Here is a 56,441-nt window from a genome sequence, read left to right as displayed (position 1 = left end):
GTCAACGCCAGCCTGACCGAAGTGGTACTGAGCAGTCAGGCTGCCGGTATCACCTTTGATCTTCTGGTTGCCAGTACCGTCGTTCGAACGGGTGTGGTTGGTCTTGTCGTAGGACAGGTTCAAGGACAGGTCGTCGGTCAGGAAGTAACCGATGCGAGCGCCAGGATTGAAGCCGTCTTCGATGTGCTTGACGCTATCGTTGTACTGCTTCTTGTAGAACAGCTCGCCTTCAACTGCGCCTTGGCCTTGTGCCAGAACGCCGAAAGAAGTAGCGGCAATAAGAGAACCAATGGCCAAGCCCAAGGTGTTTTTCAGTTTCATCCGTTAAATCCCCATCTGGTGATTGTAAAGCAGTCCCACATACCGGGGGACAACTCGGCGACAAGTCTAACAGAACTTGCCTACACGTAAGAGATATTTGCACCGAACTAAGTTTCAGTACTGTCCGCAAATTTCTCACGTAATTTATCAAGAGCACGCTTGTAACGCATTTTTGTAGCACTCAAACCCATATGCATAATGTCAGCAATTTCCTGAAATTCCAGTTCTGCGACAAATCGTAGCACCAAAATTTCCCGGTCAATTGGATTCACATGCACCAACCAGCGATCAAGCCCGCCCTTCTCCTCGGGTGCCGGCGTCTTTTCTTCAGACGCCTCCTCAAGGGGGTCGAGGCTCAAGGCGTCCATCAAGCGACGCTTTCGCCGTTCCTTACGATACTGCGTGATGCACTCGTTGTACGTGATGCTGTACAGCCAGGTTTTGAACTTCGATTTGCCCTCGAAGTTCTTCAGGCCATACAACACCTTGAGCATCACTTCCTGACAGACATCATCCGCATCACGATCGTTCCCTAAATACCTTGAACAAACGTTGAACAGAGTGCGTTGATACCTGCGCATCAATTCTTCGTACGCGCGTGTTACGTGAAACAGCTCCGTGTGCGAGCGCGCGACCAACTCCTCATCAGAGAGCTCACGGGGGTCATAGCGCGTGGACAGCGTTTGGGCTTTATTCAAAACAAGTCGTGCCGACAGTCAGGTCAATGTCCGCCACTGCCTGGGTACCCAGGTTTGCGGCGGCGTACATTAGCAGGATTTACCGGGTTAGCGGCTATTGACCTGCTGTTCCAGCAGAACCCGATTGGACAGCGACACTAGTTCGCCATCATCGGTCAGCACCGTAGTTTTCACCGTGCCGATCTCTTCAATCTGCCCTTCGACCTCGCCAACACGCACGTATTGCCCAACCTGATACAACTCACGCACATAGATTCCCGCAAGAATCTGCCCCGCAATTCCCCGACTTCCCAGCCCCATCGCCAACGCAACGGCCAGACCAACGGTAATCAAAACGATCACAATCACATGGTTGAGCAGGTCAGTCTTGACCTCCAACTGGCTGATCGCCACCGAAATACTGATGATGATCACCAGCCCCTGGGCGATTCGCCCCAGGCCGCTGGCATAATCCAGGCCCACCCCTTCGGCAGCGCCGCGCACCAGCCCATTGGCCAGTTGCGCCAGCAAAACCCCCACCAGCAACACCAGCGCGCCGCCGAATACTTTCGGCAAATACAGCGCCAGCATGTCGAGCGTAGCTGAAACTCGCTCAAGTCCAAGGGATTGAGCCGCAGAAACCAGGAAAATCAGCAAAACAAACCAATAGACGATCTTGCCGATCAGGGTCGAGATCGGTACTTGCAGCCCGACGCGCCCCAGCAGCTTGGTCAATCCGGTGCCCGCCATCAAGCGATCGAGGCCCAGCTTGGCGAGCAATTTGGAGAGCAGGGTGTCGAGCAGCTTGGCCACGACAAAACCCAGCAACACCAGCACCAGCGCACCAAACAGGTTGGGAATGAAATTCGCCACCTTGGTCCACAACGCCGTCATTGCAGTGACCAGACTCTGCGTCCAGAGATCAAGTTCCATATTCAATCAGCCTTATCAGCAGTGCGAGCAATAGGTTTACGACGAGAAACAGGTGATACATGGGCCGAACCATTGTTCAGCGCCATCATCAGTGCCGGCACCCAGCGGCCGAGCAGACCAAACAGGTCGCCCGCGCCTACCTGGCGGTTGGCAGTTTTCAGTACGCGGCCCAGGCAGGCATCGTCGTCCCGGTTGGACGGCGAAGCATTAAGCATGTCACGCAGAGACTGTTCAAACGGATCGTGCATAGGGACCTCTCGCAAGTGATTTAAAAGACGAGGGCAAAATTCGTCGGGTCACATGACCTCTCCCACCATTCAGGTCACGTTCAGGTCAAACCCAGCGTAAACGTCGGAATAACCACCACTGCCCAAGGGCCACCGAGATCATCAACAGGCAGGCCACCGCGAAGCCATAGGGGCTCTCGGAGAACGGAATGCCACCCACGTTGATCCCCAGCAACCCTGTCAGAAAACTCATTGGCAAAAAGATCCCGGTGATGATCCCGAAGCGGTACATGGTGCGGTTCATGCGCACGCTTAAACGCCGATCCTCGGCCTCCAGCACCAGCCCCACGCGCTCCCGGCTCAGTTCCAGCTCTTCCAGGTAACGGGTCAGGCTGTTATTCAATTCATTCCAGTAGTCGGCATCGTCATCGACGAACCATGGCAGTTTTATGCGTGTCAGTTGCGCGAAGATATCGCGCTGCGGTGCCAGGAAACGCTTGAGCGCGGCGGCACGCCGACGGATCTGCAGGACACTGCCATGTTCCGGGGTATACCGTTCGTCGGCATCCAGTTTTTCTTCTTCGATATCGACGATTTCAGACAGGTCGCTGACCAGATCCTGCACTTTATGGGTCAGGTACTGCGCCATGTACAGGATCAGCTCGGAAGCGCTCCTGGGGCCTTTTCCATCCGCCAACTGCACCAGCAACTCGTCGGTGGCGCGCAAGGGCCGCAGGCGCAGGGAGATCACCCGGTCAGCCGAGGCAAAGATACGCACCGACACCATGTCTTCCGGCTCAGCCCCAGGGTTGAGGTTGATCCCGCGCAAAAACAGCAACAACTCGTCGTCCGGCAACGGCAATAGCCGTGGGCGGGTGTTCTCCTCCAGCAGCAGATCACAGGCAAACTCGCTCAGGCCACTGGCTTGGCGCAACCAGGTCTGGGTCTGGGGGTGACTGCGATCCCAGTGCAGCCACAGGCTTTCCTGGGGCTGCAGTTGCAGGTCGTCAAGCTCAGTCCGGGCAATCGAACGCGCACCGCCTTTACCGTCCAGCACCAGGGCATGCACCAGCCCCCACTGCGCGTTTTCTTCCTCGAACATCCTCACCCCTGTCGGCTACTGCAATTATTCAGGCATTTTCAGCGGACTGGGCGAAACAATCACGCCATTGTTATCGGCGTAGACATATTCACCGGGACGGAATGTCACGCCGGCAAAGGTCACGGCCCCACCTAGGTCGCCCACGCCCTGGCGATGACTCTTCTTCGGGTGGCTGGCCAGGGCCTGCACGCCCAGGTCGGTCTGGGCGAGAACATCGACATCGCGCACACAACCGTAGATCACCAAGCCTTCCCAGCCATTTTTCGCGGCTCTTTCGGCGATCATGTCGCCCAGCAAGGCGCAGCGCAGCGAACCACCACCGTCAACCACCAGCACTTTGCCAGTGCCCTCCAGCTCGGCCTGTTCCTTGACCCGGGAGTTGTCTTCAAAACACTTGACGGTCACGATCTGGCCACCGAAGGAGTCCCGGCCACCAAAGTTGGCGAACATCGGCTCCAGCACCTGTACCAGGTCTGGGTAGGCGTCACACAGGTCGGGGGTAACGTAATGGTTCATCGAAAAACTCCTGTCGGTGAAAGAAGGTGTCGAACATCCACAGCTACATCAGGAAAACGCATCGCAAGGGGCATTCTTTAAGACCTGCCGCCTCACGGGCCGCCATGATCAGACCCACCCGGCTGTAACGCAATAGCCACTGCGCGACTGAATATGACCAAAACATCCCGGAGCGTCATATCTTAGCCGCAAGCCATCTCGAGTGAAACGCCCTTGTTAGAGCCCTTGCTCAGACGCTCGCGAGCTCTTGCGCCTGCGCCCCCGCCAAAGGTGTCAGCGGATCTTTCAGCCAACGTTGCACCAGTGGCCACACTTCGGCCTGCGCCGCTTTACTGACCAGCATCTCCACATGCCCGAAATCACCGCTGAACCCCTGCTTGCGCCCCAGGCACAGGTATTGACGGTGCGCGCTGCCCACTTGGTCAAACAGCTTGCGGCAGGCCCAGTCCGGGTCTTGATGATCACCAGCGGCACTCACGGCCAAAAGCGGCACATCGACCTCGGCCAGGCCTTTCCACCAGTCGCGCTCGGCATCGCCAAAACGCCCGAACAAACCGTGCCAGCGCATGCTTTCCAGGGCCAGGCCGATGGGCTCGTCTTCCGGGCCACGCTTGAGCCGCGAACCGGAGAGCTGGGCAAAGCGCTTGAGGATCAAGCGCCCGCCCCACTCCACCGGCGGAATTTTCAACGGCCAGTAAGTGCGACTGACCTGGCAGCCAAACAACGCCACCGACGCCACTGCCGGCGCGCCCAGATACTGGCCACCCAAGGCTGCCGCCAGGGTCGTGCCGCCCAGCGAGTGGCCGATCCAGTGCGGGATCTGCGCGCTTTGCTCACGCACAAAGGCGGCAATGGCGGGCAAGTCGTAACGAGCATAGTCGGCGACACGATTTTTGGCATAGTCCTGGTTGCGTCGGGAAAGCCCATGGCCGCGCATCTCCGGGATCCATACATCAAAGCCCTGGCGCGCCAGGTACGCCCCCAGGCCAATGCCCTTGGGCGAATACCAGAAGCGCCGATTGGAAAAGCTGCCATGCACCAGCACCACCGGTATGCCACGGCTTTGCGCGACATCGGCCAGGCCCAGGCGCGTCACCGCCAGTTCTACGGTGCCGTCGGGGCTGTTGCCAGGCTTGAGGCGATAGACATCTTCACTCAGGTCGCCACGACGTTCAGCACTGATCAAGGCGACGGGAAACAGGTTGCTGCTGCTTTGCATAATCTTCTTGCACAAAAAAGGGCGGCGTCCGGTAGGAGTTCCGCCCTGTACAGAATGAGAAATGCCGGCCCGCCACACTGGCTGGCCGGCAGATGGCAATTACGCCGAGGCTTGGCCTTCAGCCAGGAAGAACCAGGTTTCCAGCACGGAGTCGGGGTTCAGCGAGACGCTTTCGATACCCTGTTCCATCAGCCATTTGGCCAGGTCCGGGTGATCGGAAGGGCCCTGGCCGCAGATACCGATGTACTTGCCGGCCTTGTTACAGGCCTGGATGGCGTTGGCCAGCAGCTTCTTGACCGCCGGATTTCGCTCGTCAAACAGGTGCGCGATGATCCCGGAGTCGCGGTCCAGGCCCAGGGTCAACTGGGTCAGGTCGTTGGAGCCGATGGAGAAACCGTCGAAGAACTCCAGGAACTCTTCGGCGAGGATGGCGTTGGACGGCAGCTCGCACATCATGATCACGCGCAGGCCGTTTTCGCCACGGGTCAGGCCGTTCTCGGCCAGCAGGTCCACGACCTGGCTCGCTTCGCCCAGGGTGCGCACAAACGGCACCATGATCTCGACGTTGGTCAGGCCCATCTCGTTGCGCACACGCTTGAGGGCACGGCATTCGAGCTCGAAGCAGTCACGGAACGCTTCGCTGATATAACGCGAGGCGCCACGGAAGCCCAGCATCGGGTTCTCTTCTTCCGGCTCGTAGAGCTTGCCGCCGATCAGGTTCGCGTATTCGTTGGACTTGAAGTCCGACAGGCGCACGATGACTTTCTTCGGCCAGAAGGCCGCCGCCAGGGTGCTGATGCCTTCCACCAGCTTCTCGACGTAGAAGCCCACCGGGTCGTTATAGCCGGCGATGCGCTTGTCGACGCTGTCCTTGATCTCTACCGGCAGGCCGTCGTAGTTCAACAGGGCCTTGGGGTGCACGCCGATCATGCGGTTGATGATAAATTCCAGGCGGGCCAGGCCTACGCCGGCGTTCGGCAATTGCGCGAAGTCGAAGGCACGGTCGGGGTTGCCGACGTTCATCATGATCTTGAACGGCAGGTCCGGCATGGCATCGATGGAGTTCTGCTTGATATCGAAGCCCAGCTCACCTTCAAAAATGAAGCCGGTATCGCCTTCGGCGCAGGACACGGTCACGCCCTGGCCATCCTTGAGCAGTTGGGTGGCGTTGCCGCAACCGACCACTGCCGGGATCCCCAGCTCACGGGCGATGATCGCCGCGTGACAGGTACGCCCGCCACGGTTGGTGACGATGGCGCTGGCGCGCTTCATCACCGGTTCCCAATCCGGGTCGGTCATGTCGGAGACCAGCACGTCACCCGGCTGGACCTTGTCCATCTCGGACACGTCCTTGATGATCCGCACCTTGCCGGCGCCGATGCGCTGGCCGATGGCACGGCCTTCGACCAGTACGGTACCGGTTTCTTTCAGCAGGTAGCGCTCCATGACATTGGCCGAGGTGCGGCTCTTCACGGTTTCCGGGCGGGCCTGGACGATGTACAGCTTGCCATCGTCGCCGTCCTTGGCCCATTCGATGTCCATCGGGCACTTGTAGTGCTTCTCGATGATCATCGCCTGTTTGGCCAATTCGCTGACTTCGGCGTCGCTGAGGCAGAAGCGCGCGCGCTCGGCCTTGTCGACATCAACGGTTTTCACCGAGCGACCGGCCTTGGCCTCGTCGCCGTAGATCATCTTGATGGCCTTGCTGCCCAGGTTGCGGCGCAGGATCGCCGGGCGACCGGCTTCAAGGGTGTGCTTGTGCACGTAGAACTCGTCCGGGTTGACCGCGCCTTGTACGACGGTTTCACCCAGGCCGTAGGCGCCGGTGATAAACACCACGTCACGAAAGCCCGATTCAGTGTCCAGGGTGAACATCACGCCGGCAGTACCGGTTTCCGAACGCACCATGCGCTGCACGCCGGCAGACAAAGCTACCAACTTGTGATCGAAACCCTGGTGTACACGGTAGGAAATGGCGCGGTCGTTGAACAGCGAGGCAAAGACTTCCTTGGCCGCGCGGATGACGTTTTCCACGCCACGGATGTTCAGGAAGGTTTCCTGCTGGCCGGCGAAAGAGGCGTCGGGCAAGTCTTCGGCGGTGGCCGAGGAACGCACGGCGACGGCCATGTCCGGGTTGCCGGCCGACAGGGTGGCGAAGGCGGTGCGGATTTCGGCGTTGAGCTTCTCGGGGAACTCGGCTTCCATGATCCACTGACGGATCTGCGCGCCGGTCTTGGCCAGGGCGTTGACATCATCCACGTCCAGGGCGTCCAGGGCAGCGTGGATCTGGTCGTTGAGGCCGCTCAGTTCGAGGAAGTCGCGGTATGCCTGGGCCGTGGTGGCGAAACCACCGGGCACCGAGACACCAGCGCCCGCAAGATTACTGATCATCTCGCCGAGGGATGCGTTCTTGCCCCCCACATGCTCTACATCATGGACGCCGAGCTTATCGAGGGAAACTACGTACTCTACCAAGGTGATCTCTCCACTAACTGTGTTGGAAAAGCTCAGGGCGCCGGCGGCTCAATAGGAGCATTTACCGGCGTTTGTGGCCTGGACCTGGAAAATAAGTGAGAATGCGGCCCACTGTGGGACGGCAAAATCGCGCCTATCATATCCAAGATTCGTCATCAGCTTAAGGCCCAAGGCTCAAATGAAACGATCTGCTTTCTTTATCTCCGATGGCACCGGCATTACCGCCGAAACCCTGGGTCAGAGCCTGCTGGCACAGTTTGAAAGCATTACCTTCGCCAAATTCACCCGGCCTTATATCGATAACGTGGATAAAGCGCGGGCCATGGTACAACAAATCAATCTGGCCGCCGAAAAAGACGGTGTGCGCCCGATCATTTTCGACACCATCGTCAATCAGGACATCCGTGAGATCCTCGCGACCTCCAATGGTTTCATGATCGACATCTTCTCGACCTTCCTCGCGCCCCTGGAACAAGAGCTGAGTGAACATTCCTCATACTCCGTGGGCAAGTCCCATTCCATTGGCCATAACTCCAACTACATGGAGCGGATCGAGGCGGTCAACTTCGCCCTGGACAACGACGACGGCGCCCGCACCCACTACTACGACAAGGCCGACCTGATCCTGGTCGGTGTGTCGCGCTGCGGCAAGACCCCGACCTGCCTGTATATGGCCATGCAATTCGGCATCCGTGCGGCCAACTACCCGCTGACCGAGGACGACATGGAGCGCCTGCAACTGCCAGCGGTGCTGCGTACCCATCAGCACAAGCTGTTCGGCCTGACCATCGACCCGGACCGGCTGACGGCGATCCGTAACGAACGCAAGCCCAACAGCCGCTATTCGAGCTATGCCCAGTGCGAGTTCGAGGTGCGGGAAGTGGAAAACCTGTTCCGCCGGGAAAATATTGCGCACATCAACTCCACCCATTTTTCGGTGGAAGAGATTTCGGCGAAGATCCTCGTGGAAAAGGGGGTTGAGCGGCGTTTCAAATAACCTGTGGGAGCGGGCTTGCTCGCGAAAGCAGTGGGTCAGTCAAACATCAATGTTTGCTGGGCCGACGTCTTCGCGGCGATGCGGCGATCCGACAAGCCCGCTCCCACAGGGGATGTTCACTGCCTTGAGCATTGCGTTCGCTTGACTGAACGGCATTGGGGTTTGCCGCAACAAGCCTGCTCAGTTTATAGATGAAACCGGCCCCCTCCCTGCCCCAGCGCCGTGGCCAGCGCATCAAACCCCGCCCTCAGCAACTGATCATCCCCCGACGTATTGCAGATACTCGCCCGGATAAACTGCGGCACCGCCGTCTGCCCCACGGCAAAGGCTTCTGCGGTGGCGATCAGGTAATTGTTCTGCTTGAGTTCCGCCTCGATTTCCGACGCCCGCCAAGGCTCCGGGACTTCAATCCAGAAGTGCGGGCTGTTGGGGTGCGTACGGTATTCCAGGCCGCTCAGCAGGTCTTCGACCAACGCCTTGCGGCGGCTGATTTCGCTGATCTGCTGATGCAACAGATACTCTGCCGTACCGTTTTCAATCCATTGCGTGGCCAACTCCAGGGTCACCGGCGTGGCCATCCAGCAGGTTGAGCGCAAAGCCGCAGAAATACGGCTGACCAGCGCCGGTGGCGCATGCACATACCCCACCCGCAGGCCTGCCGACACCGCCTTGCTCAGGCTACTGATCAGAATCGTACGCTCCGGGGCAAAATGACTCAGGGGCGGCGGACGGTCTTCCACCAGGACACCATGGGCCTCGTCTTCCAAAATCAGCAGGTTGTGCTCACGACAGACCCTGACCAGCGCCTCGCGACGGGCAACCGACAAGACCGCCGTCGTCGGGTTCTGGATGGTTGGCGTGCAATACAGGGCCGAGACCCGGTGATTGCGGCAGACTTCCTCCAGGGCCGCCGGCAACACGCCCTCCTCATCCATTTCCAGGCCGATCAGGCGGATGCCAAGCATCCGTGCGGCAGTAATCAGCCCAGGGTAGGTCAACTGCTCGGTCACCACCGTATCGCCAGCGCGCACCAACGCCATCAAGGCGCACAGCAACCCATGCTGGCCGCCATTGACACAGATGACCTGCTCGGGAATCGGATGAAAGTCGCGCTGCACCAACCATTGCGCGCCCGCCGAGCGGTAGCGGGGCAAACCGGCGTCCGGGGTGTAGGCACTGATGTCCTGCAGGAACTTGGCATTGGTGGCCAGGGTTTCAAAGCCCTGGGCCAGGAACGCGGTCTCCTGCCCCGGGATATGCATATTGCGACTCATATCGAAGTACTGGCGCGGCTCCTCGCTGAAATTGCGAAAGCCTTCATCGCGCTGGCGCTCCATCCCACGCTTGCGTACGAACGTGCCGTCACCCACCCGCGCCACCACCAGGCCCAGGCGTTCCAGTTCACCGTAGGCGCGGCTGATGGTGCCGATGGTCACCCCCAAGTTATCGGAAAGCACCCGGTGAGGCGGCAGTTTGCGCCCCGGTTCGATCAAGCCTTCGAGGATGCCCCGCTCCATGACGTCGGACAGGCGTTTGTACTTCACGCCCTGCCCATTGGACAGGCCCTCTCGCATAATTGACACCATGTCAATATTTGTTTTGACAGCCATCATTCGCCCTAATAGTGTGCTTTACGGGTTCAATCACCGGGTGAAACCTCTAATTACAAGTTCAATATAGAGTTCAATTCCGGCTCAGGGAAGCAATAAACGATGCCAATGTCCGCCGTTCTCGAAAATGCCGAAAAAAACAAATCACACAAGCAATGGCTGGCAGGTCTGATCACCAGCGTGATGTTCCTGATTGTCTGCCTGAGCTGGGGCACTACCTGGCTGGGGATCAAGATCGCGGTGGAAAGCGTGCCGCCATTGACCTCGGCGGGCTTGCGCTTTTTGATCGCCTTTCCGCTGTTCCTGTGTTTTGCCCTGGTGCGTCGCGAACCTATCCTGTTCCCCCGGGAAAGCCGCTGGTTCTTCGTCTTCGTGACCCTCTCCTACTTCAGCATCCCTTACTACCTGCTCAACTACGGCGAGATGCACGTCTCGTCCGGCCTCACCGCCCTGCTGTTCAGCTGCATGCCGGTGTTTATCCTGATCTTCTCGGCGCTGTTCCTGCGCGAACGCATCTACTTCTCCCAAGTGGTGGGGATCGGCATCGGCTTCGCCAGCCTGTACATGATCATCAAGAGCCAGGGCCTGCACCTTGACCATGCCGAGTTCTTTGGCGTCCTGGCCATTCTGAGCGCCGCGATCATGCATGCCTTGTGCTATGTCATCACCAAGCAAAAAGGCAGCGCCATCAGCGTGATCACCTACAACACCCTGCCCATCGGGATTGCCGGGCTGATGCTGTTCGTCGCCGGGCTGTGGTTTGAATCGCCGACCTTCGAGGCCATCACCCTGCGCTCCTGGAGCGCCCTGTTCTACCTGGGGCTGGTGGCCTCGGTCGGTGGTTTTATCGTGTACTTCATGCTGCTCAAGCGCCTGAGCCCGATCATCCTGTCGTTCGTCTTCATTATTTTCCCGGTATTCGCCGTGATCATCGGCGCCTGGTACGAAGGCCTGGAACTGTCCCGGGACCTGATGCTGTACTCGGCGATCCTGCTGGCCGGCTTTGCCATCACCAAGTTGCCCATCGAAAAGCTACTGGCCAAGCCCAATTGACCTTTCCCCCACCACGCGAGAGAAACATGGACGTCCTCCGCCAAACCGCCCTGGAACAGATCTACGCCCACGCCAGCCGCACCTACCCCGAAGAGTGCTGCGGCTTTGTGTTCGCCGATGGCAGCGTGTACCTGGGCAGCAATATCCAGAACGAGTTGCACCGCAAGAACCCCGAGGCCTACCCACGCAGCGCGGCCAACGGCTACACCTTCTCGGTGACCGACACGCTGCTGATGAACAAGGCCTTTCGCACGGACAACCCGGTGGTGGTGATCTACCACTCCCACCCGGATGTCGGTGCCTATTTCAGCGACGAGGATCAGGACAAGGCCCTCTACATGGGGGAACCGATCTACCCCGTCAGCTACCTGGTGGTGGATGTCCGCCAGGGCAAGGCCCTTGGGTCGAAGCTGTTTGCCTGGGATGGCACGCACTTCGCCCTCAACCCCTTCAACGACCTGCAAACGGAGTTGTACATGAACGCTGTCTCTTTCCCCGACATCCTGGCCCGCGTGGCCAAGTTGCCAGAATCGACCCTCGAGGGTGCCGGATCGACATTGCGCGAAGTCATTGAAGACACCTGCACCCGCTACCCACAACTGCGGGCGCACCTGTTCCACGACAACAACGGCCAGCTCAAGGAACACTTCCTGTTCACGGCCGGGGAAGCGCTGATCGGCCCCGACGAGCCGCTGCCCGAAAAAGCAAAAATCGAAGTGCTGCTCGCCACCTCCGGCGGCATGGACATCGAGCCCCTGAGCAATGAGGAAGTACAGCGCTATGTGCGCCATATCACCCTGCCCGGCGTGGGCCGCGAAGGGCAACTGAACCTGAAGAAAGCCAGGGTGCTGATCATTGGCACCGGCGGCCTGGGTTCGCCCATCAGCCTGTACCTGGCCGCTGCCGGCATCGGCACCCTGGGGCTGGTGGACTTCGATGTGGTGGAAAGCAGCAACCTGCAACGCCAGGTCGTGCATGGCAACAGCACCCTGGGCCTGCCCAAGGTCGAATCCGCCAAGCGCCGGCTGCAGGACCTCAACGCGCATATCCAGATCAACACCTACGACACCGCGCTGAATGCCGACAACGCCCTGGAGCTGGTCGGCGCCTACGATCTGGTGATCGACGGCACCGACAACTTCGAGACCCGCTACCTCGTCAATGATGCCTGCGTGCAGTTGGGCAAGCCGCTGGTGTACGGCGCGATCTACCGCTTCGACGGCCAGATCAGCGTGTTCAATTATCAGGGCGGGCCCTGCTATCGCTGCCTGTACCCCCACGCGCCACCGGCGGAACTGGCACCCAATTGCAGTGCCGGCGGGGTGATCGGCGTACTGCCCGGCGTGATCGGGATGATCCAGGCCACCGAGGCGATCAAGCTGCTGATCGGCCTGGGCGAATCCTTGTCCGGCCGGTTGATGCGCTTTGATGCCCTGGCCATGAAGTTCAGTGAAATCCGCTTCAAGCGTCGCGCCGACTGCCCGTGCTGCTCCGAGCTGCGTGAAGAACACCCGCCGGCGGCTACCGTGTGTGCCGATGCCATCCGCAGCGCCCCCAGCCTGGCCGCAGAGCACTACATCAAGCCCCAAGTGCTCAAGCAGTTGCTGGAACAGCGCAGCAGCGCCGATATCCTGCTGGATGTGCGCGACGCCAGCGAGCTGGAGGTATGCCAACTGCCCGGCGTGGTCCATATCCCCCTGGCCCAGCTCGACGAACAACTCGACACCCTCAGCCGCGACCACACCCATTACCTGATCTGCTACGCCGGCATCCGCGCCGAGCAAGCCGCCAGTACCCTGCTGGCCGCAGGCTTTGCCAACACCCGGGTGCTTGAAGGCGGCATGAAACACTGGGTACGCGACGTCGAGCCCGACATGCCTTTGTACTGATCACAGGCCTTGGGGGGACTTATCCAATGCTGCATAACTCCATACTCGACGCCATTGGCCAGACACCCATCGTGCGCCTGGCCCAATTCTCCGAAGACCTCGGCATCGAGGTCTTCGCCAAGCTTGAATCCCTGAACCCGGGCGGTAGCCACAAGGCGCGAATCGCCCTGGGCATGATCCTCGACGCCGAGCGCCGGGGCATCCTGATTCGTGATTCGGGGCAAACCATCATCGAACCCAGCGGTGGCAACACCGGCATCGGCCTGGTCATGGCCGGCAACGTGCTGGGCTACAAAGTGGTGCTGGTGATTCCCGACAACTACAGCCCCGACAAGCAAAAGCTGCTGCGCCTGTATGGCGCCAAGGTGGTGCTGTCGGACAGCCGCCTGGGCAACAACTCCCATGGCGAAAAGTGCATGGAACTGCAGTTGGAGAACCCCAGCTTCGTCATGCTCAACCAGCAGCGCAACGGCGCCAACCCCCAGACCCACCGCGATACCACCGCCCCGGAAATCCTCCGCGCCTTTGGCGAACGCCAGGTCGACTACTTTGTCAGCGGTATCGGTACCGGGGGCCATATCACCGGGATCGGTGAAACCCTCAAGGCCGCCTGGCCACGGATCCGCGTGATGGGGGTGGAGCCCGAGGAATGCGACCTGCTCAGCGACCGCCATGCGCCCCACCATATCCAGGGCCTGTCCATCGGCCTGATCCCGAGCATTCTCAACCTGGACGTGCTCGACGGCATGCTCAAGGTCTCGCGCCTCGATTGCCTGGAAATGATGAAACGCATCATGCGTACCGATGCCATCAGCCTGGGGCTGTCGTCGGCCGCCAATATGGTGGCCATCGCCAGGCTCGCACCGGAACTGCCCACCGACACCGTCGTCCTGACCATGGTGTACGACAGCGCCGACAGTTATCTGCCCTGTTTCGAATAACGACAATTACGGGGGTGCCTTCCATGGGAGGCTTTATCGACATGCAACAGCTGCACGATGAGTTGCTGACCCACCTCATCAAGACCCTGTCGCCGGCGCAGATGGCACAGTTGCAGCCACACCTGGCGGCGCTGATCCAGCCGGCGGCGCAGGAAGTGGCCGAGGACCTGATCGCCTATGCCTGGCGCGATCCGGCGTCCAGGGGCCGGGGCGAGCTGATCCTGGAGTCCTATGCCTCATTCAAGGCCGTGCTGTATTACCGGCTGGCGCATCGGGTATGGCATTTTTCCGACCCGCTCCACGGCCAGTTCTGCGCCATCGCGCTGACCTTGAGCAACCAGGGCAAGATCCTGTCCGGCGCCGAAATCCACCCGGCCGCCCGCATTGGCCGGCGCTTTGTCCTGGATCATGGCTTCGGCACGGTGATCGGCGAAACCTGCGAGATCGGCAATGACTGCTACATCCTGTGTGGTGTGACCCTCGGCGCCCGGGGCATCGCCAACAACCCGGACGGCAAGCGCCACCCACGGCTGGGCAACAACGTGGAGGTCGGCGCGGGCGCCAGGGTGCTGGGCTATGTGCTGATTGGCGACAACGTGTTTATCAGCCCCTCCTGTGTCATTACCCAGGATGTGCCCGCAGGAACCAAGGTCAAGGTGGTCAACCAGATCCAGTTGCAGAAAAACGACGAGGCAGACGCCAGCCATTACCTTGGGGCGTTTGCCCTCGACGAACGCCTGCATGTGGTCGGCGAAGTCAACACCAGCCACCGGGTCACGGTGCTGGATGCGGACTTCCATCCGTTGTCCAGCCTGGTGCTGGAGCCCACGGTCAAGGAGCGTCATCACCTGCAATTCCGCCTGCGCACCCTGCAGGCCCCCAGCTATCCCCCGCGCCTGCCCCTGAACCTGAAAGTGTGCGGGCCGAAGTTCGAGGTCACCCTGCTTTCCCCGCCCGGGTTGAGCGCAATGGTGCGACGCCTGCTGCAAACCAGCCCACTGATCGTTGGAGGATGAACATGTCCGTACACACCATGGAAACCCTGGCGCTGTTCGACAGCGCGCCTTACCAGAACGCCTTCAGCGCCCGGGTGATCGCCGTCAGCGAACAGGGCGTGGCCCTGGAACACACCCTGTTCTACCCCACAGGCGGTGGCCAACCGGGCGACACTGGCTACTTCACCCTGCCGGACGGCAGCCGGGTCAGCGTGACCGGGACCGTGCGCGACCCGGTGCTGCGCTCGATCATCTGGCATCAAGTGGAACACTGCCCCGAATCATTGCGCGCTGGCATACAGGTAGACGCCGGCCTGGACTGGGAACGGCGCTACCAGCACATGAAGATGCACACCTGCCTGCACCTGCTGTGCTCGATCATCGATGCACCGGTGACCGGCTGCAGCATCAGCGCCGACAAGGGCCGCCTGGATTTCGACCTGCCGGAAATGACCCTCGACAAAGAAAGCATCACCCGCGACCTCAATGCCTTGATCGAGCAGGCCCATGAGGTCAAGTCGCTGTCGATGCCAGCGTCCGAATATTCCACCCTGCTACAGATCACCCGCACCCAAGCGGTCGCGCCCCCAGTGATCCAGGGCGCGGTACGGGTGATTGAAATTGCCGGCATCGATATCCAGCCGTGTGGCGGCACCCATGTGGTCAATACCGAGGAAATCGGCCGGGTGTTCTGCGAGAAAATCGAGAAAAAGAGCAAGCATAACCGGCGGGTGATCTTGCGGTTTGAATGATGCCACCAGCAGTCGATAGACCGCTTATGGTGTCCATCACTTCGCCATCGCACTGATCTGCTTACTCAATTGCGCGATTTGCTGTTGCAGTTGGGTAATCACCTGAGTGAATTCACTCATCATTTGATCAATGCGAGTACGCAGCTGCTCGTTCTCGCGCAGAAGATCGTCAACGCTGCGGGTCGCCGCCGTTGGCTCAGTGGGCTGAGCCGATGGCGTGGAATCCCGGGTGCTGGATGCTTGCTCAGTTGACCCAGTGTCCGACGGGGCATCGCTACCCGTCTTTGAAGCCGAGGTAGCGCTATCAGCCCTCGAAGCCGGGGTATCGCTATCAGTCTTCGACGCCGGGGTATCGGCAGGCGTCTGACTTGCAGAGGTATCCGCCCCTCCCATTTTCTGAGTCAACCCCTGAATCTGCTCTTGCAGCTTGCCAACCACCGCAGTGAACTGGGTTTGCAGCCGCCCAACCGTCTCGCGCAATTGATCGTTTTCGGCAGTCAATTGCTCCAGATTACGAGGCGTATCTTGCCCGGACACCGGTGTACTGCCTTCTGAACGGGCAGGCGCTTCAGATGACACACGGCTCTGTTGCGCCTCTGGACTGTCACTGACACTTTGATTCGATGGGGAACCCGATTTTTCCGAGGCCTTCATAGTATTGAATTGTTGAGTCAGATCAGCCACTTGCTTCTGAAGCTGCCTGATTACGGGCGAGAACTGAGCAACCAACTGGCTAAGTTTTTCGCTCAGTTGATTGTTTTCCTTGGACAATTGTGCAAGCCGCGCCGGGTCAGTATTGACCGGGGATGACGGTGAGTTGACCAGGGCTTTATGTGCCGCGAACTGCCCGCGCTGCTGGGCAGTCATTGGCTGACGAGGTGAGGCTGAATCTGCCTGGGCCTGCGAGGACATAGGCGCTTCAGCGCTCGTGCTGAGCGGGCGCTGGCTTGGGGGGCATTTCATAGGGATGGCGGGCCGCGTACGGCTGATAATTTACGCTAGTCATGAAGAACCTCTCAGATTCCGGTGTTTGGCTCACAGGTCTTGCTGGCCAGACGACTCTGTATTACAGGTCATCTGGCTATCTGATTGGCATTTATCGGAATACGGTTCCTAAGAGAGGTAGGCCGTACGCATAGCAAGATATGTCAATTTCAACGTCATCCTTCTCCGCCGGGCCTTCAGATCACCCAAAGCGCCACAAATCGGCTCACCGACGTCGCCTCAAGCCGTGCCTGGTCCTTGCACAACGCAAAGATCTCGGCACTGCGCTGGGCGGTAAACCGCGTGGCCAGGTTGGCCTTGAACTTGTCTTCCAGCAAGGGAATGCCATCTGCCCGGCGCCGACGATGGCCAATCGGGTATTGCACCGCAACCTGCTCGGTGCTCGATCCATCGGTGAAGAACACCTGCACCGCGTTGGCAATGGAGCGCTTGTCAGCTTCCAGGTACTCGCGGCTGTAGCGTGGGTCTTCGACGATCTGCATTTTGCCGCGCAGTTCATCGATGATCGGGTGCGCGGCATGGAACTCATCTTCGTACTGTTCGGCCACCAGGTTGCCAAACGCCAGGGGCACGGCGGTCATGTATTGCAGGCAATGATCGCGGTCGGCGGCATTGGCCAATGGGCCGACCTTGGAAATGATGCGAATGGCCGACTCGTGGGTGGTGATCACGATCCGCTCGATCTCGTGCAAGCGGTGCCTGACCTGCGGGTGCAAGGTCACGGCAGCTTCACAGGCGGTCTGGGCGTGGAATTCGGCGGGAAAGCTGATCTTGAACAGCACGTTTTCCATCACATAGGTGCCATAGGGCTGGGGCAGGCTGAACGTGCGCTTGGCCTCAGGTTTGAGGGCCAGGTCCTGGTTGGTATGGCTGAACAGCACGTCGTAGAACCCCCACTGCGGCGCACTTAGCACGCCGGGGATGCCCATCTCACCACGCATGGCCATGTCCGCCAGGCGTACGCCACGGCTCGACGCATCCCCCGCCGCCCAGGACTTGCGCGACCCGGCATTCGGCGCATGGCGGTAGGTGCGCAGCGCCTGCCCATCGACAAACGCCTGGGACAATGCCGCCAGCAGTTGCTCGCGGTTGGCCCCCATCAACTTGGCGCAGACCGCCGTGGAGGCGACTTTGACCAGCAACACATGGTCGAGGCCGACACGGTTGAAGGCGTTTTCCAGGGCAATCACGCCCTGGATTTCGTGGGCCATGATCATCGCTTCCAGCACGGCCCGCATCGTCAACGGTGCATCGCCATTGGCCACACGCTTTTGCGCAAGGTGATCGGCGACGGCAAGGATGCCGCCGAGGTTATCCGAAGGATGGCCCCATTCGGCGGCGAGCCAGGTGTCGTTGTAATCGAGCCAACGCACGATACAGCCGATGTCCCACGCGGCCTTGACCGGGTCCAGGCGATAGGCCGTACCCGGCACCCGCGCCCCGAACGGCACTACCGTGCCTGCGACAATCGGCCCCAGGTGCTTGGTGCACTCAGGGAAACGCAGGGCCAGCAGGCCACAACCGAGGGTGTCCATCAGGCAGTTGCGGGCGGTGTCCAGGGCATCCGGGGAATCGATGCGGTAGTTGAGGACGTAATCGGCGATGTCCTGCAACACCTGGTCGTAATCGGGGCGGTTATTCTGGTCGACGTTGGCGCTCATGGCAGTACTCCAAAATAGGTGGGGTGGGTTCCTTCCTCAGGCTCAGGGTTGGTCGTTTGTGGCAGGTCTTACGCCTGCTCTAACTTGATCGTTCCCACGCTCTGCGTGGGAATGCCGCTTGGGACGCTCTGCGTCCAATGGTGACGCAGAGCGTCACCGGATGCGTTACCACGCGGAGCGTGGGAACGATCAGTCGCCGGGGACGCGCACGTAGCCTTCCATCAAAACCCGCGCACTGCGGCTCATGATGGCCTTTTTCACTACCCATTCGCCGTTGACCTGGCTGGCTTCAGCGCCCACACGCAAGGTGCCGGACGGATGCCCGAAGCGCACGGCATTGCGTTGCACGCCGCCCGCCGCGAGGTTGACCAAAGTCCCGGAAATCGCCGCCGCCGTGCCAATCGCCACCGCCGCCGTGCCCATCATCGCGTGGTGCAGCTTGCCCATGGACAGCGCCCGTACCAGCAGGTCAACATCACCGGCCTTGATCGCCTTGCCGCTGGAGGCCAGGTAATCCGCAGGCTTGGCCACGAACGCCAGCTTCGGTGTGTGCTGGCGCTGGGCCGCTTCGTCCAGGTGCTTGATCAGGCCCATGCGCAACGCGCCATGGGCGCGCACGGTCTCGAACATGGCCAAGGCTTTGGGATCGCCGTTGATCGCGCCTTGCAGCTCGGTGCCGGTGTAGCCGAGGTCTTGCGCGTTGATAAAAATCGTCGGGATCCCCGCGTTGATCAGCGTTGCCTTGAAGGTGCCGACACCCGGCACTTGCAGGTCGTCGATCAGGTTGCCGGTGGGAAACATCGAACCACCGCCGCCCTCTTCTTCGGCTGCCGGGTCGAGGAACTCCAGTTGTACTTCGGCCGCCGGGAAGGTCACGCCATCCAACTCGAAGTCGCCGGTTTCCTGCACCGCGCCGTCGGTGATCGGCACATGGGCGATGATGGTCTTGCCGATATTCGCCTGCCACACCCGCACTACGGCCACGCCGTTCTGGGGGATGCGGCCGGGATCCACCAGGCCGGCGCTGATGGCGAACGCGCCGACCGCCGCCGACAGGTTGCCGCAGTTGCCACTCCAGTCGACAAAGGGCTTGTCGATGGACACCTGGCCAAACAGGTAGTCCACATCGTGATCCGCGCGGGTACTCTTGGCGAGGATCACGGTCTTGCTGGTGCTGGACGTGGCGCCGCCCATGCCATCGATCTGTTTGTCATAGGGGTCGGGGCTGCCGATCACCCGCAACAGCAAGGCATCGCGGGCAGCACCCGGCACCTGCGCCGCTTCGGGCAGGTCCTTGAGGCTGAAAAACACGCCCTTGCTGGTGCCGCCACGCATGTACGTGGCAGGGATTTTGATTTGCGCTGCATGTGCCATGGTTTACCTCTTCAGGCGGTCGTCGCCGATTCCAGGAAGTCCTGGGCAAAACGTTGCAATACGCCGCCCGCCTCGTAGATCGACACTTCTTCGGCGGTGTCCAGGCGGCAGGTCACCGGCACTTCGACACGTTCGCCAGTCTTGCGGTTGATCACCAGGGTCAACTGCGCACGCGGGGTGCGCTCACCGAGCACGTCATAGGTTTCGCTGCCATCGATCTGCAGGGTCTTGCGGTCGGTGCCCGGCAAAAACTCCAGGGGCAGCACGCCCATGCCGACCAGGTTGGTGCGGTGGATGCGCTCGAAGCCCTCGGCGGCAATCGCTTCCACACCGGCCAGGCGTACGCCCTTGGCCGCCCAGTCGCGGGACGAGCCCTGGCCGTAGTCGGCGCCGGCAATGATGATCAGCGGCTGCTTGCGCTCCATGTAGGTTTCGATGGCTTCCCACATCCGCGTGACCTGGCCTTCCGGCTCGATGCGCGCCAGGGAGCCCTGCTTGACCTTGCCGTTTTCCTGGACCATTTCATTGAACAGCTTGGGGTTGGCAAAGGTCGCACGCTGTGCGGTCAAGTGGTCGCCGCGGTGGGTTGCATAGGAGTTGAAGTCGACTTCCGGCAAGCCCATTTTCGCCAGGTATTCGCCGGCGGCGCTATCGAGCATGATGGCGTTGGACGGCGACAGGTGGTCGGTGGTGATGTTGTCCGGCAGCACCGCCAGCGGGCGCATGCCCTTGAGCGGACGCGCGCCGGCCAGGGCGCCTTCCCAGTACGGCGGGCGGCGGATGTAGGTGCTCTGCGGGCGCCAGTCGTACAGCGGCGCGACTTTCGGACCGGTGTCTTCATGGATGGCGAACATTGGGATATAGACCTGGCGGAACTGCTCAGGCTTGACCGACGCCTTGACCACCGCGTCGATTTCCTCGTCGCTCGGCCAGATGTCCTTCAAGCGGATTTCCTTGCCGGTCGCGTCCAGGCCCAGCACATCCTTTTCGATATCGAAACGGATAGTGCCGGCAATCGCGTAGGCCACCACCAGCGGTGGCGAGGCCAGGAACGCTTGCTTGGCGTACGGGTGGATGCGCCCGTCGAAGTTACGGTTACCCGAGAGCACGGCGGTGGCGTACAGGTCGCGGTCGATGATTTCCTGCTGGATCACCGGGTCGAGTGCACCGGACATGCCGTTGCAGGTGGTGCAGGCAAAGGCGACAACGCCAAAGCCCAACTGCTCCAGTTCGCTGGTCAGCCCGGCCTCGTCGAGGTACATGGCCACGGTTTTCGAGCCCGGGGCCAGGGACGACTTGACCCACGGCTTGCGGGCCAGCCCGAGCCGGTTGGCATTGCGCGCCAGCAGGCCGGCAGCGATCACGTTGCGCGGGTTGCTGGTGTTGGTGCAGCTGGTGATGGCGGCGATGATCACCGCACCATCGGGCATTTGCCCCGGTACGTCATCCCATTGCCCGGAAATGCCCTTGGCCGCCAAGTCGCTGGTGGCCACGCGGGCGTGCGGGTTGCTGGGGCCGGCCATATTGCGCACGACGCTGGACAGGTCGAAGCTCAGGCCACGCTCGTATTGCGCGCCCTTGAGGTCATCGGCCCACAGGCCGGTGTGCCGCGCATACTGCTCGACCAGGGCGACTTGTTCGTCTTCACGCCCGGTGAGTTTGAGGTAAGCGATGGTCTGCGCGTCGATGTAGAACATCGCCGCCGTGGCGCCATATTCCGGGGCCATGTTGGAGATGGTGGCGCGGTCGCCCAGGGTCAGGGCCGAGGCGCCCTCGCCGAAGAACTCCAGCCAGGCACCGACGACTTTCTGCTGACGCAGGAACTCGGTCAGGGCCAGCACCATATCGGTGGCGGTGATGCCCGGTTGCAGCTTACCCGTCAACTCGACACCCACGCTTTCCGGCAGGCGCATCCACGAGGCGCGGCCGAGCATCACGCTCTCGGCTTCCAGGCCGCCGACGCCGATGGCGATCACGCCCAGGGCATCCACGTGGGGGGTGTGGCTGTCGGTGCCGACGCAGGTATCCGGGAAGGCCACACCGTCACGCACCTGGATCACCGGGGACATTTTCTCCAGGTTGATCTGGTGCATGATGCCGTTGCCTGGCGGGATCACGTCGACGTTCTTGAAGGCCTTTTTGGTCCACTCGATAAAATGGAAACGGTCTTCGTTGCGGCGGTCTTCGATGGCGCGGTTTTTCTCGAAGGCCTGTGGGTCAAAACCACCGGCCTCGACGGCCAGGGAGTGGTCGACGATCAGTTGGGTCGGCACTACCGGGTTGACCTGGGCCGGGTCGCCGCCTTGCAGGGCGATGGCATCGCGCAGGCCGGCGAGGTCTACCAGGGCGGTCTGGCCAAGGATGTCATGGCACACCACACGGGCCGGGAACCAAGGGAAATCGAGGTCGCGCTTGCGTTCGATCAACTGGCTCAGGGAGGCATTGAGGGTCGCCGGATCGCAGCGGCGCACCAGGTTTTCGGCGAGCACGCGGGAGGTGTAAGGCAGTGTGGCGTAGGCGCCGGGGGTGATGGCCTCGACCGCCGCGCGGGCGTCGAAGTAATCCAGGCGGCTGCCGGGGAGCGGTTTGCGAAATTCAGTGTTCATCGTCAGGACTCGGTCACGGTAGTTACAAAAGGAAGAACCGACGCAGATCCTGCGGTTGGAATCCAATCCAAATGTGGGAGCGGGCTTGCTCGCGATTGCGGTGTGTCATTCAACGCATCGGGCGACTGTTACACCGCTATCGCGAGCAAGCCCGCTCCCACATTGTTGATCGGGTTTCCAATCCTGGGTCGTCGGTTTCTCCACTCAGCGACGTTCGATTGGCACGAACTTGCGCTGTTCGACGCCGATGTACTCGGCGCTTGGACGGATGATGCGGTTGTTGGCACGCTGCTCAAACACATGCGCCGCCCAGCCGGTCAGGCGCGAGCAGACGAAGATCGGGGTGAACAGTTTGGTCGGGATGCCCATGAAGTGGTACGCCGAGGCATGGTAGAAGTCAGCGTTGGGGAACAGTTTCTTCTGTTCCCACATGGTCTTGTCGATGGCTTCGGAGACCGGGAACAGCACCTTGTCGCCCACTTCATCAGCGAGTTTTTTCGACCAGCCCTTGATCACTTCATTGCGCGGGTCGTTGTCTTTATAGATCGCGTGGCCAAAGCCCATGATCTTGTCCTTGCGCGCCAGCATGCCAAGGGTGCCTTTTACGGCCTCTTCGGCCGAGGAGAAACGCTCGATCATTTCCATCGCCGCTTCGTTGGCGCCGCCATGCAGCGGGCCGCGCAGCGAACCGATGGCGGCGGTGACGCAGGAATACAGGTCGGACAGGGTCGAGGCACACACACGAGCGGTGAAGGTCGAGGCGTTGAATTCGTGCTCGGCGTAGAGGATCAGCGACACGTTCATGACTTTTTCATGCAGCTGGCTCGGCTTCTTGCCATGCAGCAGGTGCAGGAAATGCCCACCGATGCTCGGCTCGTCGGTCACGCAGTCGATGCGCTGGCCGTCATGGCTGAAGCGATACCAGTAGCACATGATCGCCGGGAAGGCGGCCAGCAGGCGGTCGGTGACATCGCGTTGCACGCTGAAGTCTTGTTCCGGCTCGATATTGCCCAGGAACGAGCAACCGGTGCGCATCACGTCCATCGGGTGGGCGTCGGCGGGGATGCGCTCCAGCACTTCCTTGAGCGCCTGGGGCAGGTCACGCAGCTTGCTCAGCTTGGCGCTATAGGCCGCCAGCTCGGCCTTGCTCGGCAATTCGCCGTACAACAGCAGGTAGGCGACTTCTTCAAACTGCGCATCGGCAGCCAGTTCACGCACGTCGTAGCCGCGATAGGTCAGGCCGGCACCGGCCTGGCCCACGGTGGACAATTCTGTCTGCCCGGCCACCTGGCCACGCAGGCCGGCGCCACTCAGTACTTTTGCTTCAGCCATGGTTCTTCTCCAATTTTGTAGTTATCTGGGAGGCGCTGCGCTTATTTCTTGGCGGCGAACAGCGCGTCGAGCTTCTGCTCGAAGGTGTGGTAGTCGATGCGATCGTAAAGCTCCATGCGGGTTTGCATGGTGTCGATCACGTTCTGTTGGGTGCCGTCGCGACGGATCGCGGTGTAGACATTCTCGGCGGCCTTGTTCATGGCGCGGAACGCCGACAGCGGGTACAGCACGATGGAAACATCGGCAGATTTCAACTGTTCGGTGGTGTACAGCGGGGTCGCGCCGAATTCCGTGATATTGGCCAAGATCGGGGCTTTGACTCGTGAAGCGAACAGCTTGTACATCTCAAGCTCGGTGATGGCTTCCGGGAACACCATGTCGGCGCCCGCCTCGATGCACGCGGCGGCACGTTCCAGGGCCGACTCCAGGCCTTCCACGGCCAGGGCGTCGGTGCGCGCCATGATCACGAAGCTGTCATCGGTGCGGGCATCCACGGCGGCCTTGATGCGGTCGACCATTTCCTGCTGGGACACAATCTCTTTGTTCGGACGATGGCCGCAGCGCTTGGCGCCCACCTGGTCCTCGATATGGATCGCGGCGGCGCCGAACTTGATCATCGACTTGACGGTGCGCGCCACGTTGAACGCCGAGGAGCCGAAACCGGTGTCCACGTCCACCAGCAGCGGCAGGTCGCACACATCGGTGATACGGCGCACATCGGTCAGCACATCATCCAGGCCGGTGATGCCCAGGTCCGGCACGCCCAGGGAGCCCGCGGCGACCCCGCCACCAGACAGGTAAATCGCCTTGAAACCGGCGCGCTTGGCCAGCAGCGCGTGGTTGGCGTTGATCGCGCCGACCACTTGCAGGGGGTGTTCGCTGGCGACCGCATCACGGAAACGCTGGCCTGGGGTGCTGTTTTTATAGGAACTCATGACTCACCTCTCGAGGGGGCGCCGTCGGGGAAGTGACGGGCGATATTGCGTTTGGACGCGCCGATATGGCGGCGCATCAACAGCTCGGCCAGTTCACCGTCGCGATCGGCAATCGCGTCCAGAATGCGGTGATGCTCGGCAAATGCCTGGCGTGGACGATTGGGGGTGGCGGAGAACTGGATGCGGTACATGCGCACCAGTTGATACAGCTCGCCACATAACATCTGGGTCAAGGTGCGGTTACGCGCGCCCTGGATGATCCGGTAATGAAAGTCGAAGTCGCCTTCCTGCTGGTAGTAGCCAACACCGGCCTGGAACGCGGCATCGCGCTCATGGGTGTGCAGGACCTGGCGTAGTTCCTCGATTTCTTCGTCAGTCATGCGCTCGGCGGCCAGGCGGCAGGCCATGCCTTCGAGGGACTCGCGGATTTCGTAGAGTTCCACCAGCTCAGCTTCGCTCAGGGACACCACCCGCGCGCCGACATGGGGCACGCGCACCAGCAGGCGCTGGCCTTCCAGGCGGTGGATCGCCTCGCGCAACGGGCCACGGCTGATGCCGTAGGTGCGCGCCAGCTCCGGCTCCGAAATCTTGCTGCCGGGGGCAATCTCGCCCTTGACGATGGCGGCCTGGATACGACGGAAAACGTTCTCGGACATCGTTTGGGAATCGTCCTGCCCTGCTACCGGAATTTCCAGCTGATCCAGCATGATTGTCGACACCTTTAAAAGCAATGCCGCAAAAACTAGCCAATACGCCCAGGATAGTCAAAGAATAAATGCACATTGTCGACAATCGTCTAATAACCCAGCTTATGCCTATTAGGGCATGGCCGGCTGCCAGCGCTGGCGCCAGATAACCTTCATGTTAGAATGCCCGCCGCATTTGCCTGACATCTCTTGATGAAAAGGCGCACGAGGGAGCTTGCGCAGTAATGCCAGTCGCCTTGAATCAAACATCGCACTGCACCGCCTCAGGATTTATGAGACTCAAGCCCTTCCCCCTATTGTTCTGCCTACTGTTGCTTCCGGGCCTTGGCCTCGCTGCCGAGAAGACCGTGTATGGCCTCAATGAATACGCCAAGCTGGCGGGCATTGACCTGGAAGTCGCCGCCAAGCTCGACACCGGCGCCAAGACCGCGTCCCTGAGCGCCCGGGATATCAAGCGCTTCAAGCGCAATGGTGAATCCTGGGTGCGTTTCTACCTGGCCATCGATACCGCCCATTCGCACCCCATCGAGCGCCCCCTGGCCCGCGTCAGCAAGATCAAGCGCCGCGCCGGTGACTACGACCCCGATGAGGACAAGAACTACACCGCCCGTCCGGTGATCGCCCTGGAGATCTGCATGGGCACCGCTTTACGCAGCATCGAAGTGAACTTGACTGACCGCAGCGCCTTCCAATACCCGCTGCTGATCGGCTCCGAAGCCTTGAAACGCTTTGATGCGCTGGTCGACCCCAGTCTTAAATACGCAGCGGGCAAACCTGCCTGCGCCACCGACGCTCATACCGCCGAGTAATTCCAATGCGCTCTCTTACTATGCACCTGAAGATTCTGATCGCCGTCCTGGTGGTACTGGGCATTTCGGTCACGGCCTATCAGATCCTCGTCCTCGGCATCCCGGTGACCGAAGACGCCACTGACGACCTGTGGAACATCGACGCCAAGGTCGAGTTCGTGGCCAACGCCAAGGACCCGGTGAAAGTCCAGATGTTCGTGCCGCCCCTGAGCCGCGACTTTGTCAGCCTCAATGAGAGCTTTATCTCCAATAACTACGGGGTGAGCGTCAACCGCATCGACGGCAACCGCAAGGTCACCTGGTCGGCCCGGCGCGCCAAGGGCAACCAGACCCTCTACTACCGCCTGGTGCTGACCAAGCGCTACAGCGGCGAAAAGCTCAAGGTCAAGGGCCCGACCTTCCGCGACAGCATCGCCGTGGAAGGCCCGGAAAAAGTCGCCGCCGAGGCCCTGCTGGCGCCGATCCGCCAACACTCGGCCGACGTCGAGACCTTTATCAGCGAAGCCATCAAGCGCACCAACAACCTCAACGACGACAACGTCAAGCTGCTGCTGGCGGGCGACCCGTCCACGCCGCACAAGGCCAAGATCGTCGAGTTGCTGCTGTCCATCGCCCATGTGCCGGTAGAAAAAGTCCACACCCTGCGCCTGGTGGCCGACCAGCCGCAAACCCCGGAGCTGTGGCTGCGCAGCTTCAATGGCAACGACTGGCTGTACTTCAACCCGGAAACCGGCGAACAGGGCCTACCCTCCGACCGCCTGCTGTGGTGGACCGGCGATGAAAACCTGATCACCGTCGATGGCGGCAAGAAAGCCGCCGTGACCTTCAGCCTGAACAACAGCGAGATGAACGCGATCCGCCTGGCCAAGCTGACGGACGAGAACACCGACGCCAACTTCCTCGAATACTCGCTCTACGGCCTGCCACTGCAAACCCAGCAGACCTTCATGATCATGGTGATGATCCCGATTGGCGTGCTGGTGATCCTGATCCTGCGCAACCTGATCGGCCTGCAGACCCTGGGCACGTTCACCCCGGTGTTGATCGCCCTGGCATTTCGCGAGACCCAACTGGGCTTTGGCATTGTGCTGTTCACGGTGATTACGGCGCTCGGGCTGTCCCTTAGGTCCTACCTGGAGCACTTGAAGCTGCAGATGCTGCCGCGGTTGTCGGTGGTGCTGACCTTCGTCGTGGTGCTGATCGCCGCCATCAGCCTGTTCAGCCACAAGCTGGGCCTGGAACGCGGCCTGTCGGTGGCGCTGTTCCCGATGGTGATCCTGACCATGACCATCGAACGCCTGTCCATTACCTGGGAAGAACGCGGTGGCGGCCATGCGATGAAAGTCGCGATCGGCACCTTGTTCGCCGCGTCCCTGGCCCACATCATCATGAGCGTGCCGGAGCTGATCTACTTCGTGTTCACCTTCCCGGCGATCCTGTTGATCCTGGTGGGCTTTATGCTGGCCATGGGGCGCTATCGTGGCTACCGCCTGACCGAGCTGGTGCGTTTCAAGGCCTTCCTCAAGGCTGATTCGTAATGTTCGGGTTCTGGAAGACCTGGAAAGCCCTCCAAGCGCGGGGCATCATGGGCATCAACCGGCGTAATGCCGACTACGTGCTCAAGTACAACAAGCGCAGCCTGTATCCGATTGTCGATGACAAAATCATCACTAAGGAGCGGGCAATTGCGGCCGGGATCCATGTGCCGGAGATGTACGGGATCATTTCCACCGAGAAAGAAATCGACAAGCTCGACGAAATCATCGGTGGCCGCAGCGACTTCGTGATCAAGCCGGCCCAGGGCGCCGGCGGCGACGGCATCCTGGTGATCGCCGACCGCTTTGAAGGGCGCTATCGCACGGTGTCCGGCAAAATCATCAGCCATGAGGAAATCGAGCACCAGATCTCCAGCATCCTCACCGGCCTGTATTCCCTGGGCGGCCACCGTGACCGCGCACTGATCGAGTACCGGGTGGTGCCCGACCAGATCTTCAAAAGCATCAGCTACGAAGGCGTGCCGGATATCCGCATCATCGTGCTGATGGGCTACCCGGTGATGGCCATGCTGCGCTTGCCGACCCGCCAGTCCGGCGGCAAGGCCAACCTGCACCAGGGCGCGATTGGCGTGGGCGTGGACCTGGCCACCGGCCTGACCCTGCGCGGCACCTGGCTGAACAACATCATCACCAAGCACCCCGACACCACCAACGCGGTGGACGGCGTGCAACTGCCCAACTGGGACGGCTTCATGAAACTCGCCGCCGGCTGCTATGAGCTGTGCGGGCTGGGGTATATCGGCGTGGACATGGTGCTGGACCAGGAAAAGGGCCCGCTGATCCTGGAGCTCAATGCCCGGCCCGGGCTGAACATCCAGATCGCCAACGACTGCGGCCTGACCTTGCGCACCCATGCGGTGGAGGCGCGTCTTGAAGCACTGAAGGCGGCGGGCGTGACGGAAACGGCCGAAGAACGGGTGAAATTTGCCCAGGAAATGTTTGGGCATATTCCGCCGGTGGCAGGCTGAACCCCACACCCGGTCCCGTCCTCCATCCAGCAATCCCCGACATCCCCTCTAGGAGCAAATCCTTGAGGGGACTACAATCCCCTCCCCCGCGCCCATGGCTGATCCACCCTCGCATGTCGACCTGCTCCGTACACCCGCTGCCCTACCATGCCAACCCCGCCGAGTATTTTGCGGCGATTCGCCATGCCCCTGGCGCCGTGCTGCTGGACAGTGGCCGACCGACAGCCAAGCGTGGCCGTTATGACCTGCTCAGCGCCTGGCCGGAAGCAACGCTGGCGGTGTGGCCGGACGAAAGCGGTAGCGACTTTTTGCAACGACTGCGGGAAAACCTGACGCTGCTGGGCGAGGCCAACCTGCCCGCGCCTTATGAACTGCCATTTGCCGGCGGCTTGATCGGCTACCTGAGCTACGATTTTGGCCGCCACCTGGAACGACTGCCCCGTCAGGCCATCGACGACATCGGCCTGCCCGATGCACGCTTTGGCCTATACGCCTGGGCACTGATCAGCGATCACCAGGCACACACCAGCCAATTGGTGTTCCACCCCAAACTGCCGGAAAGCGAACGCCAGCGCCTGCTGGCCCTGTTCAGCCAACCTGCCGCTCACCCCACGGCCAGCTTCAAGCTGCACAGCCGGATGACCCCGGACCTGAGCGCCGCCGCCTATGAACAGGCCCTGGCCCGGATCCAGGACTACATCCAGGCCGGTGACTGCTACCAGGTCAACTTCGCCCAACGCTTTCGCGCGGCCTGCAACGGCGATCCCTGGGTCGCCTATTGCGCCCTGCGCGCTGCCTGCCCGACGCCGTTCTCGGGCTTTCAGAGCCTGCCGGATGACGGCGCAGTCGTCAGCCTGTCGCCAGAGCGCTTCGTGCGGATCAGCCAGCGCCAGGTGGAAACCCGCCCGATCAAGGGCACCCGCCCCCGCGGGCTGACACCTGAAGAAGATGCAGCCAACGCCGCCGAACTCCTGGCCAGCCCCAAGGATCGCGCGGAGAACCTGATGATCGTCGACCTGCTGCGCAATGACCTGGGCCGCACCTGCCGTACCGGCTCGGTCAAGGTGCCGGAGCTGTTCAGCCTGGAAAGCTACCCCAATGTGCATCACCTGGTCAGCAGCGTCACCGGCGAACTGGCCGACGACAAAGACGCCCTGGACCTGATCGCCGGCAGCTTCCCCGGCGGCTCGATCACCGGCGCACCGAAGATCCGCGCCATGCAGATCATCGACGAACTGGAACCGACCCGACGCGGGCTGTACTGCGGCTCGTTGCTGTACCTGGACGTGCGCGGCGAGATGGACAGCTCCATCGCCATTCGCAGCCTGCTGGTCAAGGACGGCCAGGTCTGTTGCTGGGGTGGCGGCGGGATTGTCGCGGACTCCGAATGGCAAGCGGAGTATCAGGAGTCGATGACCAAGGTGCGGGTGTTGCTGGAGACACTGGAAGGACTGTAAACGGACCTCCCAGGGAAAGAACCTGAATCAGAACGGCCATGGACAGTATTGGGGCGCAGGGATAGCGTCTGGCTCCAGTATTCCACTAGGCCGTCTGTGAGGGATCACATGGATCGACTGCTTGTTGCCTTTATCGTTTTATCGCTTGCGCCGTTGAAACAAAGTCCATTTCCTACATATCGCACTCCCTGCCAAGGGTTGCAAACCCAGGAAGCGACACCTAATATCTCCCAAATTGGGAGGCCTGATTGATGCGACTGATCGCAAGAGCCGCCTTAAGGGAGTTCTGGGAAAGTCGTCCGGCTTACACCGACTCCAAAACACCACTGGTTGAATGGTATCGCCATATGGAGAAGTCCACCTTTTACACCCCCCAAGACCTGAAGGCGGAGCTTCGCACCGCGAGCATCCTCAAAGGTGGAAGGGTAGTGTTCAATATCGGTGGCAATAAATATCGAGTGATCATGGCGATCGACTACCCGCGGCAACTGGGTTTCATACGGTTTGTTGGCACCCATGCCCAGTACGACCAGATCAACGCGGAGACTGTGTAATGAACATCAAACCTATTCGTACCCCCGAAGACCTGGCCGCCGCACTGGCGCGCGTGGCTCAACTGTGGGGGGCAGAAGTCGGCTCGCCGCAAGGCGATGAGCTGGAAATCCTCGCGCTGCTGATCGAAAAATACGAAGACGAACACTTTCCCATGCCGCCTTCCGATCCGGTGGAAGCAATCAAGTTTCGCATGGACCAACTGGGCCTGACGGCCCGTGACCTGGAACCCTTTATCGGTTCCAGCGGACGTGTATCCGAAGTGCTGAACCACAAGCGCAAGCTGAGCCTGGCCATGATCAAGCGCCTGCACGAGGGTTTGCGCATTCCTTATGAGCGGTTGTTTGAGGGGGCTTGAAGGCCTCATCGCGGGGCCCGCTCCCACATTTTTGACTGTGTTTGCAGAACAAAAATGTGGGAGCGAGCTTGCTCGCGATGAAGCAATCAGCCTCGCTAAATAACTTACAAGCTCAAGGAACGATTTGAAGCCTTGATGAACTCCCGCTTCAAATCCTCAAAGGTATGCACCGCCGGGAATTGCGGGAACTCGCGAATCACGTTTTCCGGCGCATGGAACAGAATCCCACGATCCGCCTCCCCCAGCATGGTGGTGTCGTTGTAGGAATCGCCTGCAGCGATTACCCGGTAGTACAAGGTCTTGAAGGCCAGCACCGACTGGCGCTTGGGGTCTTTCTGGCGCAGTTGATAGCTCACCACCCGGTCATTTTCATCGGTGATCAGGCGGTGGCAAAGCAGGGTCGGAAAGCCCAGCTGGCGCATCAACGGCTGGGAGAACTCATAGAAAGTGTCGGACAGGATCACCACCTGGAAGCGCTCGCGCAGCCAGTCGACGAACTCGATGGCGCCCTCCAGCGGCTTGAGCGTGGCAATCACTTCCTGGATATCCGACAGTTTCAAGCCGTGCTCGTCGAGAATCCGCAGGCGCTGCTTCATCAGTACGTCGTAGTCGGGAATGTCCCGGGTGGTGGCCCGCAAGGATTCAATACCGGTTTTTTCAGCGAAGGCGATCCAGATTTCTGGAACCAGCACCCCTTCCAGGTCGAGACAGGCAATTTCCACAAGACACTCCCATTTGGATTTTTTTTCAGTTGAGCGAGCAAAAGGACTGCCGAACTCTAGCGATTCACGCTGACCGCCGCAACGCAGAGTAGATTTTGTTAACATCGCCCTCCTATAGAGCGCTCAGCGCCACTGACCTGTAGGAACCGTCCTGATGAACCAAGCCTTCGATGTCGCTGAACTCGCCGCGACCTATGCCAACAAGTCCGCCCAGGACATTCTCAAGCTGGCGTTCAGCCAGTTCGGCGATGACCTGTGGATTTCCTTCAGCGGTGCCGAGGACGTGGTGCTGGTGGATATGGCCTGGAAGCTCAACAAGAACGTCAAGGTCTTCAGCCTCGACACGGGCCGCCTGCACCCGGAGACCTACCGGTTTATCGAGCAGGTGCGCGACTTCTACAAGATCGATATCGAGCTGATCTCGCCAGACCAGAGCAAGCTGGAACCGTTCGTCAAGGAAAAGGGCCTGTTCAGCTTCTACAAGGACGGTCATGGCGAATGCTGCGGTGTGCGCAAGATCGAACCGCTGCGCCGCAAACTCTCCGGCGTACGCGCCTGGGCCACCGGCCAGCGCCGCGACCAGAGCCCCGGCACCCGCAGCCAGGTGGCGGCACTGGAAGTCGATAGTGCCTTCTCTACGCCCGAGCGCACCCTCTACAAGTTCAACCCTCTGGCGCAAATGACCAGCGAAGAGATCTGGGGTTATATCCGCATGCTTGAGCTGCCGTACAACAGCCTGCACGAGCGCGGTTTTATCAGCATCGGCTGCGAGCCTTGCACCCGCCCGGTGCTGCCGAACCAGCATGAGCGCGAAGGCCGCTGGTGGTGGGAAGAGGCAACGCAGAAAGAATGCGGGCTGCATGCGGGCAATATCATCAGCAAGGCCTGATCTGGCAACACAGGCTTGTGTGGGGGCGGGCTTGCTCGCGATTGTGGTGTCAGATTAGATGTATTTAACTGATCCACCGCCATCGCGGGCAAGCCCGCTCCCACACAAGCCCGCGCCCACATTTGTTTGCGGCGCATCATGATTTTGTACACATAAACGTAACCAACAGTGCCATTTTTGTGTGCACTTTAAAAATTTCGCACCGAAAAGTTACACCCCTCCTCTGCTAACTTCCTACATCTTCCATTCCTATATTCCCGCAAAAAAATAAATACCTGTTCAAACGGTCAATTTATAGTTGTTTAAATTCAGACAATTATTAATCAAGCCTGCAAAAACGAAATTAGCCAAATTTTTGATAGATAAAAACCTGGCACACAAGTGGCTAAGGGAGTTGAAGTCTTTGTATACAACTTCAACAACAACCTTCATACACTTTGTATCCGCATGCCAGGCGCCCTTGAACCACGCGCCCGCTGCAGATGCCAGGAGCCTGCCGGAATGCGTACAAGTCTCTCCAACAACATCGCACTGGATTTGCCCTCCTCCACCTCCATACCTACGGCACCCCTCCCTGGCCCGCTGGTGCTCAGCCCCCGCCTGCATAACAAGGACCTGGCACCCACCAAGGTCGAAGGCCGGCGCTGGGGTGGCTACAGCATCTTTGCCCTGTGGACCAACGATGTGCACAACATCGCCAACTACTCTTTCGCCATCGGCTTGTACGCCCTGGGTCTGGGTGCCTGGCAGATCCTGTTATCCCTGGGGATCGGCGCGGCGCTGGTGTATTTCTTTATGAACTTGTCGGGCTATATGGGCCAGAAAACCGGCGTGCCGTTTCCGGTGATCAGCCGGATAAGTTTCGGCATATATGGCGCGCAAATTCCCGCGCTGATCAGGGCTGTGATCGCAATCGCCTGGTTCGGGATTCAAACCTACCTCGCATCCGTGGTCTTCCGCGTGCTGTTGGTGGCGATTCACCCTGGGTTTGCCGACTACGACCACAACGCGATCCTCGGCCTCTCCACCTTGGGCTGGGCATGTTTTGTAATCATCTGGTTTGTGCAACTGGTGATCCTGGCCTACGGCATGGAAATGGTCCGCCGCTACGAAGGCTTTGCTGGCCCGGTGATTCTGCTGACTGTTGCGGCGCTGGCCGGCTGGATGTATTACCAGGCCAGCGGCACTATTGCCTGGTCGATCCGCGAGCCCCTGAGCGGTGGCGAGATGTGGCGCAATATCTTTGCCGGCGGCGCCTTGTGGCTGGCGATCTACGGCACCCTGATCCTCAACTTCTGCGACTTCGCCCGTTCGTCGCCGTGCCGCAAGACTATCAAGATCGGCAACTTCTGGGGCCTGCCGGTGAATATCCTGGTGTTCGCGATCATCACCGTGCTGTTGTGCGGTGGGCAGTTCCAGCTCAATGGCCAGGTGATCGAAAGCCCCACGCAAATCATTGCGGCCATCCCCAATACCTTCTTCCTGGTGCTGGGCTGCCTCGCGTTCCTGATTGTCACCGTGGCGGTGAATATCATGGCCAACTTCGTTGCCCCGGCCTTTGTGCTGAGCAACCTGGCGCCCAGGCTCCTGAACTTCCGGCGCGCCGGGCTGATCAGCGCGTTCCTCGCGGTACTGATCCTGCCCTGGAACCTCTACAACAGCCCGCTGGTGATTGTGTACTTCCTCTCCGGCCTGGGCGCACTGCTGGGCCCGCTGTATGGCGTGATCATGGTGGATTACTGGCTGATCCGTAAGGGCCGGATCGACGTGCCGCAGCTGTATAGCGAAGACCCCAACGGCGCTTATTACTACAGCCGCGGGGTCAACCTGCGGGCGGTGGCGGCGTTTGTCCCGGCGGCGGTGATTGCCATTTTGCTCGCGCTGTTGCCGGGGTTTGCCAGCGTCTCGCCGTTCTCCTGGCTGTTTGGCGCCGCCATTGCCGGGGTGTTGTATCGGTTGCTCGCCAGGCGCCAGCCGTTCTATGCCGACGTAAGTGGCGAAGCCATTGCCGTCGACAACGTCAGTCATTGAGCCGGGAGCACTTCATGCGCATTCTTATCGTCAACGTCAACACCACCGAATCCATCACCGAGGCCATCGCCCAGCAGGCCCGCAGCGTTGCAGCAGCGGGCACTGAAATTGTCGGGCTGACCCCGTTTTTCGGCGCCGAATCGGTGGAGGGCAATTTTGAAAGCTACCTGGCGGCCATCGCGGTGATGGACCGGGTAATGGCCTATGACCAGCCGTTCGACGCAGTGATCCAGGCCGGTTATGGCGAACATGGCCGCGAAGGCCTGCAGGAACTCTTGAACGTGCCGGTGGTGGACATTACCGACGCCGCCGCCAGCACGGCGATGTTCCTTGGCCACGCGTACTCAGTGGTCACTACCCTGGATCGCACGGTGCCGCTGATCGAAGACCGGCTCAAGCTCTCCGGGCTGTATGAGCGCTGCGCCTCGGTGCGGGCCAGTGGCATGGCGGTACTGGAGCTCGAAGAGCACCCGCTGCGAGCCATGGAAGCCATTGTGCACCAGGCCGAACTGGCCATCCGCGAAGACAAGGCCGAGGTGATCTGCCTGGGTTGTGGCGGCATGGCCGGGCTGGATGAACAGATCCGCCAACGCACCGGCGTGCCGGTGGTGGATGGCGTAACCGCCGCCGTGACCCTGGCTGAATCATTGGTGAGGCTGGGGTTGTCGACCTCGAAGGTACGCACCTATGCGGCCCCCCGGCCAAAGACCATCATCGGTTGGCCGGGCAGGTTCGCACGCTGAATCGCCGATCTCGATCAGTTCAATACGTCATTGAGCACTTCATAAATGATCCCGGTGGCAATCGTCACCAGAATCAGGTCGGTGCCCGCCTGTTGCCATTCGTAGCCATCGTAATGGGGCAGGCGCCCCAACAGGCGCCCATCGAGTTTCTTGGCAATCCCCGGTGGCAGGGGTTTGCCACGGGCCAGGTTTTTCTGGATGCCCGGCGGCAGGGATGAACCGCCGCGCCAGTAGTCGCGGTTGTCGCCAAGGATCACCCGCACGCCGCCGACATCAATTTGCGGGCTATTGTAAGAGGCCCCTGCGCCTTTCTTGCCGCCCCCCTGCCCCTGGTTACCCTGGCCACCCTTATTGCCATGGGCACTGCCTTTGTCCTTGCCATTGCCGTTACCGGGGTCGGCCAGCAGCGCCGGGGAACCGATGATCAACGCCAAGCTGGTAAATACGAGTAAAGCGCGTGATTTAGACATGATCCGTCTCGACAGTGGCAAGCCCCGTTGGCTCGTATCAGCTTAGAACATCAGCGCATCGGCGGCAGACCGTACGCAGCCAAGTCGAAGTCCGCGAGTGTGCGGATGATCTGGTCGGCGTGGGCGTACTTGCTGTCGGCCATGGCTTCATCGGGCACTGCGATGGCGGTCATGTTCGCGGCCTTGGCAGCAGTCACGCCAAACGGTGAGTCTTCAAACACCAGGCAGTCCTCGGGTGCAACGCCCAGGCGACGGGCAGCGGTGAGGAAGATGTCCGGCGCAGGCTTGGCCGCGCCCACCTCCGGGTCGTCGGCAGTGACAATGGTACCGAACAGGCCAAACCATTCACGGTGCAGCGTGGTCTTGTGGCCAAACGAATGGCGCGACGAACTGGTGCCCACGGCTATCGGGATACCGTGGGCACTTAAATGCCGCACCAACGCCTCGGCGCCCGGCATGCCCAGGGCCTTGGGAAAACGCTCGCTCATCAACGGCTCGCGGATCCGCAGGAACTCCTCGGGGGTGATCGGCAAGTCCAGCGCCTTGACCAGATACTCGGCCAGGTCCTGGGCGCCACGACCAATGATGTGCTGCTTGATACCCCAGTCATACGTGCGGCCATAACGTTCGGCGATGATCTGCGTGACTTCGGTGTAGATACCTTCGGTATCCAGCAACAACCCGTCCATATCGAAAATCACGGCCTTGATCGGGCCAACAGCAGTACGCGGTGCATTCATCACAACAGATCCGTGGCAGATGACTAAAAGGATTCAGCACAATAACGGTGGCCCGGCCCTACAAGCAACCGCAACCCGCCCACCTCTGGTTTCAGGCGGCCTCATCCAGCACACTTGGCAGCCTCACCCGACGCGATCGCTCCTATGCTCTTTCGACTTGCCGCCGACACCCTGGTGTTGTTCCACCTGGGCTTTATCCTGTTCGTGTTGTTCGGGGGCCTGCTTGCCCTCAAGTGGCGGCCGGTCATGTGGCTGCACCTGCCCGCTGCGGCCTGGGGCGTTGCCGTTGAAGTGTTCCACCTGCCCTGCCCCCTGACCCGCTGGGAAAACCTGCTGCGCCACCTCGCCGGGCAAGAAGGTTATGGCGCGGGTTTTATCGAGCACTACATCCTTGCCCTGATCTATCCGGCGGGGCTGACGCCACAGATCCAACTGGGGCTGGGCGCCCTGGTCCTGTTGATCAATATTGCGGTGTATACGCGCCTGGTCAGGCGCTCGTAGCCTGGCTTCGTTGCATGCGTGGGTATCCCGATCACATTTTTTCGCTATATAGTAAAAGATATAACGATTAGCCAATAAAAACCGAGGACACCCCCGTTGAACGCACCTTTGAAGGAAGCCGTGGGCGCCGCCTACAGCATCGACGCCATGCGCTACGCCCAAGCCATGACCTGGCGCGCCATCGAGCAATTGTCCCAGCAGATCCGCCCCGGCATGCTCGAATCCCAAGCCCGGGAACTGGGCAAGCAGGTGCTTGCCGATCTGGACATGCAGCGCATCTGGCACCCGCTGCTGGCGGGAAAGGGGACAGATTTATTTTCTGTAAAACGCCCACCATTGACCGAGTTCAGGCAAAGCGGCGAGCGCGGAGGGGGCATTTCGGCAGACGAGCCCCCCCGATCTGTCCCACATGGCCATTTTTCAAACACCAAAAACCACAAACCCCCGGCTTTCTCTAGGAAAACTGGGGGTTTGTGTTTGTAGAATGTGGCGGTGAAGGAGAGATTCGAACTCTCGATACAGTTTCCTGTATACACACTTTCCAGGCGTGCTCCTTAAGCCACTCGGACACTTCACCGTATCTCGTCAAACTGATTCAGTCTGTCGAGGCGCGCTAATGTAGTCGAAAGCTTTTCCGATGGCAAAGGTTTTTTTCAGAATTTTCATGCGCTTAGACGGTTATCTCGGCCCACATCCCTCTGGTAGGGGGTGAAGGGTGGCGATTGTGCCATTCTCAAGGCTTGTCGGTAGGCGTGCAGAGTGGCTGGCAAGTACTGTTGTAGGCTGCTCCAGGCCGGCGGGTTGGGAAAAGGCTGACTGGCCAGTCAGTCATGGCGCTTTACCGGGGCGGTCATGCTGGGTAACGTCTGCGGCCTGCCCTTCTATTAAACGTATTACAAGGAATCGCGTCATGAGTGAGTTGATTGCCTACCACCTCGAAGACGGTATCGCGACCCTGACCTTGAGCAACGGTAAGGTCAATGCCATTTCACCGGCCGTGGTCAGTGCGTTTAATGAAGCGCTGGACCAGGCCGAGAAGGATCGGGCGGTGGTGATTATCACCGGTACGCCGGGGATTCTGTCGGGGGGTTATGACTTGAAGGTGATGACGGCCGGCCCGAAAGAGGCGGTCAGCCTGGTGACGTCGGGCTCGACCCTGGCGCGCCGTCTGTTGTCGCACCCGTTCCCGGTGGTTGTGGCGTGCCCTGGGCATGCAGTGGCCAAGGGGGCGTTCCTGTTGCTGTCGGCCGATTACCGGATTGGTGTCGAGGGGCCCTTTAGCATCGGCCTGAATGAAGTGATGATCGGCATGACCATGCACCATGCCGGGATTGAGTTGGCGCGTGATCGCCTGCGTAAGTCGGCGTTTCATCGTTCGGTGATCAATGCCGAGATGTTCACCCCGCAGGACGCGTTGAATGCCGGTTTCCTCGACAAGGTGGTAGCCCCCGAGGCGCTGCAAGCGGCGGCCCTGGAAGTGGCGCGGCAGTTGAAGAAGATCAATATGAACGCCCACAGGCACACCAAGCTGAAGGTGCGTAAGGCCCTGTTGGAGTTGCTGGATAACGCGATCATCCAGGACCAGGAGCATTTGGTCTAAGCCACCCAAGCCGGCATCAATCCAAGCCCGACTTTATGTCGGGCTTTTTCTTACAGCCAATTCTTAATCGTCTTGCAACCGCTCTAGATGGCATCTGTCTCCATCTTCTGAAACATGTACTTAAACATCGCTCATCTTCTACCTCTACAGGGGTAATTGCCGAATACAGTGCACATCCGTACACTGCGCCACCTTTTGTCCCAATGGGCCGTGTCGATGCTCTATTGTTTACGCATGTTATTGATGAGCCTGCATTTTATGATCGCGGGCGTGCTCGGCGTGCTGCTGGGGATCTGCCGGCCGTTCAACCCGGATAACAGCCGGCTCTGTGCTCGCCTGTATGCCCTGCCCGCCATGTGGCTGCTGCGGCTAAGGGTCACGACGCAAGTGGACTCGCTGCACAACAAACCCAGCAGCTGCGTGATCATCGCCAACCATCAGTCCAACTATGATCTGTTTGTGTTTGGCAACGTGGTGCCCTACCGCACCGTGTGTATCGGCAAGAAGAGCCTGAAGTGGGTGCCGCTGTTCGGGCAGTTGTTCTGGCTGGCGGGCAATGTGTTGATTGACCGGGGCAACCCACAAAAAGCACGGCGCTCGATGCTGACCACCACCCATACCCTGCAACACGAAGAAACCTCTATCTGGGTGTTTCCCGAAGGCACCCGCAACCTGGGTGAGTCGTTGCTGCCATTCAAGAAAGGCGCGTTCCAGATGGCGATTGCCGCCGGTGTGCCGATTGTGCCGGTGTGCGTCAGCACCTATGTGAAGCAGATGAAGCTCACTCGCTGGAACAGTGGCGATATCTTGATCCGGTCATTGGCGCCGATTCCTACAGCAGGCTTGACGATGGATGACATGCCCCGGCTGATGGAGAAGTGCCGGGAGCAGATGGTCGAGTGCATTACAGCCATGGATCAGGCACTGCAAAAACCTGAAGGTAAGCCGGCTCCTGCACTGTAGCGTTTCAGGCTAAGCTGGCCGGTTACTGCCACTTGTAAAGAAGCGATCAGTATTATGGGTAGAGTTGTTGCCGCGGCCGTCTATAGCGCCGGGAAAAAAGTCACGGATATCACCCTCGATGAAGGCGCCGCCTGGGCGGCCAAGCCCGGTCACTTTGTGTGGATCGGCCTGGAAGAGCCCAACGCCCAGGAGTTGGCCAACCTGCAACGCCAGTTCAACCTGCATGAACTGGCCATCGAAGACGCCCTGGAAAAACACAGCCGGCCCAAGCTGGAAACCTTTGGCGACGCACTGTTTATCGTGACCTACTCGCCGGTGCGCCATGAGGGCAAGCTGGAGTTTATCGAGACTCATATCTTCGCCGGCAACGGCTATATCATCACCGCGCGCAACGGCCACTCGGCATCCTACGGCTATGTGCGCCAGCGCTGTGAGGCGCGGCCGCTGTTGCTGGAACACGGGGAAGATTTCGTACTCTATGCGCTGCTGGATTTTGTCACCGAAAACTACCAGCCGGTGAGCGAGGCGATTCATGCCGAGATCGATGCGCTGGAGCGCAACGTGCTGTGCAATGCCCTGAATGAGCGCGATATCCAGAACCTGCATGGCCTGCGCCGCGACGTGCTGCGGCTGCGCCGGCATGTGGCGCCGATGGTGGAAATCAGCGAGGAATTGCAGAAGCTGAACTTCCCGTTTATCGACAAGAACATGCGCCCGTACTTTCGCGATGTGCAAATCCATGTCACGCGGCAGATGGAAGACCTTTCGACCCTGCGCGACATCGCCAGCCAGACCATCGAGATCGGCGTACTGCTGGAGGCCTCGCGCCAGAGCGTGGTACAGCGCAAGTTTGCAGCCTGGGCGGCGATCCTCGCGTTCCCCACGGCGGTGGCCGGGATCTACGGGATGAACTTCCAGAACATGCCGGAACTGCAATGGCACTATGGCTATTTTGCGGTGCTGGGATTTATCGCGGTGGGGTGCACGGGGCTGTGGGCCAGCTTCAAGCGCTCGGGGTGGCTATAACCGGCCCACCCCGCTCACTCAATGATCAGGCCACCTGCGGCTTGTGTGCCACAAAACGCATCATCCATTCCGCCACGGTTACGCCGTGGTGGTCGTGCGCCAGGCTGGCGACGCCGCGTTGGTAGATCTGCTCGCCCAGGTTCTGCTGGCGAATGTCCAACAGTGCCCGGGAGTAATCGTGGATAAACTCCGGGTGCCCCTGGAAGCACAGCACCTGGTCGTTGATGTGATAAGCGGCAAACGGGCAGAAGTCGCTGGAGGCGATCACCGTGGCGTTTTCCGGCAAGGCGGTGACCTGGTCCTGATGGCTGATCAACAGGGTCAGTTCTTCCACCACCGGGCTCATCCACGGGGCCTTGGCGGCCAGTTGATAGTTGTGGATACCCACGCCCCAGCCCTGGCTCGCCCGCTCGCTCTTGCCGCCCAGCAGCAACGCTAGCAGTTGATGGCCAAAACAGATGCCAAGTAGCTTGTCGCCCCGCTTGTAGCGGTTCAACAGGTAGGCCTTGAGGGTTTCGATCCACGGGTCGGTGGCGAAGGAATCCGCCTTGCTGCCCGTCACCAGGTAGGCGTCGAACACTTCGCTGTCTGCCGGGTAGAGGCCTTGCATCACGTTGTAGACGATGAACTCGGCGGCAATCGGCTGCTGCGAAAACAGGCGCTGGAACATCTGCCCGTAACCTTGATATTGATCGACCAGTTCTGGACGCAGGATATCGGTTTCCAGAATGCAGATGCGTAGCGACATAAAAAATACCTGACACGGTGGTGGGAATAATGCACACCCGTCAGCCTGCCCTGAAATACCCTTTCAAGGCAAGCCCCACCGAGGCCCTGTCGGATGGCTAGAACGTCGTGCCCTGGGCGGCTTTTTCCAGCAACAAGGCGGGCGGGGTGAACCGCTCGCCGTATTGCTCGGCCAGGTAACGCGCCCGCGCTACAAAGTCGTTCAGCCCGTACTGGTTGATAAACTGCAGCGCCCCGCCGCTCCAGGCCGCAAAGCCGATGCCGAAGATCGAGCCAATATTGGCATCGGCGGTGGACATCAACACGCCCTCCTCCACGCACCGCACCGTTTCGATGGCCTGGATAAACAGCAAGCGGTCGCGCACGTCCTGGGCTGAAATCTGCTGGCTGGCCTGTTCAAAGCGCACCTTGAGTTCTGGCCACAGGTATTTCTGGCCATCACTGGGGTACTCATAGAAACCACCGCCCGCCGCCTTGCCCGGACGCTTGTACTCATTAAGCAACAGGTCGATCACCGCAAAGGCCGGATGCGCGGGCAGTGTCTTGCCTTCGGCCTGCAGATCCTTGGCTGTCTGCTGGCGGATATGGCTCATCAGGCTGAGGGAAACTTCGTCAGAAATCGCCAGCGGGCCAATCGGCATCCCGGCCTTGCGCGCCTCGGTCTCGATCATCGGCGCAGCCACGCCTTCGCCGAGCAGGGTGATGCCTTCGTTGGTGAAGGTGCCAAACACCCGCGAGGTGAAGAAGCCGCGGCTGTCATTCACCACAATCGGGGTTTTCTTGATTTGCAGTACGAAATCAAAACCGCGAGCCAGGGTTTCGTCGCTGGTGTTGGCACCCTTGATGATTTCCACCAGGGGCATTTTTTCCACCGGGCTGAAGAAGTGCAGGCCGATAAACTTGCCTTGATCCGGCACCGCACTCGCCAGGCCGCTGATGGGCAAGGTGGAGGTATTGGACGCAATCACCGCATCAGCGCCCACCACACGCTGGGCGGCGGCCGAGACCTTGGCCTTGAGGTCGCGGTCTTCAAATACGGCTTCGATGATCAGGTCGCAGCCAGCCAGATCGACATCATTATCTGTAGGATGGATCCGCGCCAGGGTGCTTTCCCGCTGCTCAGGCGTCAGTTGCCCACGGCTGACCTTCTTGTCCAGCAGCGCCGCCGAGTGGGCCTTGCCCTTCTCTGCCGCCGCCAGCGTGACGTCCTTGAGCACCACCTCCACGCCCGCCGACGCGCTGGCGTAGGCAATCCCCGCGCCCATCATGCCGGCGCCGAGGATGCCGACCTTGCGTGTGACATACGGCGCAAACCCCGCAGGCCGTGAGCCTCCGGCGTTGATTTCGTTGAGCTGGAACCAGAAGGTGCCGATCATGTTCTTCGCCACCTGGCCGGTGGTGAGTTCGGTGAAATAACGGGTCTCGATCAGGTGTGCGGTGTCGAAGTCCACCTGGGCGCCTTCCACGGCCGCGCAGAGGATTTTCTCCGGGGCGGGGAAACAGCCATGGGTTTTACTGCGCAGTATCGACGGCGCAATGGCGAGCATTTGCGCGACTTTCGGATTGGACGGTGTGCCGCCAGGAATCTGATGGCCCTTGATATCCCAAGGCTGTTTGGCCGTCGGATTGGCCAGGATCCAGGCCCGGGACTTGGCCAGCAGCTCATCGCGATCCGCCGCCAACTCGTCGATCAACCCGGCCTGCTGGGCCTTTTGCGCGCTGATCTTCTTGCCTTCGAGCAGATATGGCAAAGCCTTTTCCAGGCCCAGCATGCGCACCATGCGCACCACCCCGCCGCCACCCGGCAGCAGGCCCAGGGTGACTTCCGGCAAGCCGATCTGCACAGCTGGATGATCCAGCGCCACACGATGCTGGCACGCCAGGCACAGTTCCCAGCCACCGCCGAGGGCTGCGCCGTTGATCGCGGCTACTACCGGCTTGCCCAGGGTTTCCAGGCTGCGCAGTTGCGCTTTGAGGCCCAGGACCATGTCGTAGAACGCCTTGGCGTGGGGCTTGTCGACTTTGATCAGTTCATTGAGGTCACCGCCGGCAAAAAAGGTTTTTTTCGCCGAGGTGATAATGACCCCGGCCAACCCATCCTTTTCCGCGTCCAGGCGCGCAACGGTAGCGGCCATGGCCTCGCGGTAGGCCGCGTTCATGGTGTTGGCACTCTGGCCGGGCATGTCGAGGGTCAGCACCACGATCTGGTCCTGGCCTTTTTCGTAACGAATGGCGTCGCTCATGACAGATTCCTTAGGCTCAGAGGCGTTCGATAATGGTGGCAATACCCATGCCGCCGCCCACACAGAGCGTGGCCAGGCCGTAGCGCTGCTGGCGCGCCTCCAGTTCGTCGAGCAGGGTGCCGAGGATCGCGCACCCCGTGGCCCCCAGCGGGTGGCCCAGGGCAATCGAGCCGCCATTGACATTGACCCGGGCGGCGTCGATGCCCATGTCCTTGATGAACTTGAGCACCACCGAGGCAAAGGCTTCGTTGACCTCGAACAGGTCGATGTCCTCGACCCGCAGCCCGGCCTTGGCCAGGGCCTTGCGGGTGGCGGGCGCGGGGCCGGTGAGCATGATGGTCGGGTCGGTGCTGGTGACCGCCGTGGCGACAATGCGCGCCCGCGCTTGCAGGCCCAGTTCGCGACCCCGAGCCTCGGAGCCGATCAGCATCAAGGCCGCGCCATCGACAATCCCGGAGCTGTTACCCGGCGTGTGCACATGCCGGATGCGCTCGACATGGCTGTAGACCCGCAAGGCCGTGGCATCGAAGCCCATCTGGCCCATCATTTCAAAGCTGGGCTTGAGCTTGCCCAGGCCTTCGAGCGTCGAGTCGCCCCGGATAAATTCGTCGTGATCGAGCAGTACGATGCCGTTCTGGTCCTGCACCGGGATCAGGGATTTCTTGAAGGAACCGTCTGATCTGGCCCGTGCCGCTTTCTGCTGGGAGTGCAAGGCGAAGGCATCGACATCTTCGCGGGTGAAGCCTTCCAGGGTGGCAATCAGGTCGGCGCCAATCCCCTGGGGCGTGAAGTGGCTGTGCATATTGGTCTGCGGGTCCAGCACCCAGGCACCGCCGTCGCTGCCCATGGGCACGCGGGACATGGACTCGACACCGCCAACCACCACCAGGTCCTCGAAACCGGAACGCACCTTCATTGCCCCGAGGTTGACTGCCTCCAGGCCCGACGCACAGAAGCGGTTGACCTGCACACCGGCGACGCTGACGTCCCAGTCGGCCACCAGCGCGGCGGTCTTGGCGATATCCGCCCCCTGGTCACCGACCGGTGTGACGCATCCCAGCACAATGTCATCCACCTGGCGCGTGTCCAGGTCGCTACGCTGTTGCAGGGCAGTGAGCAAGCCGGCCAACAGGTTCACCGGCTTGACGCTGTACAGTGCACCATCGGCCTTGCCTTTGCCCCGGGGCGTACGTATTGCATCAAAGATCAAAGCTTGGGTCATGACGTCCTCGAACCACTGTGCAATGGAGCTCTCAAGGGGAGAGCCGACCGTGCCCTTACCTTAAGCGCCACGAGGGCAGATTCAATGACCGATGCGCTCATTGACCTTGACGACCACGCTCAGACGAACGGTAGGAGACTACCGGAAACCTCGGGTTAATCGTTTTAGCTGTCTAGCCAAGGGGCTGGGGCGAAGATGGCTATCTGCCTCATACCTTTTTAAAAGGATTTCAATATAACTTGATATGAAAGCGATCTAAGCCACGTCCGACAGGGGCTCTAAGGTTGAATCAGTAAGACGTGTATGAAGCTGCTGCCGGGTCTTGCTGGAGCAGCTGTAAGAAAAATGCCATCTAGCCGGCTTAACGTAGCCAATGGATGGTGCATACATCGGCGCATTTGACGCTTAGGAATAACAACAAAAGGCAGTCAGCCATGTTCAAACAATCGAAAGTTCGCCAGGCGGGGCTCATTCTCTTCGCCACTACATTGATTCTGATTTTGCCCAACCTGACCAAGATCATTGGTTGAACGGGCCGTTCACACCTAGACATTGCAGCTCTTGACAGCACCGCCCGGGATCTCGCTTATAGCGCTCCTGTGGTCGGGGCTGTCTTTTTGCCTGCGGTTCAGCAGCTGATTTCCGGTATCGTGGGCGCGAATCGCCATTGCCATATGGGCTTCGCCTTGAAACCGATTATCGTCCTGCTGATGCTGATCCTGGCCTACCCCGCCAGCGCGGCCCAATTGACCATCGAGTTGGATCACAGCCGCACCACCTGGCACACCGCCGACCTGCTCAAGCACCCGGCAGCACAGACGGTGCAGATCGTCGATGACGTTTCCTACAAGCGCAATATGACCTATCGCGCAGTACCATTGGCCGCCCTCTTACCGGGCCTGCAAGCGCAGAACCATGTGCAGGCGGTGGCGCTCGATGGTTTCGCCGCCGAACTGGCCGCCGCGCCACTGCTGCAGCAAAGCGGCGCCCAGGCCTGGTTGGCAGTGGAGGACCCGGCTCAGCCGTGGCCCCCGCTGGCCACTGGCAAACCCAGTGCCGGGCCGTTCTATCTGGTGTGGACCCAGCCCCAGGCGAGCCGGATCAGCCCGGAACAATGGCCATTCCAGATCTCGACGATCAAACAGTTGAAAACCGTGGCCGAACGCTTCCCGGCGCTGCTGCCCGATCCTGCGCTGGCGGTGGATGATCCGATCAACCAGGGGTTCGCCCTGTTTCAGAAAAACTGCCTGGCCTGTCATCGTCTAAACGGCGCGGGTGACGCGCAAGTAGGCCCGGATCTGAATCTGCCCTACAGCCCGACCGAGTATTTGGGCAGCGACTTCCTCAAGCGTTACATCCGTGATCCCCAGAGCCTGAGGCATTGGCCGCAAGCCAAAATGCCAGCGTTTGCCGCCAGCGTGTTGCCAGATACCGACCTGGAGTTGCTGGTAGGGTATTTGAAGCATATGGCCACGCGCAAAACCGACCCGCACTTGTAGAGCCGGCTTCAGCAGGATGCGGCAGGGATTATTGCTGCTGCACCAGAATCACCGGGCTCGGTGCCACAAACACCCTGGCATGCATCTGCTCATGCCCGCCGCCACGGCGCATGCCGCGCACCGGGCACGCGTCGAGGTAATCCAGGCCCACCGCCAGTTTCAGATGCCGCTCCGGGCGGGCCAGTTGGTTGGTCACATCGAAGCTGTACCAGGCGTCATCCAGCCAGGCTTCGGCCCAGGCGTGGCTGGCCAGGTGTTCGCTGTCCTCGCTGTACAAATACCCCGACACATAGCGCGTGGCGATCCCCAGGCTGCGCGCGCAGGCCAGGAAGGCGTGGGCATGGTCCTGGCAAACCCCGGCACGCCCGGCGAACGCCTCGGCCGCACTAGTCTCCACTTGCGTGGCGCCTGGCACATAGGCGATGTGCTGGTTGAGGGCGTGCATCAGGTCGATCAGGGCATTGCGATCCCGACGCTTGCCGCAGTGCTGCTGGGCAAAGGCGCGCAGGGCCTCGTCCGGCTCGGTCAGGCGCGTGCAGCGCTGGAAGGGAAAGGGCGATTGGCTGTCGTGCTCGGCCTCGCGCCACTCGTCGATGTCCACCTGGCCACGGGCGCCGATGATGATCGACTCATGGGGTTCGTCCAGGGTCAGCACATGCAGGATATTGCCGAACGGGTCCAACTGGGCCCGCACCGGACGCGGTAGATCCAGTTGCCAACTGAGCACATGCTGGCGCTCGCTGTCGTGGGGGGTCAGGCGCAGGTACTGGATGCTGGCACGCACCTGGTCTTCATAGCGGTAGGTGGTTTCGTGGCTGATGGAAAGTCTCATGCCGCCTCCAGGTAGGAATGGTGAATGGCGTTGCCCAACTGGCGCACCAGGGGGATGAAGTCGGTCAGCCAGGCGTGCAGGCCTTCCTCAAGGATTTCGTCAATCGCGGTAAAGCGCAGGCGCGCGTCCATCTCGGCGGCCAGGCGCTGGGCCGGGCGGCCGTTGATGCCGGGCAGGCTGGCGAGGATCTGGTCAATCTCTTCGCTGCACGCGCGCAAGGAGCGCGGTACATCGGCGCGCAGCAGCAACAGCTCGGCCACCTGGCGGGCACCGGGAGCGTCACGATAGACCTCGGTGTAGGCCTCGAAGGACGACAAGGCCCGCAGCAGCGCGCTCCACTGGTAATAGGCGTGGGCGGTGCCATCAATCACCACGGCGGCCTGGTCGCCGGCCATCTCGTAGCGCGCATCCAGCAGGCGCAACGTGTTGTCGGCCCTTTCGATAAAGGTGCCCAGGCGAATAAAGCGAAAGGCGTCATTGCGCATGATGGTGCCGTAGGTGGCGCCGCGAAACAGGTGGGAACGTTCCTTGACCCACTCGCAGAACCGGCTCATGCCATAGCGGCTCAGCCCCTCCTGGGCGATATCGCGAATATCCAACCAGGTGGCGTTGATGTTTTCCCACATGTCGGCGGTAATCCGCCCACGTACGGCATGGGCACTGGCGCGGGCGGCGCCCAAGCAACTGTAGATGCTCGCCGGGTTGGCCGCGTCCAGGGCGAAGAAGTGCAACAGGCGCTCGGCATGCAGCTCGCCGTGGCGTTCATGGTAGTCATCCAGGGTGCCGGTGATCAGCAGGGGCATGGCCAGTTCGTGCAAGCCATCGCCGCGTCCATCCTGGGGCATCAGCGACAGTGAATAGCTGACATCCAGCATGCGTGCGAGGTTTTCCGCGCGCTCCAGATAGCGCGACATCCAATATAAATCCGAGGCAGTTCTGCTCAACATGGTTTCATTCCTCGACCACCCAGGTGTCTTTGGTGCCGCCGCCCTGGGACGAGTTGACCACCAGCGAGCCTTCACGCAGCGCCACGCGGGTCAGCCCGCCGGGCACCACACGGGTTTCCTTGCCGGACAGGACGAACGGCCGCAGGTCGATATGCCGGGGGGCGATGCCGTTTTCGACAAAGGTCGGGCACGTCGACAGGCACAGGGTCGGCTGGGCGATGTAGGCATGGGGCTTGGCCTTGATCCGCGCCCGAAAGGCTTCGATCTCGGCAGCGCTGGCGGCCGGGCCAACCAGCATGCCGTAGCCACCGGAACCCTGGGTTTCCTTGACCACCAGCTCGGGCAGGTTCGCCAACACATGGGACAGCTCGTCAGGCTTGCGACACTGGAACGTCGGAACATTCTTGAGGATCGGCTCTTCATCCAGGTAAAAACGGATCATGTCGGTAACGAAGGGATACACCGACTTGTCATCCGCCACCCCGGTGCCAATGGCATTGGCCAGCACCACGTTGCCCGAGCGGTAGGCGGCCAGCAGGCCCGGCACGCCGAGCATCGACGCCGGGTTGAAGGCCAGCGGGTCGAGGTAGGCATCGTCGAGGCGGCGGTAGATCACATCCACCGCCTTCGGCCCGTCGGTGGTGCGCATGAATACGCGGTCGTCACGCACGAACAGGTCGGCGCCTTCCACCAGCTCTACCCCCATTTCCCGGGCGAGGAAGGCATGTTCAAAGAACGCGCTGTTGAAGCGCCCGGGCGTCAGCACCACCACGCTGGGGTTGTCCAGCGGGCTGGCGCTTTTCAGGGTGTCGAGCAACAGGTTGGGGTAATGATCGATCGGCGCGATGCGCTGGGCGGCGAACAGCTCGGGGAACAGGCGCATCATCATCTTGCGGTCTTCGAGCATGTAGCTCACACCGCTGGGGGTGCGCAGGTTGTCTTCCAGCACGTAGTACGTGCCGTCGCCATCCCGTACGAGGTCGACACCCGAGACGTGGGAATAGATATCTCGGTGCAGGTCCAGACCCTGCATCGCCAACTGGTATTGCTCGTTGGCCAGCACTTGCTCGGCAGGAATGATCCCGGCCTTGATAATCCGCTGGTCGTGGTACAGGTCGGCGAGGAACAGGTTCAATGCCTTGACCCGCTGGATGCAGCCACGTTCGACCACTCGCCATTCACTGGCGGGAATGCTGCGCGGGATGGTATCGAAGGGAATCAGGCGCTCGGTACCCTGTTCGTCGCCGTACAGGGTGAAGGTGATACCGGCGCGGTGAAACAGCAAATCGGCTTCACGCCGACGCTGGGCCAGCAGTTCCGGCGGGGTTTGCTCCAGCCAGCGGGCAAACTCGCGATAGTGCGGCCGGACCTGGCCAGCCTCATCGTACATTTCATCGTAATAAGTGCGGATCATGCCGAACTCCTTGTCACCCGGACGCAACGGACTGTCGCAAGGCCCGTGCCAGCGGCATAAACACTTAAGTATCAATCAGTTGGATATAACCCAAGACAGCGCCGCACCGTCCTGGTGCAGCCACCATCCCCGCTTCGCCATGCTCGCTTCAAACAGACGCAGGCGTTGCCTATCACCAGCATAGTCAGAGTTGATTTCACTGCCCGATAAACCCTGCGGATAATCACTCCCATGCGCTGAACAGGATTCGTCCTACAGCATCAACCTATCCCGGTCGGTAATTTGTAAGTGCAAGTACCGACCGGTTCCCCCTTCTTTCCGGTCTTCCCTTTTGGCCACCCTGCTCGGGTGGCTTTTTTTTGGTGGAGGATTTTTCGCAATAAGTTCCAAGTACTTTGCGCCGCCACAAACAAAATCGGCCGACCCGAGGGTCAGCCGATACGCTGCTTTATTGATCATGTGTCTACATGGGTAACCCACGAACCTCGTGCTTTACGCCCCATCCCTCGATAATCCCGCCCAAGGGCTCGACTACCGCCTCGAAGTCCTGCTCGAAATCACCGATACCGTCATAGGTGGCGAACATGACCTTGCTCAACTCCAGGAACCAGGCACCGTCATCCCGTGCACTGACCTGGGCATTGATCGACTCCCCACGAAACCGACCCGCCGCCCGACGCGCATGCTCCTCATCCGGGAAAATGGCGTAGAACTCGATGGGGTGGAAACGTGAGAAGTCGAAGCCGCCCTCTTTCATGCGGCGTAACACGTGGGTGCTGATGTCTTCTTGATAGGCTGTGCTCATGAAACGTCCTCCTCAACCAATGGATAGACTTTCCGTGCTTCCCAGGCCTGCGCGTGAACGGCGCAGGTAGACGGCAATGACATCGCCGCAGGAAAACAAGCATGTAGCTGACAAGACCAGACCTTAGCGATTCATTCGCTGATCTCTCTTGCAGAGTAGCGCGAAGCTATCACCTCCACCAGCAGCGCTTTAACGACCGTCAGGGAATATTCAGGCGGCGGGAGAAATATCGAGGATCTGGATACTGTTCTGATCCTTGAGGCTTTTGACCGTCGGTTCGGCGATCCGGCCGTCCAGGTCATTGAGGTCCAGCTTGGCGGGAATGGGCAGCAATTTGGCGCGAATCATCTGCGCTGCATCTTCGAGGCTAGGCTTTTGCTCACAGGCAAACTGCTCTACCGATTGCACGCCGTGATCGTCAACGAAGGTAACTTGCCAGTTTTGCATCAGTGCCTCCTCGATAAAGCCCATGGATGGGCTTACACATATCTGGACCTTGAGGGCACGGTGATCGTTCCACTCAAGGCAGGAGGCACAGCTCGGTTGCGCTTACGGTTTCTCGGCAAGTGCCTTGAGGGCCTTCAAAGTATTGAAGGGCGCATCGACCACAAACTTGTTGGCCAAGACGGAGGGCACGCTGCCACCTGGCTCGGTATGGACCTGGTAGGTCACTTCGGTCTGGTTAGGGCCTTTGGGCACCAGTTTCCAGAAGCCATCGACCTTGGCTACGCGCACATAACCTTTCTCTTCTGGCTTGTAGGTGGGCACACCTTGCAGTTTGCGGGTCACACTGCCATCGCCGCCCACGGTGGTAGTGACATGGATGTAGGAGTCACGATCCGTTACCGGGAAGGGTGCGTTGAATTGGGTATAGGTCCAACTCTCGTCACCCTTTTGGTCCACCAGCTTCTGGGATTTGCACTCGTGGATCCAGGCACAGGCACCCGCCACGTCCTCCTGCAAAGCCCGCACCTTGGTCAGCGGCGCATTGATCAGGGTGGTGCCCTGGTAAGCCTTGTATTTCGAGCCAGCCACCTCATTCAACGACACCTTGATGCCGTCTTCATCCTTTTCTACTTTCCAGTCTGCCTGCGCAGTAGCTGCAAACAACACCGTAAAACCGCACAACACAGCCATTCGTTTCAGCGAACCCATTGTTGTATTCCTTATTGTTGAAGTTCTGACATTAAAGCCCACTAAGCCGCCGTCATCTGCTCCCACCAGCCGATCAACCTGATCGCTTCTTCCTGGCTACTACCACAGACTTCAAGATCCGCCGCAAAGGCACCGCACACCGCAGGCCGCTCAGGCTGGCCAAACAATTGGCACAGCTGTTCGACCGACAGATGCAGGCAGCGTTCGCCCGCAGGCTTGCCATTGGGCATACCGGGCAACGGCGAACTGATGGAAGGCGCGATACAGCAGGCGCCACAGCCTTCACGGCATTTCATGACCAGCAGGTCCTCGACGACAAAGTGTTGATGGCCGGGCTAGAGTACGCCCTAAAACATGCGTTTTAAAATGGTCTAACAGGGGTTTTTCGCAGAAAACAAAAGTGACCGACCAGTCTGCGACAGAAGGTCTGTGGATCAGGTCACTTGGGTGGGCAACATTAATTCTTGAACTCAAAATCCAGGGCCGCACCTTCCACGTCACGCCGCTCTTCATTGCGCATTTGCAGCTGCATTTCGTTGCTCAGCAAGCGCCCGTTGATCTGGAATGCACTGTTATCGACCGGCTTCTCACCAAACATCGGCGGCAACAACGGCACATTCTTGGGCTTGGGCATAGTGCCGAGGGGCTGCAGGTGCCGGACCATTTCCTGGGGCAGGCTGAGGTCCAGTTTCGCCGGTGGCAGCCTGGTCCGGGCCACTTCATGGGCCGATTTGGACTTGCTAGCGATAGGCGCGCGCTTTTTTTCCTTAGTGGCCTTTTTAACCGGGGCGGTTTTTTTCGCCTGGACTGTTTTTTTCGCCGGTGCCGGCTTTTGTTCAGCAGCTGCCAGCACGACTGGCGCACTGGCAGGCGCTGCCAGTACTGAAGTGGCGTTGCACAGGCTCGCCAGGCAGATCAACAGTGCAGCAGGGAAAATAGAGGTCATATCGCCAACAGCATTAACGGCAGAAGGCCATATGCTCGCTTGTTGAGCGCAGCATGACAAGCGTGGTGATTAGCCGGCTACCGCTCATGCCCCGTTTTGGCGCGTCAAAAACCGCTCGCGGCCTCCTGGCACAACTGGTTGGCCAGCATGCCCAGGGTCATCAGGGCGCGCTCGGCCTCACGGTTCCATGGGGTGCCGCAATTGAGCCGAATACAGTGGTTGAACTGTTCCGTATTGCTGAAGATCAGTCCCGGCGCAATGCTGATGCCCTGCTGCAAGGCGCGCACGTGCAGTTCCTGGGTGTTGACCCGGCCCGGCAGGCTGACCCACAGGATAAAGCCGCCGGTCGGCCGGCTCATCTGCGTGCCCTCCGGGAAGTACTGCTGCACCGCCAACTGAAAGGCACTGAGGTTCTTGCGGTACTCCTGGCGGATATAACGCAAGTGCCGGTCATAACCGCCGTTCTCCAGGTACGCCGCCACGCCCATCTGCGTGACACTGCACGCCGAGTGCGTGCTGAACATCTGCAGGCGCTGGAGCTCTTGCTGGTATTTGCCGGCGATCATCCAGCCGATGCGCACCCCGGGCGACAGGGTCTTGGAGAAGCTGGAGCAGTAGATCACCCGGTCCAGGCGGTCATAAGCCTTCAGGGCCTTGGTGCGGCCCAGTTCAAACATCAATTCGCCATAGATATCGTCTTCGACGATCTGGATATCGAAATCCGAGGCCAGGCGCAGCAGCTGTTTCTGCCGCTCTTCTGGCATGGTGCCACCCAGGGGATTGCTCAGGCGCGTGGTCAGCACCAGGGCCTTGATCGACCATTGGTTGGCTGCCAGTTGCAGGGCTTCCAGGCTCATGCCGGTGGCCGGGTCGCTGGGGATTTCGATGACCTTGAGGCCGAGCAGGTCCGCCAGTTGCAGCAGGCCGTAATAGGTGGGGGATTCGGCGGCGATCAGGTCGCCGGGACGGGTCAGCACCCGCAGGGACATCTGCAATGCATCGACACACCCGTGGGTGATCACCACTTCGGACGGATCGACCACCACCCCGGCATCGCGCATGCGAATCGCAACCTGGCGGCGCAGCGGCTCAAAGCCCGGGCTGAACATATAGCTGAACGCCCGCGGGCTCTGGAAGCGTGTGACCTTGGCCAGTTGCTGGTGCAGCGCCCGTACCGGCAGGTAGTCGACACTGGGCACGGCGGCGCCCAGGGGGAACACCCCTTCGCGCCGGGATTCGACCAGGACCTGCTGGATAATGCTGCTGCGGGTGACCAGGCCCGGGCGCTCGACCCGGGCGATATCCGGCGTGGGTGCGGTCAGGGCCGGGGTCTGGTGCACGTAATACCCGGATTGCGGCCGCGCACGGATCAACCCCTGGTCTTCGAGATTGGCGTAGGCCTGCAACACGGTGGCATGACTGACATTGAGCTGGGAGCTCATCTTGCGCACCGAAGGTACGCGCTCACCCGGTTGATAGACGCCGCGTCGGATATCTTCAGCCAATTGCTGGGCGATACGTTGGTAAAGCAAGAGATTGGTCATGACGCAGCACTCGATTTCACGGGTATTTTATTTTTGTGTGAAACATACCGGCACAGTTTAGAAGTGTACGGGGACAGTTGCCACAATAGTCGAGGATCGGCGGCAGTGATAGAAAAAACTGTATGGGTTGAACGCAATCGCGGACATAAAAAACCCGATCAAGGATCGGGTTACGGGGCGAGACACACAGCATATTCCCTGGGGGAGCTGGCTTGCCAGCTCCCACAAGAACTGAAATTCAGCGCGCAGCGCCGAGCTGGCCCTTGTCGTCGGAGAAGACGATTTCCACACGCCGGTTCTGCGCACGCCCCCGCTCGGAAGCATTCACCTCCACCGGGTACTGATCGCCATAGCCTTCCACCTGGATGCGCTTGTCATCAATGCCCAGGTCGATCAGGACATCCGCCACGGCCTGTGCCCGGTCCCGGGACAGTTTGAGGTTTTCCTGCTCGCCGCCGGTACTGTCGGTATAGCCCTCGATCCGCACTACCCGCTTGGGGTTTAGTTGCAGGAATTGCACGATCTTCAGCACTGTCCGGTTGGCGGAGTTCTTCAGCTCGGCCTGGCCGGTGTCGAACAGCACGTCGCCCAGGGTCATCACCAGGCCACGGTCGGTCTGGGTGGTGGTCAGGCTGGCGATCTGCTCTTCCAGCCACTTGCCCTGTTGCTGCACGCTCAACAACTTGGCCTCGCGCAGTGCCAGTTGCAGGCGCTGGCGCTCCAGTTCGAGCTTGGCCGCACGCTCCTCGTTAAGCACCAGTTGCGTATGTTCCCGGGCAATCGCGCTGTAGCGCTGACTCAGGTAGGCGTAATGCACCACATCGCCACCGCTGCCCCAATAGGTGGACAGACGGTCGGCACGGGCCAGGGACTCACCGGCGCGGATCACGTCCTTGGGCGCGATGCGCAACACATTGGAGTCTTCCTTGACCTTCTGGAAATCGCTGCCGGCCTGCTGCAACGCGGTATCGCTATTGGGATGACTGGCACAGCCGGCGAGCATCAGGCTGCTTAACAGCAGCCCACAGGTCAGGCGGTTCATTGGGCATCTCCCAGTTGCTTGCGCAGGCGGGTGATGCGGGTGTCGAGGACATTCAACTGTTCCTGGCTTTTTTGCGTCAGCACCCGCGCCTCTGCCAGGCGGGCATCCAGTTCGGCCTGTTCAGCCTGCATGCGGGCATCCTTGTAGGACTCATCCGCCATATCGGCCTTGGCCTGGGCCAGCTTTGTCTCGGCAAGCTTCAACTCGGGCACGTCGTCAGCGACGGCCCCTACGGCGGCGGCTTGTTCCAGGGCTTGCTGGGTCAGGCGCATCTGTTCATTCGGCGCAGGATCTGCGGCACAGCCCGCCAGCGTTACAACGGCGAGGGCGGCGAAAAGAGGTCGAATAGTCACTAAAAATCCCTACTTTGTTGGGGTGCCGACGGGTTGCTGTAACTGCGTCTTCCAGCGTTCGATATTGCGCTGCAACGCGGCTTCCGTCAGACCGGACGCGGCCAATTCTGTCATCTTTTTGGCAAGCTGTCCGCGCAACCACGGATCATTGCAGGCCGAGTTGTGGGAAATCGCCAGGAACAGCCCCGGCTGATCAATCGGCCGTTCACGGGCCTGCAGGTCTTTGCTCATGCCCAGGGTCTGGGCCATGGCCATGCCGGAGTAATGTCCGGCCAGCACGTAGTCCACTTCACCCAGCAGCAGTTTCTGCAAGGCCGGGGTCAAGGTTGGCACACGTTCCAGGGTCAGGTGTTCGGCGGCAAAGGCGGCAAATTCAGGGGACAGGCGCGCCCGCTCCGAAACCGCGCCCTTGTGGCCATACAGGTCAGCTGCGCTGGCATAGACCAGGGGCGAGTCAACGCGGGTCCATACTCGGTAATCGGCCTGCATCAGTGCCGGGTGGATGTAGTCCAGGGTCTCCAGTTCGCTGACAGTCAACGGCGCGTCGAGCAACATATCCATGCGCCCGCTGCGCACTTCCTCCAGAGCCAGGGAACGCTTGCCGCCGTACAGCAGGTCGATTTTCAGCCCCAGCTCCTTGGCCACTTGTTGCAACACATCGGCATTGGCGCCGATCAGGTGCGTGGGGGCTTGGGGGTCACGCCACAGGTAGGGCGGCGCATCCGGGCTGCCGGTCACCACCAGGCGCTCGCATTTGCCAGCCGCGACAGACATGGTCGGCAGCAGTGACAGGCCCAGCAGTACAGTCCAGCGGCGCAGTTCCATGGCGTGGTTTCCCGATCAAATAGTTGCGTGATCGAGTAGGAGGCGGATTCACATCCGCCGTCCTCTCACACCACCGTACGTACGGTTCCGTATACGGCGGTTCAGGTTATACGGTTAAGTCGGTTTATCGTATCCAGTATCGAGACCAGCCCGAG

General features: G+C 60.4%; 54 protein-coding genes, 1 tRNA gene and 1 pseudogene (1 of these 56 running past the window's edge). 21 read left to right on the top strand and 35 right to left on the bottom strand.

What is annotated here, in order from left to right; all coding sequences use genetic code 11:
* From BLL38_RS02505 to ppsA, 8 genes are all read right to left on the bottom strand, one after another.
* Positions 1–321: the 5' end (the start) of an OmpA family protein gene (locus BLL38_RS02505; protein ID WP_076961196.1), read on the bottom strand. 660 nt of this gene lie to the left of the window's left edge; the window shows 321 of its 981 coding nt (coding positions 1–321); its start codon is at positions 319–321; the stop codon falls past the left edge of the window.
* A 107-nt stretch (positions 322–428) separates the two neighbouring features.
* Positions 429–1,019: an RNA polymerase sigma factor SigX gene (gene sigX / locus BLL38_RS02500; RefSeq protein WP_038442311.1), complete on the bottom strand. Its 591-nt coding sequence runs from the start codon at positions 1,017–1,019 to the stop codon at positions 429–431.
* 87 nt (positions 1,020–1,106) lie between these two features.
* Positions 1,107–1,931, bottom strand: a complete 825-nt coding sequence (locus BLL38_RS02495; protein WP_076961195.1) for a mechanosensitive ion channel family protein — start codon at positions 1,929–1,931, stop codon at positions 1,107–1,109.
* A 2-nt stretch (positions 1,932–1,933) separates the two neighbouring features.
* Entirely contained in the window at positions 1,934–2,179 is a 246-nt protein-coding gene (locus BLL38_RS02490; RefSeq protein ID WP_038442312.1) for a hypothetical protein, read from the bottom strand.
* 85 nt (positions 2,180–2,264) lie between these two features.
* Positions 2,265–3,260 carry a zinc transporter ZntB gene (locus BLL38_RS02485; RefSeq protein ID WP_076961194.1) on the bottom strand — a complete coding sequence of 332 codons (996 nt, stop codon included), beginning with the start codon at positions 3,258–3,260 and terminating at the stop codon, positions 2,265–2,267.
* 24 nt (positions 3,261–3,284) lie between these two features.
* A complete protein-coding gene (gene rraA / locus BLL38_RS02480; RefSeq protein WP_076961193.1) occupies positions 3,285–3,776 on the bottom strand; it encodes a ribonuclease E activity regulator RraA in 492 nt (163 codons plus the stop codon).
* A gap of 229 nt (positions 3,777–4,005) precedes the next feature.
* The gene (locus BLL38_RS02475) at positions 4,006–4,995 is read right to left on the bottom strand and encodes an alpha/beta fold hydrolase (RefSeq protein WP_076961192.1); all 990 of its coding nucleotides are present in this window, start codon (positions 4,993–4,995) and stop codon (positions 4,006–4,008) included.
* Positions 4,996–5,094: 99 nt separating this feature from the next.
* Entirely contained in the window at positions 5,095–7,470 is a 2,376-nt protein-coding gene (ppsA, locus tag BLL38_RS02470) for a phosphoenolpyruvate synthase (protein WP_029298284.1), read from the bottom strand.
* 178 nt (positions 7,471–7,648) lie between these two features.
* Between ppsA and ppsR the strand changes: the two genes are divergently transcribed.
* Entirely contained in the window at positions 7,649–8,467 is an 819-nt protein-coding gene (gene ppsR, locus BLL38_RS02465) for a posphoenolpyruvate synthetase regulatory kinase/phosphorylase PpsR (protein ID WP_076961191.1), read from the top strand.
* Between the two features lie 185 nt (positions 8,468–8,652).
* Here the strand turns inward: ppsR and BLL38_RS02460 are convergent, their stop codons facing one another.
* A complete protein-coding gene (locus BLL38_RS02460; RefSeq protein ID WP_076961351.1) occupies positions 8,653–10,077 on the bottom strand; it encodes an aminotransferase-like domain-containing protein in 1,425 nt (474 codons plus the stop codon).
* A 159-nt stretch (positions 10,078–10,236) separates the two neighbouring features.
* Between BLL38_RS02460 and BLL38_RS02455 the strand changes: the two genes are divergently transcribed.
* From BLL38_RS02455 to BLL38_RS02435, 5 genes are read left to right on the top strand one after another with little or no spacing between them, the layout of a single operon-like run.
* Complete coding sequence (locus tag BLL38_RS02455; RefSeq protein WP_162493915.1) at positions 10,237–11,130, top strand: DMT family transporter; 894 nt, start codon at positions 10,237–10,239, stop codon at positions 11,128–11,130.
* 26 nt (positions 11,131–11,156) lie between these two features.
* The gene (gene moeB, locus BLL38_RS02450; protein WP_076961189.1) at positions 11,157–13,019 is read left to right on the top strand and encodes a molybdopterin-synthase adenylyltransferase MoeB; all 1,863 of its coding nucleotides are present in this window, start codon (positions 11,157–11,159) and stop codon (positions 13,017–13,019) included.
* 26 nt (positions 13,020–13,045) lie between these two features.
* Positions 13,046–13,960: a PLP-dependent cysteine synthase family protein gene (locus BLL38_RS02445; protein WP_076961188.1), complete on the top strand. Its 915-nt coding sequence runs from the start codon at positions 13,046–13,048 to the stop codon at positions 13,958–13,960.
* A gap of 23 nt (positions 13,961–13,983) precedes the next feature.
* Positions 13,984–14,976, top strand: coding sequence for a serine O-acetyltransferase (locus tag BLL38_RS02440; protein WP_076961187.1), 993 nt, complete (start codon positions 13,984–13,986; stop codon positions 14,974–14,976).
* 2 nt (positions 14,977–14,978) lie between these two features.
* Positions 14,979–15,707 carry an alanyl-tRNA editing protein gene (locus BLL38_RS02435; protein WP_076961186.1) on the top strand — a complete coding sequence of 243 codons (729 nt, stop codon included), beginning with the start codon at positions 14,979–14,981 and terminating at the stop codon, positions 15,705–15,707.
* A 36-nt stretch (positions 15,708–15,743) separates the two neighbouring features.
* On the opposite strand, the gene BLL38_RS02430 is transcribed toward BLL38_RS02435, so the two are convergent.
* The 7 genes from BLL38_RS02430 to BLL38_RS02400 form a co-directional block, all read right to left on the bottom strand.
* Complete coding sequence (locus tag BLL38_RS02430) at positions 15,744–16,619, bottom strand: hypothetical protein (protein ID WP_130898190.1); 876 nt, start codon at positions 16,617–16,619, stop codon at positions 15,744–15,746.
* Between the two features lie 269 nt (positions 16,620–16,888).
* Positions 16,889–18,373, bottom strand: a complete 1,485-nt coding sequence (gene prpD, locus BLL38_RS02425; protein ID WP_076961184.1) for a 2-methylcitrate dehydratase — start codon at positions 18,371–18,373, stop codon at positions 16,889–16,891.
* Between the two features lie 189 nt (positions 18,374–18,562).
* Positions 18,563–19,747, bottom strand: coding sequence for a 2-methylaconitate cis-trans isomerase PrpF (prpF, locus tag BLL38_RS02420; protein ID WP_076961183.1), 1,185 nt, complete (start codon positions 19,745–19,747; stop codon positions 18,563–18,565).
* Positions 19,748–19,758: 11 nt separating this feature from the next.
* Positions 19,759–22,353 carry a Fe/S-dependent 2-methylisocitrate dehydratase AcnD gene (acnD, locus tag BLL38_RS02415; protein WP_076961182.1) on the bottom strand — a complete coding sequence of 865 codons (2,595 nt, stop codon included), beginning with the start codon at positions 22,351–22,353 and terminating at the stop codon, positions 19,759–19,761.
* A gap of 204 nt (positions 22,354–22,557) precedes the next feature.
* The gene (gene prpC, locus BLL38_RS02410) at positions 22,558–23,685 is read right to left on the bottom strand and encodes a bifunctional 2-methylcitrate synthase/citrate synthase (protein ID WP_076961181.1); all 1,128 of its coding nucleotides are present in this window, start codon (positions 23,683–23,685) and stop codon (positions 22,558–22,560) included.
* Positions 23,686–23,726: 41 nt separating this feature from the next.
* Entirely contained in the window at positions 23,727–24,620 is an 894-nt protein-coding gene (gene prpB, locus BLL38_RS02405; protein WP_029298299.1) for a methylisocitrate lyase, read from the bottom strand.
* A complete protein-coding gene (locus BLL38_RS02400) occupies positions 24,617–25,327 on the bottom strand; it encodes a GntR family transcriptional regulator (RefSeq protein WP_076961180.1) in 711 nt (236 codons plus the stop codon). Before BLL38_RS02400 ends, prpB begins: the two co-directional genes overlap by 4 nt.
* 272 nt (positions 25,328–25,599) lie before the next feature.
* On the opposite strand from BLL38_RS02400, the gene rloA reads away from it, so the two are divergent.
* From rloA to BLL38_RS02370, 6 genes are all read left to right on the top strand, one after another.
* A complete protein-coding gene (gene rloA / locus BLL38_RS02395; protein WP_076961179.1) occupies positions 25,600–26,136 on the top strand; it encodes a retropepsin-like aspartic peptidase RloA in 537 nt (178 codons plus the stop codon).
* Between the two features lie 5 nt (positions 26,137–26,141).
* Complete coding sequence (gene rloB, locus BLL38_RS02390; RefSeq protein ID WP_076961178.1) at positions 26,142–27,674, top strand: osmotic stress tolerance membrane protein RloB; 1,533 nt, start codon at positions 26,142–26,144, stop codon at positions 27,672–27,674.
* Complete coding sequence (locus tag BLL38_RS02385; protein ID WP_076961177.1) at positions 27,674–28,660, top strand: alpha-L-glutamate ligase-like protein; 987 nt, start codon at positions 27,674–27,676, stop codon at positions 28,658–28,660. Before rloB ends, BLL38_RS02385 begins: the two co-directional genes overlap by 1 nt.
* Before the next feature lie 113 nt (positions 28,661–28,773).
* Positions 28,774–30,117 (top strand): aminodeoxychorismate synthase component I, encoded by a 1,344-nt coding sequence (gene pabB / locus BLL38_RS02380; RefSeq protein ID WP_076961176.1) that lies wholly within the window; start codon positions 28,774–28,776, stop codon positions 30,115–30,117.
* 251 nt (positions 30,118–30,368) lie between these two features.
* Positions 30,369–30,671, top strand: a complete 303-nt coding sequence (locus BLL38_RS02375; protein ID WP_076961175.1) for a type II toxin-antitoxin system HigB family toxin — start codon at positions 30,369–30,371, stop codon at positions 30,669–30,671.
* Complete coding sequence (locus BLL38_RS02370; protein WP_076961174.1) at positions 30,671–31,027, top strand: helix-turn-helix domain-containing protein; 357 nt, start codon at positions 30,671–30,673, stop codon at positions 31,025–31,027. Before BLL38_RS02375 ends, BLL38_RS02370 begins: the two co-directional genes overlap by 1 nt.
* A gap of 104 nt (positions 31,028–31,131) precedes the next feature.
* Here the strand turns inward: BLL38_RS02370 and thrH are convergent, their stop codons facing one another.
* Entirely contained in the window at positions 31,132–31,749 is a 618-nt protein-coding gene (gene thrH, locus BLL38_RS02365; protein ID WP_029298307.1) for a bifunctional phosphoserine phosphatase/homoserine phosphotransferase ThrH, read from the bottom strand.
* A 154-nt stretch (positions 31,750–31,903) separates the two neighbouring features.
* Here thrH and BLL38_RS02360 point away from each other — a divergent pair, with 154 nt between their 5' ends.
* From BLL38_RS02360 to BLL38_RS02350, 3 genes are all read left to right on the top strand, one after another.
* Positions 31,904–32,638 (top strand): phosphoadenylyl-sulfate reductase, encoded by a 735-nt coding sequence (locus tag BLL38_RS02360; protein ID WP_057960355.1) that lies wholly within the window; start codon positions 31,904–31,906, stop codon positions 32,636–32,638.
* Positions 32,639–33,139: 501 nt separating this feature from the next.
* Entirely contained in the window at positions 33,140–34,669 is a 1,530-nt protein-coding gene (locus BLL38_RS02355) for an NCS1 family nucleobase:cation symporter-1 (RefSeq protein WP_076961173.1), read from the top strand.
* Positions 34,670–34,683: 14 nt separating this feature from the next.
* Complete coding sequence (locus BLL38_RS02350) at positions 34,684–35,412, top strand: aspartate/glutamate racemase family protein (protein WP_076961172.1); 729 nt, start codon at positions 34,684–34,686, stop codon at positions 35,410–35,412.
* A 14-nt stretch (positions 35,413–35,426) separates the two neighbouring features.
* Here BLL38_RS02350 and BLL38_RS02345 read toward each other — a convergent pair whose 3' ends face one another.
* Both BLL38_RS02345 and BLL38_RS02340 read right to left on the bottom strand, forming a co-directional pair.
* Positions 35,427–35,882, bottom strand: coding sequence for an anti-virulence regulator CigR family protein (locus BLL38_RS02345; protein ID WP_076961171.1), 456 nt, complete (start codon positions 35,880–35,882; stop codon positions 35,427–35,429).
* A gap of 50 nt (positions 35,883–35,932) precedes the next feature.
* Positions 35,933–36,622: an HAD-IA family hydrolase gene (locus BLL38_RS02340; RefSeq protein WP_076961170.1), complete on the bottom strand. Its 690-nt coding sequence runs from the start codon at positions 36,620–36,622 to the stop codon at positions 35,933–35,935.
* Between the two features lie 144 nt (positions 36,623–36,766).
* Between BLL38_RS02340 and BLL38_RS02335 the strand changes: the two genes are divergently transcribed.
* Together BLL38_RS02335 and BLL38_RS02330 are read left to right on the top strand one after the other, a co-directional pair.
* The gene (locus BLL38_RS02335) at positions 36,767–37,123 is read left to right on the top strand and encodes a DUF2784 domain-containing protein (RefSeq protein ID WP_076961169.1); all 357 of its coding nucleotides are present in this window, start codon (positions 36,767–36,769) and stop codon (positions 37,121–37,123) included.
* A 96-nt stretch (positions 37,124–37,219) separates the two neighbouring features.
* A pseudogene (locus BLL38_RS02330) lies at positions 37,220–37,435 on the top strand (M24 family metallopeptidase); the annotation flags it as partial.
* A gap of 175 nt (positions 37,436–37,610) precedes the next feature.
* Here BLL38_RS02330 and BLL38_RS02325 read toward each other — a convergent pair.
* A tRNA-Ser gene (locus tag BLL38_RS02325) sits at positions 37,611–37,700 on the bottom strand.
* 333 nt (positions 37,701–38,033) lie between these two features.
* Between BLL38_RS02325 and BLL38_RS02320 the strand changes: the two genes are divergently transcribed.
* From BLL38_RS02320 to BLL38_RS02310, 3 genes are all read left to right on the top strand, one after another.
* On the top strand, positions 38,034–38,723 hold the full coding sequence (locus BLL38_RS02320; protein ID WP_076961168.1) for a crotonase/enoyl-CoA hydratase family protein: 690 nt from the start codon (positions 38,034–38,036) through the stop codon (positions 38,721–38,723).
* A gap of 216 nt (positions 38,724–38,939) precedes the next feature.
* Complete coding sequence (locus BLL38_RS02315) at positions 38,940–39,686, top strand: lysophospholipid acyltransferase family protein (protein ID WP_076961167.1); 747 nt, start codon at positions 38,940–38,942, stop codon at positions 39,684–39,686.
* Between the two features lie 54 nt (positions 39,687–39,740).
* Positions 39,741–40,712 (top strand): magnesium and cobalt transport protein CorA, encoded by a 972-nt coding sequence (locus BLL38_RS02310; protein WP_076961166.1) that lies wholly within the window; start codon positions 39,741–39,743, stop codon positions 40,710–40,712.
* A 25-nt stretch (positions 40,713–40,737) separates the two neighbouring features.
* Here BLL38_RS02310 and BLL38_RS02305 read toward each other — a convergent pair whose 3' ends face one another.
* The 3 genes from BLL38_RS02305 to BLL38_RS02295 form a co-directional block, all read right to left on the bottom strand.
* Positions 40,738–41,460, bottom strand: coding sequence for an amidotransferase (locus tag BLL38_RS02305; RefSeq protein ID WP_076961165.1), 723 nt, complete (start codon positions 41,458–41,460; stop codon positions 40,738–40,740).
* A 97-nt stretch (positions 41,461–41,557) separates the two neighbouring features.
* On the bottom strand, positions 41,558–43,702 hold the full coding sequence (locus tag BLL38_RS02300) for a 3-hydroxyacyl-CoA dehydrogenase NAD-binding domain-containing protein (RefSeq protein ID WP_076961164.1): 2,145 nt from the start codon (positions 43,700–43,702) through the stop codon (positions 41,558–41,560).
* Positions 43,703–43,718: 16 nt separating this feature from the next.
* Positions 43,719–44,924, bottom strand: a complete 1,206-nt coding sequence (locus tag BLL38_RS02295) for an acetyl-CoA C-acetyltransferase (RefSeq protein ID WP_076961163.1) — start codon at positions 44,922–44,924, stop codon at positions 43,719–43,721.
* Between the two features lie 674 nt (positions 44,925–45,598).
* Between BLL38_RS02295 and BLL38_RS02290 the strand changes: the two genes are divergently transcribed.
* Positions 45,599–46,423: a c-type cytochrome gene (locus BLL38_RS02290; protein WP_415640211.1), complete on the top strand. Its 825-nt coding sequence runs from the start codon at positions 45,599–45,601 to the stop codon at positions 46,421–46,423.
* A 28-nt stretch (positions 46,424–46,451) separates the two neighbouring features.
* Here BLL38_RS02290 and BLL38_RS02285 read toward each other — a convergent pair whose 3' ends face one another.
* The 12 genes from BLL38_RS02285 to BLL38_RS02230 all read right to left on the bottom strand — a co-directional run bounded on the left by BLL38_RS02285 (position 46,452) and on the right by BLL38_RS02230 (position 56,286).
* Entirely contained in the window at positions 46,452–47,255 is an 804-nt protein-coding gene (locus BLL38_RS02285) for a transglutaminase family protein (RefSeq protein WP_076961162.1), read from the bottom strand.
* Positions 47,252–48,202, bottom strand: a complete 951-nt coding sequence (locus tag BLL38_RS02280) for an alpha-E domain-containing protein (RefSeq protein ID WP_076961161.1) — start codon at positions 48,200–48,202, stop codon at positions 47,252–47,254. Before BLL38_RS02280 ends, BLL38_RS02285 begins: the two co-directional genes overlap by 4 nt.
* 4 nt (positions 48,203–48,206) lie before the next feature.
* Positions 48,207–49,616: a circularly permuted type 2 ATP-grasp protein gene (locus BLL38_RS02275; protein ID WP_076961160.1), complete on the bottom strand. Its 1,410-nt coding sequence runs from the start codon at positions 49,614–49,616 to the stop codon at positions 48,207–48,209.
* 463 nt (positions 49,617–50,079) lie between these two features.
* Complete coding sequence (locus tag BLL38_RS02270) at positions 50,080–50,421, bottom strand: ribonuclease E inhibitor RraB (protein ID WP_076961159.1); 342 nt, start codon at positions 50,419–50,421, stop codon at positions 50,080–50,082.
* A gap of 210 nt (positions 50,422–50,631) precedes the next feature.
* The gene (locus BLL38_RS02265) at positions 50,632–50,868 is read right to left on the bottom strand and encodes a hypothetical protein (protein WP_232243836.1); all 237 of its coding nucleotides are present in this window, start codon (positions 50,866–50,868) and stop codon (positions 50,632–50,634) included.
* Between the two features lie 102 nt (positions 50,869–50,970).
* On the bottom strand, positions 50,971–51,576 hold the full coding sequence (locus tag BLL38_RS02260) for an START domain-containing protein (protein ID WP_076961157.1): 606 nt from the start codon (positions 51,574–51,576) through the stop codon (positions 50,971–50,973).
* A 41-nt stretch (positions 51,577–51,617) separates the two neighbouring features.
* Positions 51,618–51,872, bottom strand: a complete 255-nt coding sequence (locus BLL38_RS02255; protein ID WP_076961156.1) for a YkgJ family cysteine cluster protein — start codon at positions 51,870–51,872, stop codon at positions 51,618–51,620.
* Positions 51,873–52,033: 161 nt separating this feature from the next.
* The gene (locus BLL38_RS02250) at positions 52,034–52,522 is read right to left on the bottom strand and encodes a translation initiation factor 2 (protein WP_076961155.1); all 489 of its coding nucleotides are present in this window, start codon (positions 52,520–52,522) and stop codon (positions 52,034–52,036) included.
* A gap of 104 nt (positions 52,523–52,626) precedes the next feature.
* Positions 52,627–54,066 (bottom strand): aminotransferase-like domain-containing protein, encoded by a 1,440-nt coding sequence (locus BLL38_RS02245; protein WP_076961154.1) that lies wholly within the window; start codon positions 54,064–54,066, stop codon positions 52,627–52,629.
* Positions 54,067–54,304: 238 nt separating this feature from the next.
* Positions 54,305–55,108, bottom strand: coding sequence for an OmpA family protein (locus BLL38_RS02240; protein WP_076961153.1), 804 nt, complete (start codon positions 55,106–55,108; stop codon positions 54,305–54,307).
* Positions 55,105–55,461: a DUF4398 domain-containing protein gene (locus BLL38_RS02235; RefSeq protein ID WP_076961152.1), complete on the bottom strand. Its 357-nt coding sequence runs from the start codon at positions 55,459–55,461 to the stop codon at positions 55,105–55,107. The genes BLL38_RS02240 and BLL38_RS02235 overlap by 4 nt, the downstream gene beginning before the upstream one ends.
* Before the next feature lie 9 nt (positions 55,462–55,470).
* Complete coding sequence (locus BLL38_RS02230; protein ID WP_076961151.1) at positions 55,471–56,286, bottom strand: substrate-binding periplasmic protein; 816 nt, start codon at positions 56,284–56,286, stop codon at positions 55,471–55,473.
* Positions 56,287–56,441: the final 155 nt, after the last annotated feature.

Origin of the sequence: Pseudomonas gessardii (assembly GCF_001983165.1) — a bacterium.
Taxonomy (GTDB): Bacteria; Pseudomonadota; Gammaproteobacteria; order Pseudomonadales; family Pseudomonadaceae; genus Aquipseudomonas; species Aquipseudomonas gessardii.
The sequence above is the reverse complement of the archived record's forward strand: the minus strand, read 5'-3'. Positions and strand labels throughout refer to the sequence as shown.

Bases quoted from the DNA above. Each gene is read 5' to 3' on its own strand.
- BLL38_RS02495 (WP_076961195.1), bottom strand. From the start codon at position 1,931: ATGGAACTTGATCTCTGGACGCAGAGTCTGGTCACTGCAATGACGGCG.
- BLL38_RS02490 (WP_038442312.1), bottom strand. From the start codon at position 2,179: ATGCACGATCCGTTTGAACAGTCTCTGCGTGACATGCTTAATGCTTCG.
- BLL38_RS02485 (WP_076961194.1), bottom strand. From the start codon at position 3,260: ATGTTCGAGGAAGAAAACGCGCAGTGGGGGCTGGTGCATGCCCTGGTG.
- rraA (WP_076961193.1), bottom strand. From the start codon at position 3,776: ATGAACCATTACGTTACCCCCGACCTGTGTGACGCCTACCCAGACCTG.
- BLL38_RS02475 (WP_076961192.1), bottom strand. From the start codon at position 4,995: ATGCAAAGCAGCAGCAACCTGTTTCCCGTCGCCTTGATCAGTGCTGAA.
- ppsR (WP_076961191.1), top strand. From the start codon at position 7,649: ATGAAACGATCTGCTTTCTTTATCTCCGATGGCACCGGCATTACCGCC.
- BLL38_RS02460 (WP_076961351.1), bottom strand. From the start codon at position 10,077: ATGGCTGTCAAAACAAATATTGACATGGTGTCAATTATGCGAGAGGGC.
- moeB (WP_076961189.1), top strand. From the start codon at position 11,157: ATGGACGTCCTCCGCCAAACCGCCCTGGAACAGATCTACGCCCACGCC.
- BLL38_RS02445 (WP_076961188.1), top strand. From the start codon at position 13,046: ATGCTGCATAACTCCATACTCGACGCCATTGGCCAGACACCCATCGTG.
- BLL38_RS02440 (WP_076961187.1), top strand. From the start codon at position 13,984: ATGGGAGGCTTTATCGACATGCAACAGCTGCACGATGAGTTGCTGACC.
- BLL38_RS02435 (WP_076961186.1), top strand. From the start codon at position 14,979: ATGTCCGTACACACCATGGAAACCCTGGCGCTGTTCGACAGCGCGCCT.
- BLL38_RS02430 (WP_130898190.1), bottom strand. From the start codon at position 16,619: ATGTCCTCGCAGGCCCAGGCAGATTCAGCCTCACCTCGTCAGCCAATG.
- prpD (WP_076961184.1), bottom strand. From the start codon at position 18,373: ATGAGCGCCAACGTCGACCAGAATAACCGCCCCGATTACGACCAGGTG.
- prpF (WP_076961183.1), bottom strand. From the start codon at position 19,747: ATGGCACATGCAGCGCAAATCAAAATCCCTGCCACGTACATGCGTGGC.
- acnD (WP_076961182.1), bottom strand. From the start codon at position 22,353: ATGAACACTGAATTTCGCAAACCGCTCCCCGGCAGCCGCCTGGATTAC.
- prpC (WP_076961181.1), bottom strand. From the start codon at position 23,685: ATGGCTGAAGCAAAAGTACTGAGTGGCGCCGGCCTGCGTGGCCAGGTG.
- prpB (WP_029298299.1), bottom strand. From the start codon at position 24,620: ATGAGTTCCTATAAAAACAGCACCCCAGGCCAGCGTTTCCGTGATGCG.
- BLL38_RS02400 (WP_076961180.1), bottom strand. From the start codon at position 25,327: ATGCTGGATCAGCTGGAAATTCCGGTAGCAGGGCAGGACGATTCCCAA.
- rloA (WP_076961179.1), top strand. From the start codon at position 25,600: ATGAGACTCAAGCCCTTCCCCCTATTGTTCTGCCTACTGTTGCTTCCG.
- rloB (WP_076961178.1), top strand. From the start codon at position 26,142: ATGCGCTCTCTTACTATGCACCTGAAGATTCTGATCGCCGTCCTGGTG.
- BLL38_RS02385 (WP_076961177.1), top strand. From the start codon at position 27,674: ATGTTCGGGTTCTGGAAGACCTGGAAAGCCCTCCAAGCGCGGGGCATC.
- pabB (WP_076961176.1), top strand. From the start codon at position 28,774: ATGTCGACCTGCTCCGTACACCCGCTGCCCTACCATGCCAACCCCGCC.
- BLL38_RS02375 (WP_076961175.1), top strand. From the start codon at position 30,369: ATGCGACTGATCGCAAGAGCCGCCTTAAGGGAGTTCTGGGAAAGTCGT.
- BLL38_RS02370 (WP_076961174.1), top strand. From the start codon at position 30,671: ATGAACATCAAACCTATTCGTACCCCCGAAGACCTGGCCGCCGCACTG.
- BLL38_RS02360 (WP_057960355.1), top strand. From the start codon at position 31,904: ATGAACCAAGCCTTCGATGTCGCTGAACTCGCCGCGACCTATGCCAAC.
- BLL38_RS02355 (WP_076961173.1), top strand. From the start codon at position 33,140: ATGCGTACAAGTCTCTCCAACAACATCGCACTGGATTTGCCCTCCTCC.
- BLL38_RS02350 (WP_076961172.1), top strand. From the start codon at position 34,684: ATGCGCATTCTTATCGTCAACGTCAACACCACCGAATCCATCACCGAG.
- BLL38_RS02345 (WP_076961171.1), bottom strand. From the start codon at position 35,882: ATGTCTAAATCACGCGCTTTACTCGTATTTACCAGCTTGGCGTTGATC.
- BLL38_RS02340 (WP_076961170.1), bottom strand. From the start codon at position 36,622: ATGAATGCACCGCGTACTGCTGTTGGCCCGATCAAGGCCGTGATTTTC.
- BLL38_RS02335 (WP_076961169.1), top strand. From the start codon at position 36,767: ATGCTCTTTCGACTTGCCGCCGACACCCTGGTGTTGTTCCACCTGGGC.
- BLL38_RS02320 (WP_076961168.1), top strand. From the start codon at position 38,034: ATGAGTGAGTTGATTGCCTACCACCTCGAAGACGGTATCGCGACCCTG.
- BLL38_RS02315 (WP_076961167.1), top strand. From the start codon at position 38,940: ATGCTCTATTGTTTACGCATGTTATTGATGAGCCTGCATTTTATGATC.
- BLL38_RS02310 (WP_076961166.1), top strand. From the start codon at position 39,741: ATGGGTAGAGTTGTTGCCGCGGCCGTCTATAGCGCCGGGAAAAAAGTC.
- BLL38_RS02305 (WP_076961165.1), bottom strand. From the start codon at position 41,460: ATGTCGCTACGCATCTGCATTCTGGAAACCGATATCCTGCGTCCAGAA.
- BLL38_RS02300 (WP_076961164.1), bottom strand. From the start codon at position 43,702: ATGAGCGACGCCATTCGTTACGAAAAAGGCCAGGACCAGATCGTGGTG.
- BLL38_RS02295 (WP_076961163.1), bottom strand. From the start codon at position 44,924: ATGACCCAAGCTTTGATCTTTGATGCAATACGTACGCCCCGGGGCAAA.
- BLL38_RS02290 (WP_415640211.1), top strand. From the start codon at position 45,599: ATGGGCTTCGCCTTGAAACCGATTATCGTCCTGCTGATGCTGATCCTG.
- BLL38_RS02285 (WP_076961162.1), bottom strand. From the start codon at position 47,255: ATGAGACTTTCCATCAGCCACGAAACCACCTACCGCTATGAAGACCAG.
- BLL38_RS02280 (WP_076961161.1), bottom strand. From the start codon at position 48,202: ATGTTGAGCAGAACTGCCTCGGATTTATATTGGATGTCGCGCTATCTG.
- BLL38_RS02275 (WP_076961160.1), bottom strand. From the start codon at position 49,616: ATGATCCGCACTTATTACGATGAAATGTACGATGAGGCTGGCCAGGTC.
- BLL38_RS02270 (WP_076961159.1), bottom strand. From the start codon at position 50,421: ATGAGCACAGCCTATCAAGAAGACATCAGCACCCACGTGTTACGCCGC.
- BLL38_RS02265 (WP_232243836.1), bottom strand. From the start codon at position 50,868: ATGCAAAACTGGCAAGTTACCTTCGTTGACGATCACGGCGTGCAATCG.
- BLL38_RS02260 (WP_076961157.1), bottom strand. From the start codon at position 51,576: ATGGGTTCGCTGAAACGAATGGCTGTGTTGTGCGGTTTTACGGTGTTG.
- BLL38_RS02255 (WP_076961156.1), bottom strand. From the start codon at position 51,872: ATGAAATGCCGTGAAGGCTGTGGCGCCTGCTGTATCGCGCCTTCCATC.
- BLL38_RS02250 (WP_076961155.1), bottom strand. From the start codon at position 52,522: ATGACCTCTATTTTCCCTGCTGCACTGTTGATCTGCCTGGCGAGCCTG.
- BLL38_RS02245 (WP_076961154.1), bottom strand. From the start codon at position 54,066: ATGACCAATCTCTTGCTTTACCAACGTATCGCCCAGCAATTGGCTGAA.
- BLL38_RS02240 (WP_076961153.1), bottom strand. From the start codon at position 55,108: ATGAACCGCCTGACCTGTGGGCTGCTGTTAAGCAGCCTGATGCTCGCC.
- BLL38_RS02230 (WP_076961151.1), bottom strand. From the start codon at position 56,286: ATGGAACTGCGCCGCTGGACTGTACTGCTGGGCCTGTCACTGCTGCCG.